We start from the raw sequence: 56979 nt of genomic DNA, 5'->3' as shown, positions 1-56979 counted from the left end.
GCGATCGTCCACAGCCAGCCGACGGCCGTCCCTCCGGTCCGGCTCCCGGCGAAGGAGCCCGCCGCGCGCCACACCGCCAGGTACGTCTCCTGCATGACCTCGGCGACGATCTGCTGATCCGTGCAGCGGCGGTTCAACCGCACGGCCAGCCACGGCGACGTGCGCCGGTACAACTCCTCGAAGGCGGCCCGGTCGCCCCGGGCCACCCGTCGTAGGAGGTGTTCCTCGTCCAGTTCCTGCGGCGCTGCCGCCCCAACCCGTTTCACACCTACTAGACGCCCCGTCGGGCCTGCGGGTTTTCTCCCAGACGTGATCCGGGTCACGTCCGGGCCGACGGTGCGGACGGGCGTCCGCCGACGGCGCGCGGGACCGCCGGCCGCCGCGGCCCGGGAACGCCCCGGCGGTGCCCGCGGGGATCACGGGTGGGGCGCGTGGGCTGCGCGGGGCGCGCCGAGGGCGTGGAGGAGATGGCGGAGGGCCGGCGCGGGGGGACCGGCCGGGCGGGCGAGGGAGGTGGTGACGGTCGGCCCGGCCAGCCGGCGGACGGCCACCCGGGGGAGGTCGGGGAGGCCGTTGACCTCGTAGAAGACGGTCCAGGAGGGGGTGGTGGCGGAGCCGATCTCGGCGAGGGTCTCGCGGAGGGTGGTGAAGGGTTCGCCGGGCGGCGGGTCGATGCCGGCTCCGCGGCAGGCGTCGGTGACGAGGGCGTGGAAGGCGGGGTTGCGGTCGCGGGCGGCGAGCCGCAGGGGCAGGTGGGCGAGCCGGTCGAGGCGGAGCTCGTCCTCGGCCGCCAGGGGGTGGTCCGCCGGGAGCGCGACGTGGAGGGGGTCGTGCCAGACGGGGACCAGGTCGAGGTCCGGGTGCGCGGTGACCGCGCGGAACAGGGCGGCGTCCAGCCCGCCCGTCCGCAGGGCCTCCAGCCGCTCGGCGGGCGGGCCCTGCCGCAGTCGCACCCGGAGGCCGGGTGCGCGGTCGGCGAGCCGCGCCAGGGCGTCGTCCAGGCGGGTCCCCGGGGTCTGGACGGCGCCGAGGCGGAGGACGCCGTCGGTTCCCGCGCGGATGCCGGCCGCCGTGCGCCGGACCTGCTCGGCGGCGGCGAGTGCGGCGCGGGCCTGCGGGAGGAGGCGCTCACCGGCGGCGGACAGGCGGGTCCCCCGGGTGGACCGGTCGAGGAGCACCACGCCGAGTTCGCGCTCCAGGCGGCGGACCTGCTGGCTCACGGCGGACTGCACGATGGTCAGCCGTTCGGCGGCCCGGCCGAACCCGCCCTCCTCGGCCACGGCGACGAAGTACTGCAGTTGCCTGAGCTCCATGCGCGGACCCCCACTCATCTCGATCGGTGATCACCGCCCGCTCCGACCGCTTCTGGTCCGGTGGTCGCTCCCCGGGTCGAATGGTGCCGTACACGTGATCCCGAGGGGAGAGGGGAGAGCCATGACCGCGGATCAACCACGCGCCCTGGTCGTCCGGTCGCAGGAGGCGGAGCGCCTCGCGCTGCCGGCGGGCGGCGCGTTCGGCCTGCTGGTCGACGCGGACGCGACCGGCGGTTCGTACGGCGCCAACCGGCTGACGCTCGGCGCCGGGGCCGACGGCGCCCGGCCGCACCACCACGCGGTGTCCTGGGAGCTGTTCTACGTCCTCGACGGCGTGGCGGAGTTCCTGCTCGGCGACTCCCTGGTGACCGTGGCCGCGGGCGGGGTGGTGTCGGTACCGCCGCTGCTGCCGCACGCCTTCGGGGCGGCGGCCGGCAGCCCGACCGACCTCCTGGTCGTCGCGTCGCCGGGGGTCGAGCGCTTCGGGTACTTCCGGGAACTCGCGGAAGCGGCCTGGGGGCGGCAGCCGTTCGACCGGCTGACGCCCTTGCAGGACCGGTACGACGTCCACTTCGGGTCGAGCGAGGTCTGGGACACCGCTCGCCGCCGACAGCCGCCCGCCCGACGGTCCGTCGGCGTTCTTCCGTGAAATCCAGCACCCGTGCCGGATTTTCCCCGGACCTTCGGCCGCGGCGGGGCCGGAGGTCCGTCCCCCCGGCCACGACCGGCCGGAACGCCCGACATGTTCCTGTACGGACCATGTTTTTGACGATCCATCAGGAATCCGGGCCGGGCAACCCTCGCGAAACGGAGGGCGGCTCGGATCGTGTACGCACTGGAGGGTTCCATCGCCGAAACGACGAACACTCCCCGCATCCGGGCGACTACCACTCGAAGCCACTCGGGCCCCAGCAACCCGCCCAGGTGGACCGCGTCACGTTCACATGTCAACCACACATCCTTGAAGCGACATCCTCAACAAGCATTGTGGCCACGCATGTTCGAAGGTAGAGTCCCGCTCCGCCGAGCACCGACAAGTGCTCGCACGGCATTCTTTGGGGCGGGCATGACAAATAACCGCAACATCAACGGGGCCACTTCCGACCTGATTGACGCGTTCACGGAAACCGTCGGGCGATTTCCCGAACGGCCGGCGATCGTCCACCACGGACGCGTCCTTAGTTATCGCCAACTCGACGAGTTGGCAAGCAGTTTGGCCGTCCGGCTGGGGGCCGGGCCCGGTGTGGTCGCCGTCCCGGCGGTCCATGCGCCGGAGACGGTCGTCGGACTGCTCGGTGTGCTCGCGGCCGGCGGCGTGTACTGCCCGGTCGATCCGGCCTTTCCGCCGCAGCGCCAACAGGCGATGCTGTCGGCGGTGGGGTGTCGCACCGGGCTCGCGGCGCCGGTCACCGGCCCCGACGCCCGATCCGGGCCGTCGGGGTCGTCCGGGTCGTCCGGGCCGTCGGGGTCGCTGGGGTCGTCGGGGTCGTCGGGGTCGTCCGGGCCGGAGATCGTCGACCTGCCGCGATTAGCCGCACCCGACGCAGCCGCGCCGGGTCAGGCCGATCAGGCGGCTCAGGCGGCTCAGGCGGATCCGCGCGGTCCGTCGGAGCCCGCGGAGCCGGCGGGTCCCCCGCGTCCGCCGGCTCCGTCGCAGCCCGAACGGCCGCGACCGGCCGACCCCGAGCAGCCGGCCTACCTCCTCTTCACGTCGGGTTCGACCGGGCAGCCGAAACCCGTCGTGACGCCCCGCCGGGCGATCTCCGCCACCGTGCACGCGCTGCGCGGACTGTTCGGCCTCACGGCCGACGACCGGGTGCTGCAGTTCGCGTCGCTGAACTGGGACACCTGTTTCGAGGAGATCCTCCCGGCGCTCACCACCGGCGCCACCCTCGTCCTCGACGACGAGGCGCACTCGGGATCGTTCCCCCGGTTCCTGCGGATGGTCGGGCGCGAGCGGATCACCGTCCTCGACCTGCCGACCGCGTTCTGGCACGAACTGGTCCTCCACCTCACCGAGGAGCAGGCCGGCCTGCCCGACTCGGTCCGGCTGCTGGTCATCGGCGGCGAGGCGGCCAACCCGGCCAGGCTCGCCGACTGGAGCCGCCTCGACACCGGGCGGATCCGCCTGCTCAACACCTACGGCTGCACCGAGACCACGCTGATCACCCACGCCGTCGACCTGCACGGACCAGGAGCACCCTCGTCCGGACCGGACTGGACGGCCGGCGAGCCCGCGCCGATCGGGCGGGCACTGCCGCACGTCGTCGAACAGATCAGCGCGGAGGGCGAGTTGGTCATCGGCGGCCCGGCCGTCGCGGCGGGCTACCACGGGCTGCCGGAGGCCACCGCGGCCCGGTTCACCGTCGTCGACGGCGAGCGCTGGTTCCGCACCGGCGACCGGGTGAGCCGCGCGCCGGACGGCGTGCTCACCCACCGGGGCCGGCTGGACGGCGAGATCAAGGTGCGCGGCATCCGGGTCGACCCGGCCGAGGTCGAGGCGCACATCGCCGGCCACCCGGGGGTGAGCGCGGTGGCGGTGGCCGGGGCGACGGTGGCCGGCCGGTCCGCCCTGGTCGCGTACCTGGTGCCGCGCGCCGGAGCGGCGGCGGGGACGCTGGACGCCGACGTCCGGGCCTACCTGAGCAGTCGGGTGCCAGGCCACCTCGTGCCCAGCCGGATCACCGTCGTGCCGGAGCTGGTGCTCACCGCCAGCGGCAAGGTCGACCGGGCGGGCTCCCACCGCCGCCACTCGGCCGCCCCGGCGCATCCACCGCATCCGGTGTACCCGGCGCAGCCGCTCCGGGCGGCACGCGCGACGCCTTCCCCGCACTAGACGCGCCGACGCGCCGACGCGCCTGCGGGCAGGCCCGCAGGACCGCAGGCCCGCAGAACCGCGGGCACCAGGCGCACCCCCGCACACGGACACACCCCGCACGCGGGGCGGGCCCCGGGCAGATCCCCGGGCAGGACCCGTCCCGAGGCCCCTCGCCGGGCCCCTCACCGACACCCCACCAGGTGCGCCGACAGGCGGCACCTGCCGGTCCATGAAAAGGAGAGCCTCGATGAGCGTTGACACCACCTCCGCCGACGCCGAGGACGTGGTGGCGATCTTCCGCCGCGTCCTGGAGACCACCGACGTCGCCGCGGACTCGGACTTCTTCCTCCTCGGCGGTGACTCGCTCATCGCCACCCGCGTACTGAGCGCGGTCGCCCGGACGTACGGCGTCGAGCTGTCCTTCGAGGACTTCGTGCTCGCGCCCACCCCCGAGGGCCTCGCCGAGCTGATCGCGGCAGCCGGATGAGCGGCCGGGACACGGCCGCCGGGCAGGACGAAGCCCCCCAGGACTCCGGGAGACAGCACGACGCCCCGCAGGGCTCCGGCCCGGCGGGCGTCCGCTCCGCCGTCGTCGTCGGCGCCGGCCTCGCCGGCCTGACCGCCGCGAACGGGCTCGCGTCCCGCGGGGTCGAGGTCACCGTGCTCGAAGCACGCGAGCGGGTCGGCGGCCGGATCCACGGCCACGAGGTGGCCCCGGGTTCCTGGGTCGACGCCGGCGCCGCCTACCTGGGCGACCGGCACACCGAACTCCTCGCCCTGCTCAAGGAGTCGGGCCTCGACACCACGCCGACCACGATGCTCGGCGCCAGCCGCTTCGCGCTCGGCGGACCCGAGCACGCCACCCGCGACGGGCGGTTCCCACCCCTCAACGCCGTGGCACTCGGCGACCTCTTCGACCGGCTGGCCGAACTCACCGCAGCGGTGCGGCCCGACGCGCCGTGGCTCACCCCCGACGCCGAGCGCCTGGACACCCTCACCGCGTCCGAGTGGGCCGACCGGCACCTGACCCACCCGGACGCCCGGCTCTTCTTCCCGCTCTTCCTCGGCGAGATGATGGCCGCCGACCCGGCCGAACTCTCCGTCCTGCACATGGCCTTCTACCTCCGGTCGGGCGGCGGTCTGCGCTATCTCAACGCCTTCGAGGGCGGCGCCCAGCAGGACCGCGTCGCGGGCGGCGCCCACCTGCTGTGCGAGCGGCTCGCCGAACGGCTGTCCGAGCGACCGGGCGCGCGACTGCGGCTCGGCGAACCCGCCGTGGCGGTCCACCAGGACGCCGACGGGGTCACCGTCCGCACCGGGCGGGGCGTCCACCGGGCGGACGCGGCGGTGGTCGCGCTCCCCCCGCTGCTGGCCGACGGCCTCGACCACCGGCCCGCCCCGCCCGGGCCCCGGGCCGGCGCGCGTACCGGGCGCGGCTGCGCGGTGAAGGTCAACCTGGTCTATCCGTCGCCCGGTTGGCGCGACCACGGACTCTCCGGGTGGTCGGTCAACGCGGAGGGCCCGCTGCTCTCGACCGTCGACGACTCGCCGACGGCCGACGGGGTCGGGGTCCTGACCGGTTTCGTGACCGGCGCCGAGGCGCACCGGTTCGCCGCGCGCAGCCCGGAGCAGCAGCGGGCCACCGCGGTCGCGCAGGCCGCCCGGCTCTTCCCGATGCTCCCGGAGCCGATCGGGTTCCATGTCACCGACTGGGTCAACGAGCCCTACAGCAGGGGCTGTTACGCCGCGCTGTTCGGTCCCGGCGACTGGCTCGGGCAGGGCCCGGCACTGACCGCACCGCACGGCCGGGTGCACTGGGCCGGCACCGAGACCAGTACGGAGTTCTTCGGGCTGATGGAGGGGGCGATCCGCTCCGGCCACCGCGTGGTCGCGGAGATCCTCGGCGACCACCGCTGAGCCGCGGCCCGCCGCACCCGGACCACCCCGCACCGCCACGCACCCACCCCACCACCCCGGACCACCCCGCACCGCCGCGCTTCCCCGTACCACCGCGATCCCCGCTCCGCCCCGCACCACCGCCGCGCCCCGCACCACCGCCGCGCCACCCCACCGGCGGAGGGGACCACCTGCCGCGGAGAGCACGACCGGACGAACGCACCACCGTCGCACAGGACCCGCGCCACCGCACGAACCCGTCCGTCGAGCACCAGTTCTCCCACCCCCCGTCGGCCCGCCCCGTGTGTTCCACAAGAACCGCGGCGGGCCACCCCCTCAGGAGACGCCATGAGCGACCAGAGTTCCATCCAGCCCGCCGGCCCGAGCCCCGTCGCGCCCCTCGCCGCCCGGGAGCGGCTGATGACCGAGCCGGAGCTCGGGGCCGGCAACTTCCTCGAACACGCCATCGCGGTGAACCCCAACCGCGCGGTCCCGTTCGCGTTCAGCCACCACACCGACCACCGCGGCGCCGTGGTGCTGCGCGGCCACAGTCTGCTGGACCTCGCCGCCCTGCGCGACCGGTACGCCGCCTGGTACCACGCCAACGGCGTGCGCCCGGGCGAGCCGGTCGCCGTGGTGGTCGGCGAGGGTCTGGAGCCGCTGCTGCACTTCCTCGCGCTCACCGCGCTGGGCGCCGTCCCGGCCCTGGTCAACGACGCCATGCGGCACGACGTGATGGTCCGCTACCTCCACCACGTCGGCGTGGTCGGCGTGGTCGCCGACGACACCACCCGGCTGGCCGCCGCCTACCGCGAGGACCCGCGGAGCCGGCCCCGCTTCCTCGCGCTCGCCGCCGAGATCCAGGCCTTCGACGCCGCCGCGTCCGGCGGACTCCCCGAGGCGTACCCGTACCGGCACGCGGCGGACGACGTGGTCGGGCTGATCCACTCCTCCGGCACCACCGGCACACCCAAGTCGACCATGCTGGCGCACCGCCAGTTCTGGGACGGCAAGCAGCCGCGGATGGTCCGGTTCCCCGCCGAGCCGTACGACCGGCTGATGTCGCTGATGCCGCACACCCACGCCGGCGGGCTGAGCTACTTCCTCACCGCCACCCTGCTCGGTCTGCCGACGGTCGTCATGTCCGACTGGCGGCGCGCGGTGGTGGAGCCGGTGATGGAGGCGTTCCTGCCGACCATGGTGGCCTCCTTCCCGCGCACGTTCGTCGAACTCGCCACCGGGGAGCTGCCGGTGGCGGGCGCAGCCCGGGTCCACTCCTGGTTCAACACCGGCGACAGCGCGCACTACGGGCACATCCGCCGGCTGGTCGGGCTGGGCGAACGGCCCGCCGGGCTGATCCGGCCCTGGCTGCTGCCGAGCGAGAAGGCCGAGCAACCCGCCCTGCCCGGTTCGCAGTTCGTCGACGGCCTGGGATCGTCCGAGATGGGCATGGCGCTGTTCGGCCAGGTGACGACGCCGGAGAGCACGCGCAACGACCGGTGCGTCGGCAAGCCGCTCGAAGTGGTGCTCAAGGCGGCCGTGCTGGACCAGGACGGCACCGAGGTCCCGGACGGCACGGTCGGGCTGCTCGGCGTGGTCACGCCGTCCCGGACGCCCGGCTACTGGAACAACGCCAGGCTGACCGGCAGCTTCGAGCTGAACGGCTACTGGCTCACCGGGGACGTCGCCCGGCGGGACGCGGACGGCTCCTTCTACCACCTCGACCGCACGGTGGACGTCGTCGACACCGTGGCGGGGCCGGTCTACAGCCTGCCGATCGAGGAGGTACTGCTGGCCGACTGCGCCGAGCTGGTGCGGGACTGTTCGGTGATCGGCGTTCCCGGCGGCGCCGGGAAGGGGCAACTCCCCGTCGCAGTGGTTCAGTTGCAGCACGAAGCCGATCAGGTGGGCGCCGAGGAGGTCCAGGAGGCCGCCAACAAGGCGCTGGCCGGGGCCGGACTGTCCGCCCTCGCCGCCGTCCGGATCGCGCGCACCGCCGAGGAGTTCCCGCTCGGGCCGACCGGCAAGGTGCTCAAGCGCGAGCTGCGGACCCGCCTCGCCACGCTCTTCACCGGCCGGTAGTGCCGGATGGACCGCCCCGTACCCCCCGCACACCCCGTGACGGGGCAGCCGTACCAGTACGTCCGGACCCCGCTGGTCGAACCGGACTGGCGGAGACTGCCGGGCTGGCGCGACGTCACCGAGGCCCAGTGGCGGGACGCCCAGTGGCAGCGGGCGCACTGCGTGAAGAACGTCCGGCAGCTGCGGGCCGTCGTCGGCGACCTGCTGACCGACCGGTTCTACGAGGAACTCCTCGCCGACCAGGCCGAGTTCGCGACGATGCCGATCCTGCTCCCGCCGCAGATGCTCAACACCGTGGCTCCGCGCGCCCCGACCGTGCCGGAGGCGTTCACCGAGGCGTTCCTCGCCGACCCGGTCCGCCGGTACATGCTGCCGGTCCGCTCCGACCGGCACCCCCGGTGGCCCAGCCATCCCCGGGCCGAGCGCGACTCGCTGCACGAGGCCGAGATGTGGGTGGTCGAGGGCCTGACCCACCGCTACCCCACCAAGGTGCTGGCCGAGCTGGTCTCCACCTGCCCGCAGTACTGCGGGCACTGCACCCGGATGGACCTGGTCGGCACCTCCACGGCCCAGGTCGCCAAGAAGCGGCTGGTGCTCCGGCCCGCCCACCGGCAGGAGCAGATGCTCGACTACCTCAAGCGCACCCCGGCCGTGCGCGACGTGGTGGTCTCCGGCGGCGACCTCGCCAACGTGCCCTGGCCGCAGCTGGAGTCGTTCCTGCTGCGGCTGCTGGAACTGGAGTCGGTCCGCGACATCCGGCTCGCCAGCAAGGCGGTGGTGGGACTGCCCCAGCACTGGCTCCAGCCGCAGATCCGGGAGGGCGTGGCCCGGGTGGCCGCCGTCGCCGCGCGCCGCGCGGTGAACCTGGCCGTCCACACCCACGCCAACCACGTCCGGTCGGTGACCCCGCTGGTGGCCGAGGCGGCCCGGGGGCTGCTGGACGCGGGCGTCCGCGACGTCCGCAACCAGGGCGTGCTGATGCGCGGCGTCAACGCCACCCCCGGCGACCTGCTGGACCTCTGCTTCGCCCTCCAGGGCGAGGCGAACATCCTGCCGTACTACTTCTACCTCTGCGACATGATCCCGAACGCCGAGCACTGGCGGACCTCGGTGCACGAGGCGCAGCGGCTCCAGGAGGCGATCATGGGCTACCTCCCCGGCTACGCCACCCCCCGCCTGGTCTGCGACGTGCCGGACCTCGGCAAGCGCTGGGTGCACCAGGCGGTGGGGTACGACCGCGAGCGCGGCATCTCGTACTGGACCAAGAACTACCGCACCGAGCTGGAGGTCCGCGAGGGCGGCGGCCCGGACGGCGACGACCCGCTCGACCGGCGCCACCCGTACTACGACCCGGTGGACACCCTCCCGGAGCCCGGCCGCCGCTGGTGGGCCGGGCACGCCGGGCACCCGACGACCCCGGAAGGAGCACGGTGAACCCCACCGGCCCCGCACACCCCACTGACCCCGCACACCCCACAGACACCGAGAACCCGGCGGGCCCCGCGCACGCCCCCGGTTCCGCGGACGGCTCCGGCCCGCTGCGCCGGATGTGCTGGATCTTCCCCGACCGCGAGTCGAGCCGGATGTCCGCGACCTGGCACCACTTCTTCTGGGACCTCTACGCGGAGATCGCCGAGGAGCTCGGCCTCACCTGGTGCCGGCACTCGCCCGACGCGGTGACCGTGGACGCCTCCGACCCCGCCCGTCCGCTGGTCTACGTGGACGAGGAGCCGGTGACCCCGCAGGACACCCTGTTCATCACAGCGCTCTACTCGCTGCCCTACCAGTCGATGGACGTCTTCAACCAGTACGCGCTGTACGCGGTGCTCGAACAGGCCGGCTTCTACCTGCCGTTCCCGCCGCACGTCTCGCTGATCGGCAACGACAAGGTCGCCACCGTCCTGCACTTCGCCGACTCCCCCGTGCCGGCGATCCCGTCGGTCCGGATCGGCACCGGCCGGGACATCAGCAAGCACCTGTACGAGGTGGCGCTGGGCGGCCTCACCTACCCGGCCATCGTGAAGCCGGCCGGCTGGTGCGGCGGCGGGGGGATCAACCTGGCCCGCGGTCCGGAGGACATCCGGGGCCTGGCCAGCCTCGCCCAGGGCGGCGACACCACCCTCGTCGCCCAGCCGTACCTCGGCGACGGCACCGTCGACTACCGGGTCTACGTGGTCGGCGGCGAGCCGTACGCGGTGATGAAGCGGATCCCGGAGCCCGGCTCGCCGGTGGCCAACGCCAGCCGGGGCGGGGCGATGGAGTTCCCACCGGTGCCGGACGAACTGGCAGCCGCCACAGCGTACTTCGCCGAGAAGCTGCAGATCCCGTTCTTCTGCGTCGACTTCCTGTACGACGGCGAGCGGTACTGGTTCTCCGAGCTGGAGCCGGACGGGGTGATCGCCCCGGACTGGTCCGACCCGGGCCGCACCCTGCAACGGGACGTCACGCGCGCCCGGTTCACCGCCTACCGCGACGCCCACGCCAAGTGGCTCGCCAACGCCACGGCCCCGACCGGCAGGGCCACCACGGCCGCCACGGCCACCACGGCCCCGATCACGACGCCTACGCCGACGCCGACGCCGACCACGACCACGACCCCCCGAACGGACCCCCGATGACCGACGCGTTCTCCCTGCCGCCCGAGGCGGCCGAGCCGCACCTGACCGTCGCCGGCCGGACCCTCGACCGGCTGCGGACCGTCCCCGCGCTGGCACCGCGCTACGCGGACCACCCGGGCAGCGTCCGCACCCTGGACGAGCTGGCCGCGCTGCCCCCGCTGGTCAAGGACGACCTGAACACCGCCCTGGCCCACCTGGACCCGCGCTCCGAGTCCGGCGCCACCTGGCTGTTCCAGAGCGGCGGCTCGACCGGCGCCCCCAAGGTCGGCTACGCGCCCACCGGCTTCTACATGGCCGGCGTCCACGCGCACTGGCAGCCGCTCGACCGCGAGGACGTGTTCGTCAACGCCTGGGGCGCCGGGCGGATGTGGGGCGCGCACTTCCTCGCCGCCGGACTCGCCGACCTGTCCGGCTGCCGGATCATCGCGCTCGGCTCGGTCACCCGGGAGGAGTACCCGGACTGGCTGGCCTTCCTCGCGGACCGCCGGGTGACCGCGATCGGCGGCACGCCGAGCGTGCTGCGGCTCTGGTTCGCCCACGCCCGCGCGGCCGGGATCAAGCTGCCCACCCTGCGCAAGGTGCTCTGGCTCGGCGAGGCCTGGCAGCCGCAGCTGGAGGAGGACATGGCGGCCGTCGCACCGGACGCCCGCCGCTGGGGCATGTTCGGCTCCACCGAGACCTGGGTGGTCGGCACCAACACCCCGGACTGCCCGGCCGACACCTTCCACCCGCTGCCCGCGCAGCTGGTGCACGCCGGCCCGGACGGGCTGCTCGACTTCACCACGCTCGACCCGGAGATGCTCAACCCCGTACTGCGCTACCGCACCGGCGACGCGGGCGAGTTGACCGCGTGCCCGTGCGGCCGGCCGGGCCGGGCGATGCGGGTCCTGGGGCGGCGGGACAGCGTGGTCCAGGTACGCGGCCTCGGCCTGCACGTGGACGAGCTGGTCGCCCGGGTGGAGCGGGAACCGGGTGTCTCCCGGGCCCAGGTCGTGATCACCGAGAACGGCGGGCGCGCCACCGGCGTGGACGTCCTGCTGCTGACCGACCCGGGTGCGGCGGTGGACGCCGAGGGGCTGCGCGCCGAGCTCCTCTCCGCGACGTTCACGCTCAGCACCGCCTTCCAGCACGACCCGGAGAACTTCCGGGTCCGGCCGGTCGACGAGCTGGTCAGCAACGACCGCACCGGCAAGACGGCCACCTTCGCCGTCCGGGAGGGCTCGTGAGCCCGCAGCGGCCGGGCGGCCTGGGCCGCGGCTTCAACCTCTTCTGGGCGGGCCAGACGGTCAGCGTGGTCGGTGACCGGATCACCGTCTTCGTCGTCCCCACCCTGATGATCTTCGTGCTGCACGCCTCCGCGCTCCAGGTCGGCGTGGTGGCGATGGCGCAGTACCTGGGCATCCCGCTGCTCGGGCCGGTGGCCGGTGTGCTGGTCGACCGGTGGGACAAACGCCGGACGATGCTCGTCTGCGACCTGGTCCGGCTGGTGGCGGTCCTGGTGATCCCGCTGGCGTACTGGCTGGACTTCCTGTCCACGGCGCTGCTGTTCGGCTGCGTGGCGGCGATCAGCGGCGCGACCATCTTCTTCAACGTCGGCTACCTGATCGCCGTCCCCGCCGTGGTGGAGAAGGACCAGATGGTCCGCGCCTACTCCCGGCTGGAGGGCAGCAGTTCGGTCTCCGAGGTGGCCGGTCCCTCGATCGCGGCCGGTCTGTACAGCGCGCTCGGCGTGGCCGCCCTGCTGGTGGACGCGGCCAGCTACCTGGTCTCCGCGGCCTGCTTCCGCTCCATGAAGCCCTGGGGCGGCCGGACGGTCGTCGAGGGCACGGTCTGGGAGCGGCTGACGGCCGGCTTCCGGCTGAACTGGGCGGATCCGGTGCTGCGCCGGGTGGTGCTGGCCGCCGTCACGCTCAACGCGGGCGGGCCGATCTTCGTCACCGTGCTGCCGGTCCTCGCCTACCGGGGGCTGGGCATCTCGGTCGGTGTCTTCGGTGCGGCCATGTCGGTCGGCGCCGTCGGCGCGCTGGCCGGCGCCGTGGTCGCGCCGCGGATCAGCGAGCGGCTCGGCCTGGGCCGGACCCTGGCGTGGTCGCTGCTGCTGCACTGCCTGGTCGGGCTCGGCGTGCTGGCCGCGCCGGCCCTGCCGCCGGGGCCGGTGATCGCCGTGACGATGGGCTGCTACGGCTTCTTCATGTCCTGCATCAACGTGTGCAGCGCCCCGACCCGGCAGGCCCGGATGTCCGCCGAGCACCAGGGCGTGATGCACGCGGCGTTCCGGACCGTCACCTGGGGGGTGATCCCGCTGGCCGCGCTGGTCGGCGGCCTGGCCGTCTCCGCGCTCACCGACCCGCTGGGGATCCGGGACGCGGCACGCTGGGTGATGGCCGGCGGCACCCTGCTGGCCGCCTGCTCCTTCCTTCCCGCGCTCGGCATCCAGCCGTTGCTCGACGCGGCCGCCCGGGAGAAGAAGCGGACCGGGGACGCGGGGGGCGCGGCCGGCACCGGCGGCACCGGGGACGCGGGCGGCACCGGGGACGCCGCACCCGAGCTGACGGAGACGGCGTCATGACCGGGCCCGTCGTGCTGATCACCGGCACCTCCTCCGGCATCGGTCTGGCCACCGCCGTCGCCGCGGCCCGCGCGGGGTACACCGCGGTCGCGACCCTCCGCGACCCGGACCGTGCCGGGGAGCTCTCGGAGGCGGCCGGCCGGGCCGGCGTCGCCCTGGACGTCCGCCGGCTCGACGTCACCGACGCCGCCTCCGTCGCCGCCTGCCTCGACGGCGTGGCCGGGACGTACGGGCGGCTGGACGCGGTGGTCAACAACGCCGGGGTCTCCAACTCCGACCCGACGCTGGAGATGTCGACGACGGCGGCGCTGCGGGCCAACCTGGAGGTGAACTTCTTCGGCGTCGTCGAGGTGAGCCGGGCCGCGATGCCGCTGCTGCGCGCGTCAGGCGGCCGGTTGGTCACCGTCGGCAGCGTGCACGGGGTGGTCGGTCAGCCGTTCAACGAGGCCTACTGCGCGGCCAAGTTCGCCGTCGAGGGGTTCATGGAGAGCCTGGCCCCGGTCGCCGGGGCGCACGGCGTGAGGGTCTCCGTCGTCGTCCCCGGCTTCGTGCCGGACACCCGGTTCGGGATCTTCCCGGACATCGACCGCACCACCATCCAGGCCGCCTCCGGCCCGTACGCGCCCACCTTCGCCGACTACCTCGCCTGGGTGGGCGGCCAGGGCTGGGAGGCGGCCGGGCAACCGGCCCGGGAGGTCGCCGAGGTGGTCGTGCGGACCCTGCGCGCCGAGCGCCCCGCCTTCCGCGTCCCCACCAACGACTGGGCCGCCGCGTACCTGGCGCAGAAGCTCGCCGACCGGGACGGCGCCGCCGTCCAGACCCTCGCCCGCACGTGGATCGGCCGACCCGGCGCCGACTGAGGCCCCGTCCGCCCCGGCCCCGGCAATGATCCCGCCGCCCCCGCCCCCGCCCCCGCAGTCAGGAGAAGTACCGTGCCCGCCAAACCGCTGTCCGACCTGGTCGACTTCGCCCGGAGGAACTCCCCCTTCTACGCGGAGCTGTACCGCGGTCTGCCGGACCGCATCGAGCACCTCACGCAGCTCCCCGTCATCGAGCAGACCGCCTTCTGGGCCGCCAACTCGTGGCCGGAGAACCGTCTGCTGACCGGTCCGCTGCTCGACGCGGGCGTCTACAAGACCGGCGGCACCACCGGCGTCCCCAAGTTCTCGCCCTGGTCGCGCACCGAGCACGCCGACTCCGTCACCGCCTTCGGCGCGGGCCTGGTCCAGGCCGGCCTCAAGCCCGGCCACCGGGTCGCCAACCTGTTCTGGGCCGGCGAGCTCTACGGCGGCTTCCTCTACATCGAGAACGCCCTGCACCACGCCCCGGTGGACAACGTCCGGCTGCCCGTCGGCGCCGCACCGGACGCGTACGTGGCCGGACTGATCGAGGACTTCGGCGTCGACGTGCTGGCGGGCGAGCCGATGAAGCTCAGCTCGGTCGCCGAGTACCTGGTGAAGCACGGACAGGTCGCCGAGCGCGTCGAACTACTGCTCTTCGGCGGCGACCTGCTCTTCGCCGACCTGCGGCCGATCCTGTCCCGGGCCTTCCCCAAGGCGGCCGTCGCCTCGATCGGCTACGCCTCGGTGGACGCCGGGCTGGTCGGCGCGCCGGTGCCGGGCGACGACGTCCGGGTGCACGAGGCGTTCCCGAACCGCACGGTCGTCGAGCTGGTCGACGACGTGACCGGCGAGCCGATCACCGCCCCGGGGGTGCCCGGCCGGGTGGTGGTCACCAACCTGTTCCGCACCCTGATGCCGATCCTGCGCTACCCCACCGGTGACCGTGCCGAGTGGGTCGACCCGGAGCGCGGACGGTTCCGGCTGGTCGGCCGGTCGGTCGAGGGCGCCCGGATCGGCACCGTCGCGATGCCGACCGAGGAGATCCGCGCGGTGCTGGTCGCCGCCGACCCGGACCAGGTGATCTCCGGCATCCAGCTGGTGCAGCGCCGGTGGGACGGCAAGGACGGCCTGATCCTCCGGCTCGGCTACACCGAGGAGCTCCCCCCGGCCGAGCTGAGCGAGCGGCTCATCGGCGCCGTGTACGCGGCCCGCCCGCTCTACCCGCACGACGTGGCGGACGGCGCGATCCACCACCTCACCGTCGAGTGGGTGCCGCGCGCCGAGCTGGTCACCAACCCGCGCACCGGCAAGCTCCAGCAGGTGGTGGACGAGCGCCCGCCCGCCTGACGCCCGGCCGGACCGGCCGGGCGGTCCCCCCGCCCGGTCGGCCCGTGCGCCGTCAGCCCGTCAGCGGCTTCCCGGCCAGCATCACGCTCTGGCCTCGGAACTCCGCGACGGTCTTCCCGGCCGCGGTCCGCACCGTCACGTCGTAGACGCCGGTGCGCCCGGACCGGGCCCGTTCGAGCGCCTCGGCGACCAGCTCGTCGCCGACCGCGGCCGGCGCCAGGAAGGTCACCTGCGCGGCCTGCGCCACCGTCACCGGTCCGTAGCTGTTGCAGGCGTAGGAGAACGCCGCGTCGGCGAGCAGGAAGAGGTAGCCGCCGTGGGCGGTCCCGTGGCCGTTGACCATGGCCGGGGCCACCGTCATCCGCATCAGTGCCCGCCCGGTGGCCACCTCGTCCAGCGTGATGCCCAGCGACCGGCAGGTCAGGTCCCGCTCGTACAGCGCGGCCATCCGGGAGTTCAGTCCGACGGATCCCGCCGCCACCGCAGTCTCCGCACCCATGACATCCTGCCTTCCCCCCGGGCGAGCCCGAAGCGGTCGGTGTGCCGCGCAGCCACGTGGCAGCCCTCGTGACGCGCACCCGGCACACACCCGGCACCCACCCGGCCACCGCATTACACCGAGGCCCGCGACGGGCTGTCAACGGTCCACCGGATGAACGGAATCCGCGTCAGAGCAGACGCTTGATGTCCCCGCGCGCCCGGTAGAACGCACCGTTGCCCGACTCCAGCACCTCGGCCACCAGGTAGCGCGCGCCCGGCACCCGGATGTCCTTCGGGAACTGCACCCGGCGGCTCGGGTCGAAGCCCGCCGAGACCACCCGCACCCGCAGCCGGACACCGTCCTGCACGCACTCCACCTCGACGCCGCCGGCCGCGCCCGCCGATCCGGCGGTCACCGCCTCGATCTCCGCCCCGGCCACCGCGGCCGTCCAGCCGTCGCCGTCCACCTCGGCGGCCTGCGGCAGCCGGCCCTCCTCCGCCTCGCGCACCGCCGTCTCGCTCGCGTCCAGGCAGACCAGCGAGCCGTCCGTGGTCACCAGGTACAGCCGGCCGTCGCGGTACTGCATGCTGTACGCCGAACCGCAGCCGGTGCCCAGCTTCCACAGCCGGGTGCCGTCGGCCGCGAAGCAGTACACCGAGGAGTGGTTGTCCCCCGCGAAGACGTACCGGCCGTCGGGCGAGGCGGCGCAGGAGAACACGGCCGCGTCGCAGCGGTAGCGGGCGACCTCGGAGCCGTCCGCCTTCCGCAGCCGGTGGACCGAGCCGCGCGACGTCCCGGCGAACACCTCGTCCGGCTCCTGCCAGCCGAACAGCACGGCGCCGTCGGTGCGGGCGTGCCAGACCGGCTCGCCGCCGCGCGCCGCGTACCGGGCCACCCCGCGCGAGTGCCCGTGGTAGACGCCGTCCGCGTCGCAGCGCACCATCCAGCCGTCGGTGCCCTCGGCCTTGCGCCGCCACTGGAACTCGTCCTCGTGGTCGACGGTGGTGATCCCGCCGCGCGCGTCGGCCACGCCGAGCACGCCGTCGTGGATGTCCAGCCAGTAGATGTCGACGTCCTCGGCTATCTCGTACGCCACCCGCGGCACCTTGCCGCCGAGGTCGTACACCTTGCCGTCGTCGCAGCCCGCGTAGATCCACCAGTCGTCCGCCACGATGCACTTGACCCCGTCGGGCAGCCCGTAGCGGCCGGTCACCCGGCCGTCGTGGGTCAGCGTGTAGACGTCGCCGCGCTCGTTGCCCACCCAGGCGTGCTCCTCGCCGACGAAGATGCCGAACGCGGCCGCGCCGGAGCGGAACCGCCACAGCACCGGCGCCTGAGTGGCCGTCGAGCGGGAGCTGACGATCGCCCGCCGCGTCACCGCCCGGGCCTGGCGCACCCCGCGCACCGCCGGGGCGTAGCCCTTGCGGACCTTCTCCCCGATCTTCTTGGCGGCGGCCGCCGCGGCCTTCTCCGGCGACGGGTAGGCGGTGGTCTTGGTCTGGCCGCCCTCGCCGATCCGGCCGTAGGTGACGGTCACGTCCACCCCCGCGACCCGGACCTCGTAGAACTTGTGGGCGCTGCCGGTGTCCTCGGACAGCTCCAGGTAGGTCGACTGCTCGGCGGCGGTGGCTGGCATGGCGTGGGCCCCTTCCGGGCGCGGTGTGGCGCGGTCCCGCGCGGTGTCGCGCGGTCGGTGCGGCGGCCTACGGCGGTCCGCCCCTCGACACCCCAGAACCTAGAGGACGCCTCCGACAGCCCGACCGGAGGGGCCGGTCTTCCTGCCCCAACGGACCTTCCGTTCCGTACACGGATCTGACAGCATCGTCCGCTATCCGGTGGTCCGACACCGGAATCGGTGTGGCGTCCGTGCACGGGAGCGGGGCGTACGGGGGCAGGAGACGCGGGATGCAAGGCCAGACCCTCGAACCGGTCCGCGTCGAGCACCTGCCCGCGCCGTGGGTCCGCACCCGGCTGCGGTCCGCACGGTCCACGGCCGTCCTCAACGCCGTCCTGGTCCTCGCCGCCGTGTTCCTCACCGCGGCGCTGCCCCGGGCCGTGGACCTCGGCGCGGACGCGGCCCTGCGCGACTTCCTGCACTCCCGCAACGCGAGCGGGACCAGCCTGTACACCACCTCCGAGATCCGGGACGGCGACGACACCGCCGCCCTGGCCGCCGTCGCCGCCGACCTCGCCTCCCGGACCGGCGGAGAGTTCCGCATCGCCGACAGCGGCCCGGTCTACGGCGTGTTCGGCGCCAAGCCCACGCCCCTCGGCAACCCGGGCCTCGCCCGCCCCGACGGCCTCTCGCCGTCGCTGCGGCTGCTCAACCTGGCGAAGATCGCCGAGCACGCCACCCTGGTCGCCGGCCGGTGGCCGACCGGCGCCCCGCGCGACCGGCCGCTGCCGATCGCGGTCTCGGCGCACGCCGCCGAGAAGCTGAGCATCCACCTGGGCGACGTGCTCACCGAGGAGTTCGGCAACCCCGCGCCGGAGCTGGGGGTCGAGGTCGTCGGTTTCTACTCCGCCCACGACGAGGCCGACCCGTACTGGACCGACCTCGGCTGCGTGACCCGCGGCTGCCTGGAACTCCCCCTCACCAACGAGAAGCTGCGCGCCTGGCAGACCACCGGCGTCGTCGGCGACGAGTCGCTGACCCGGCTCGTCGAGTGGGCCCGGGGCGGGCACGCCTTCTGGCGGCAGCCGGTCGACCCGGACTCGCTGCGCGTGGACCGGCTCCCCCGGGCCGAGACCGAGATCAACTCCTACCTGACCGGCCCGACCGCCGCCGGCCTGATGACCACCACCGGCCGGCCCGACCTGCGCACCGTCTCCCTGCTGCCGCAGCTGTTCACCCTGGCCGCCGAACGCCGGGAGGCCGCCGCCCCGCTGGCGGCGATCGGCCCGGCCGGGCTCGCCGGGGTCGTCGCGGTGGTGCTCCTCCTGGCCGCCGCACTGGCCGCCGACCGGCGCACCGCGGAGATCCGGCTGCTCCGGGCCCGCGGCGGCTCGCAGGGCGGCGTGCTGCGCCGGCTGCTCGGCGAGGGCGCCGTGACGGTGCTCCCCGCCGCCGGCCTGGGCCTGGCGCTCGCCCTCCTGCTGCTGCCGACCCCGCGCTGGGGCGCCTCCGTGCTGGCCGGCACGACCGTGGCGCTGGTCTCCCTGGTCGCCTTCCCGCTGCGCGCCGCGATGCTGCTCTCCGGCCCCCGCCCGACCGACGGCCGGCGCCGGCTGGTCGGCGAACTCGCCGTACTGGCCGTCACGGTGGCGGCCGTGGCCGAGGTCAGACGGCGCGGCGTCACCCCGGCCGGCAGCGGCCTCGATCCGCTGGTGGTCACCACCCCGCTGCTGATCGCGCTCGCCGCCGGTCTGCTGATCGCGCGCATCCAGCCGCTGCTGGTCGGCTCGCTGGCCCGGCTGGTCGGACGGCGGCGCGGCGTCGTCGGCTTCCTCGGCCTGGCCCGCGCCGCGCGCGGCACCGGCGACCGCCCGCGCCCCACCGTCCTCCCGGTGTTCGCCCTGCTGCTCGCCGTCACCACGGCCGGCTTCGGGGCCGACATGATCGACGCGGTCGACTCCGGCCGGGTGCGCAGCTCGCGCGTCGCCGTCGGCGGCGACGTCATGCTGAGCGGACCGACCGGCGTCACCCTGCCGGACTCCTTCACCGCCGCCGCCGGCGCCCTGCCCGGGGTCACGGCCGCCACCGCCGTCTTCCTGGAGACCGACGCCGTCGTGCTCCGGCCCGGCGACCGCCCGCTCACGATCACCGCCGTGGTGGTCGACCCGGTCGCCTACGCCGCCATCTCGCGCTCGCTCGGCCGGGGCGTCTTCGACCCGGAGAGGCTCGGCGGCGCCGCGGCGGCGGCCCCCGCGGGCGGGGTCCCCGAGCCGTCCGGCCCACCGGACACCCCCGTCCCCGCGCTGTACTCCGCCGGCCTGGTCGCCGCGCTCGGCGGCGACGCCGACGCCCGCCGGCTCCGCTTCGGCAGCAACGGCGAGATCTCCGCCGCCCGGACCGCCACCGTCGACGCCACCCCCGCGCTGCGCGACTCGACCCGCCCGTTCGTGGTGCTCCCGGCCGGACCCGCCGTCGCCCTGCTGCCCGAACTCGCCCGCCGCACCTACTGGTACGCCGTCGGCGACATCGACGCGGACGCCGTGCGGCGGCTGGCGCACCAGCTGCCGGTGACCGAGATCGTCGCCGACACGGCGAGGCTCACCGGCATCCGGCCCGCCGGACCGAACGCCGACTCCCTCCCCGAGGGGTACCTGATGTACACCAGTGAGGAGTTCGTCGCCGAGCTCACCACCGACCCCCTCCAGCACGCCGCCTCGCGGATCTTCCGGGCCGCCACGGCCGGCGCCGGGGCGTTCGCCCTGCTCGCCGTGCTGCTCACCCTGCTCCGGGCCGCCCCCGACCGCGCCGCGTCGCTGGCCCGGCTGCGCACCATGGGCCTGCGTCCCCGGCAGGGGCTGGCCCTCATCCTCACCGAGACGCTGCCCCAGACGCTGCTCGCCGCGGCCGGCGGCGCACTGGCGGCGCTGACCGCCGTCGCCGTGCTCGGGCCGGTCTTCGACCTCTCCGCCCTGCTCGGCACCCGCGTGCCGCCGGGCCTGCCGGTGAGCGGCTGGGCCGTGGTGCCGCCGACGCTCGGCCTCGCCGCGCTGGTCGCGGCCGGGGTCCTCGCCGAGGCCCTGGTCGCCGGGCGCCGCCAGATCGCCACCGAGCTGCGGGTCGGCGACGGCAACTGACGGGCGGGGCGGTCGGGCGAGCGGGGGCGAGCGGTCGGGGCGAGCGGGCGGTCGGGCGGTGGCCGCGGCGGGCTACGGCACCGGGCCGTCCGGCGCGGCGGCGACCGCGGCCAGGTAGGCCGCCGTCAGTTCGGGCGAGGCCAGCCACGCGGCGTGGTCGACGGGATCGGCGTAGGTGTCGGCGAGCCTGCGGGCCACCGGCTCGTACGCGGCGGCGGCCCCGAACACCGCCTGGAGGTGGTCGGGCATGGTCAGCATCGCCGTGGTGAAGTCGACCGTGTGGCGGGCGTGCCGGTGCCAGAAGTCCTCGAAGGTGGCGTGCATCCACTCCGGTGTGAACGCAGCCCCGCCCCGCCCGGTGATCGCCGCCAGGTAGGCGTCGGCCGCCCGGGCCGCACTGTTCGCGCCCTGGCCGGTGATCGGGTCGTTCACCACCAGCACGTCGCCGATGCCGAGCACGGCCACCCCGTCGGCGCCGCCGCCCGTGGCGCCGTCCAGGTGCGCGACCGGACGCCGCACCGCCGGGGTGAGCGCCCCGTACAGGGCCGCCCCGGCGTCGGTGGGCTCGGCGGCCGACCAGAGGTCCGCCTCCCACGGCAGGTACGTGCGCAGCAACTCCCTGATCCGGAGCAGCTGTTCGGCCGGTTCCGGGCGGTCGGCGAAGCAGTCGAACGGGCTGCCGGGGACGGCCTCCCAGAGCAGGATGTCGCACGGGCCCGACAGGGTCAGCGCCGGCTGGAGGTACAGCTCCCCGACGCCGGGGACGGCGTGCATCCGCACCCTCGGCCCGGCCGACGGATCGGGTCTGCCGACCCCGTGCGCGTACAGCGCGGCCAGCGTGCGCTGCGGCGCGTCGAACGGCGAGCGGGCGGTGTCCGGCGCGAAGATCCCGGACAGTCCGCCCCGGCCGACGGCGACGACCGTCAGCTCGTGCGCCTCTGCCACCCGCCGCAGACCGGGCCGGTCCAGGCTCCGGTACTCGACCCGGCCGCCGCGCTCGGCGACCAGCTCCAGCCAGCGCGCCATCTTCAGCCGCTGGTCGACCGACTGCGCGGGCTCGGTCAGCGTCATGGTGAACTCCAGGGCGCGAACGCCCGGTTCGGGCACCAGTACGGCGTCCACGCTCCGGACGGCCGGGGCCGCTCCGGCCCACAGGTCCAGTCCGGCCGCCCGTTCGATCCGCAGCGCCGGACCGAACATCGCCTGCGTCGAGAGCACCGGACCGCCGCGCAGCTGCCCGGGCGTCCGGGCCGACACCACCGTGACCTCGTACCCGCCCGCCGCGAGCAGGCCCAGCGCGAGCTGGAGGCCCGCCTGACCCGCTCCGGCGATCGCGATCCGGCGCATGGCGTCCTCCGGTCCTCGATGTCCGCCGCGTGACGTCCACACTACGTCAACTCGTGCTCCCGAGAACCGGGATGACCGCTCCGTGTCGATCCTGCGCACACCGCCGCACACCGCGCCGCGCCCGCGCCGGTGATCAGTACGCTGGCGGGACCGGGCGCGCCGAGCGGGCGCGCACGGACACCGGACCGGGCAACCGGTCCCCGTCGACGACGAGGGAGGCCCGGCGGATGACTCGGGTGGTGGTGGTGAGCGGCGGAGGCACCGGGATCGGGTACGCCGTCGCGGGGGCCTTCGCGGGCGACGGCGAGCAGGTGGTCCTGGTCGGACGGCGCACCGAGGTGCTCGACCGGGCCGTCGACCGGCTGCGCGCCGCACATCCCGGCGCACCGGTGCCAGTCGGGCTGACGGCCGACCTGTCCGACCCGGACGGGGCCGGGCGGGTGGCGCGGAGCATCGGCGAGCGGTGGGAGCGGGTCGACGTGCTGGTCAACGCCGCGGGGGGCAACGCGGCTCTGGGCTCACCGGCCGACCGGCCGGACGCTCTCGCCGGGGCGGCCCGGGAGTGGCAGGAGAACTTCCGCGCCAACACCCTCACCGCCGTCCTGCTCACCGAGGCGCTCAGGGAACGGCTCGCGGCACCCGGCGGCCGGGTCCTCCTGATCGGTTCGATCGCCGCGTACCGGGGATCCGGCTCGGGCTCCTACGGCGCCGCCAAGGCCGCCCTCCACCCGTACGCCTACGACCTGTCCGCCCAGTTGGGCCCCCGGGGCATCACGGTGAACGTGATCGCCCCCGGCTACGTCGCCGACACGGAGTTCTTCCGCGGCGAGCTCTCCGCCGAGCGCGAGGCGACCCTGGTCGCCCAGGCCGACACCCGCCGGGCCGGGCGCCCGGCCGACGTCGCGGAGACCGCCCGCTGGCTGGCCGCGCCGTCCGCCGGCCATGTGACCGCCCAGATCATCCAGGTCAACGGCGGTGCCGAGCACGGCCGTTGACCTCGATCCAGCTCTCCGGCCCCGGCAGGGCCAGGCGGGCAGGACGGTGCGGCCGGACCGGTCTGCGGTCGGTCCCCGGGCCCGGCCCCACACCGGACCCGGGGACCACCCCGGCCCGGTCCCACACGGGGCCGGGGTCCCGCCCGGAGGCCGGGCTCAGCCCGAACTCGCCCGCACGACGAGTTCGGTGGGCAGTTCGAGCCCGGCCCCGGTCACCTGTTCGCCCCGTACCTGGGCCAGGAGCAGCCCCACCAGCGCGGCCGCGATGCCGCGCAGCGGCAGCCGGACCGAGGTGAGCGGGGGATACAGGTGCCGGCCGAGCGGAGTGTCGTGGAAGCCGGTGACCGCGAGGTCGCGGCCGACCAGCAGGCCCTCGGCCCGGGCGGCCTCGTAGACGTCGAGGGCCGCCAGGTCGTTGTCGGCGGCGAGGGCGGTGGGCCGGTCTCGGCCCCGCAGCAGGGTGCGGAGCGACCCGGCCTCCGGCACCGGCACGACCTCCAGGCCGAGCCGGCGCGCCTCCCGGTGGAAGCCCGCACGGCGCGCCGCCAGCCACGGCAGCTCCACCGGCGCCCCCGCCACGGACCCCGGACCCGCGTCCGGGCCCGCCTGCGGACGCGGGGACGACCCGGCCCCGTCGGCCGGCCCGTCGGCCGGCCCCCCGGGTGTCCGCACCACCGAGCCGACGAAGCCGACCCGCCGGTGGCCGCGCTCCGCGAGGTGGCGGGCGATCTCCGCCGTGGCCGCCGCGTTGTCGATGTCCACCCAGTGCTGGGGCAGCCCCGGCGCGGTGCGGCCGAAGGAGGCGAACGGGACGCCGACCCGGGCCGCGTGGGCGACCCGGGCGTCCTCGGGGAGCACGTCCGCGAGGACCAGCCCGTCCACCTGGCGGGCCGCCACCAGGTCGTCGATCGCGGCCCGGGTCCGCGCCTCCCCCGGTGCCGCGCGGACCAGCAGGACCCGGTGGCCCTCCGCGCCGGCCGCGTCCACCAGGGCTTCCAGGAAACCCGCCATCAGCGGGTTCGGGTCGAACGGGTCGTCCACCGGCGCGAGGTAGCCGATGGTGCGCCGTTCGCCGGTCCGCAGCGAGCGGGCCGACTGGTCCGGCCGGTAGCCGAACCGGTCGATGGCCGCGGTGACCCGGGCGAGCGTGTCCGGGTGGACGCGGTGCGGGGCGTTGAGCGCGTTGGAGACGGTCTGCCGGGACACGCCGGCCGCGCGGGCGACGTCCGCGATGGTGGTGGCGCGGCGCGCGGGGCGTGTTCCCTCGGTCATCGGTGCTCCGGTCGCTGGATCAGTGGTCGCCGTGCGGGTCCTGCGCCGGGCGGCGCAGCGTCAGCAGTCCGCCCCGGGGGACGACGACCGTGACCCCGCCCTCCACGAGGTCGACGGTCCCCTGGTGGACGGTCCGCCCGCGGGCGTCCTGGACGGTGGCCTCGGCCGTGCCCCGGCCGCCGACGAGGCGCACGTCGGGGTCGGCGTCGGCATTGGCGACCAGCAGGCTACGCCACGGACCGGCACCGGCGCCCGCGTCGACCGGCAGCGGCGCGTAGCGGGCGACGACGGTGGTGCCCGTCCCGGATCCGGTCGCGGTGACCATCGGGTAGCCGAGGTCGGGCCGGGCCGGCCGCAGGTCGCCGAGCTGCAGGGTGCCGACGTGCTCGCGGACGACACCGAGCCAGAAGGCGAGGGCCTCCCGCTGGGCGGGCGTCTGGACGGCGAGGTCGACGGAGATCTGCGGGACGGCGAAGAGGACGTTGATGAGGTGGACGGCGAGCTGCTCGGGGGGCTCGGCGGGGTGCCACATCAGCATGTCGGCGTGGACGGCGAGCGGTCCGGCGATCAGCCGGGTGTCGATGGTGCGCTGGCGGTTCTCCTGCGGGCTGAGCGGGCAGTCGGTGGCCCGGATCATGGTGGCGTAGGGCCAGAGCCCGGGGCTGACGTACGGCTGGCGGTGCTCGATCATGCCCTCGGAGCAGGCCGCGTCGACCCGTCGGCGGATCTCGGCGAGCAGCAGGTGGAGGCCCTCGTCGACGGTCGTGCAGTCCGCCTCGGGTCCGGCGGCCGGCGGGTCCTGGACGCCGAACCAGTCGACGAAGTCGACCTTCAGCCCGTCCATCCCCCACTCCTCGACGGCGCGGGCGAGGCTGTCGGCGAGGTGCCGGCGGACCTTCGGGTAGCGGGGGTCCGCGACGACGGCACCCATGTGGTCGGCGCTGGTGAGCGCGTAGCCGGAGAGGGCGTCCCAGGCGGCGCTGTCCTTGCCGATGAACGGGAGCGCGTACCAGAGCAGGTAGCGGACGCCGAGGTCGTGGACGCGGCCGACGTGGGCGGCGGTGTCGGGCAGGGAGTGGGGTTCCCAGTCCCCGCAGTGGGCGTAGCCGCGGGTGCGGTCGGCGGTCATCCAGCCGTCGTCGACGATGATCGTGTCGAGGCCGAGTTCCTTGCCGAGGGCGGCCTGCCGTTCGACCGCCTCCGGGGTGATGTTCTGGTGCAGCGAGTACCAGGTGGAGTAGGCGGGGCGGCGGGCGACGTCGGGGACGTTCGCGGTCCGGCCGGACCACCACCAGCCGGCGATGGCGGCCAGGCAGCGGGCGTAGTGCCGGCCGGAGGTGTCGATCCGGACGGTCAGCCGGCCGGTGGCCTGGACCCAGTACCGGAACTCCCCGGTCTCCTCCACGACTCCGGCGCCGGCCAGGACGTCCTCCCGGTCGGCGGCGAAGGCGCAGACCGCGGTGTCACCGGTGCCGATCAGGGCGGCGACGGGGGCGCCACGGGAGAGGGTGACCCGGCGCGGGGCGCTCCAGGCGGCGGGCAGCCAGCCGGTGCCGCGGGCCTCGGGGGTCCAGAAGGCGGTGGCGTCGACGCAGGGCGTGCGCCATTCGATCCGGACCTCGCCGAGGTCCTCGGCGGTGACCTCGATGACGCCCTCGTCCACCGTGCGGACGCTCGCCTCGCCGGTGACCAGCAGGTCGATGCCGTCGGCGGCCACCCGGCGGGGACGGGCGGTGGTGGCGGGGGCGTGCGGCTCCCAGATCTCCTCGTGGTCGGTCTGCTCGGTCGTCTCGGTCTGCTCGCTCGTGGGCGGTTCCATGGTCAGCCTTTCGTGGCGCCGGCCAGCAGGCCGGAGATGAACTGCCGCTGAAGGGCCAGGAAGAGGACCATCATGGGCAGGGTGGACAGTGCGGTCCCGGCGAGGATCAGGCCGTAGTCGGTGTTGCTCTTCATGCCGTGGAGCGTCGCCAGGGCGACCGGCAGGGTGTGCATGTCGGAGCTGCGCAGGGCGATCAGCGGCCAGACGAAGCTGTTCCACGAACCGAGGAAGAGGAAGATGCCCAGCGCGGCCAGGACGGGGCGCATGACCGGGACGACCACCCCGAACAGCACCCGGAGTTCGCCCGCGCCGTCCACCCGGGCGGCGTCGAGGAGTTCGTCCGGCATGCCGGCCAGGGCCTGCCGCATCAGGAAGATCGCGAAGGGCACGCAGAGGCCGGGCAGGATGAGGGCCTGGTAGCTGTCCATCAGGCCGAACGACATCATCATCTTGAAGAGCGGAACCAGCAGCACCTGGTCCGGCACCACCAGGGTGGAGAGCAGGACGACGAACAGCACCGTCCGGCCGGGGAACCGGAACTTGGCGAAGGCGTAGCCGGCGAGCAGCGCGACCACGAGCGCGCCGAGGGTCTGCACACCGGCGACGAGCAGGGAGTTGAGGAGGACCCGGCCGAGGCCGATCTTCGCGTTCAGGTGCGAGAGGTTCTCGCCGAGGTGGGAGCCGGGCAGCAGCTTGGGCGGCCAGGAGAAGATGTCGGCGTCGCTGTGGGTGGCGGAGATCACCAGCCAGTAGAAGGGGGCGACGGACACTCCGGTGACGGCGGCCAGGAGGAGGGTCGTGGGCCAGCCGCGCATCCGGTCGCGGAGCCCCTTCCCCGATGCCGCCGGGGCCGGGGGCGCCACGCGGGTCGCTCGCGTCGTCAGGGTCATTCACGTTCTCCCATCAGGCGCATCTGGACCGCGCCGAGCACCGAGACGAGCAGGGTGAGCGCGTAGGCGATGGCGGAGGCGTAGCCGAAGTCGAAGTAGCGGAAGCCGTTGTCGTACAGGTACATGGAGACGGTGAGGGTGGCGTTGTCGGGGCCGCCGCGGGTGAGGACGTACGGCTCGTCGAACAGCTGGAGGGTGCCGATGGTGGAGAGCACCACGGTGAACAGCAGGACGGGCCGCAGCGCCGGCACGGTGATCGAGAGGAACCGGCGCAGCGGGCCGGCGCCGTCCACCATGGCGGCCTCGTACAGCTCCTTCGGGATGCCCTGCAGGCCGGCCAGGTAGATGACGGCGTTGTAGCCGGTGTAGTGCCAGGTGAGGACCATGACGACGGCCATCCGGGCCCAGAAGCCGTCGCCGAGCCAGTCGACGCCGGACAGGCCGACGGCTTCGAGCAGGCTGTTGACGGCGCCGCGGTCGCTGTCGAGGAGGAAGGCGAACACCACACCGGTGGCGACCAGGCCCGTCACGGCCGGCATGAAGATGCCCAACCGCCAGACGGTGCGGAAGCGGACGAGCGCCGCGTGGAGGGCGACCGAGAGCCCGAGCGCGAGCGCGAGCATCAACGGGACCTGCACGACGAGGATCCGGGCGGTGTTGCCCAGTGCCGTCCAGAACAGCGGATCGTCCAGCAGCTTGCGGTAGTTGGCCAGCCCGGCGTTGCGGGTGTTCGCGCCGGAGCCGGTGGTCAGCGACAGCAGCAGCGAGGACACGATCGGGTAGGCCTTGAACACCCCGAACGTGACCAGCGCGGGGGCGAGGAGCAGGTAGGGCAGGGCCCGGCGGCGGAGCATCGCGCGGCGCCGGGAGGGCGGCGACGCCGCGGCCCGGGGCGGGGCGGCGGGGCGGAGGGCGGTCGTCACTTGATCTTGCGTCCGGTCTGCTGGGCCAGCTGCTTGGCGGCGTCCTGGAGGGCCGCGGCCGGATCGGCGCCCTTGGTGAGCACCTTGGCCTGGGCGTCGTTGACGAGCTTGAGGGCGCGGGCGAAGTCGCCGGAGTAGTTGGTGGCGTCGCCGCCCTCGCCGAGCAGGTCGGTGAAGGTCTTGAGGACGGGCTGGCCGCCGTAGTAGGCGTTGGGCGCGGTGTAGATCGGGTCCTGGTAGGCCGCGGTGAGCGCGGGGAAGACGCCGCCGGCGGAGAACATCGAGTTGACCGAGGCCGGCCGGGTGAGGGCGTACTCGACGAACTTCCAGGCCGCGGTGCGCCGGGGGCTGGTCGCGGAGACGGCCAGGTGGGTGGAGTTGACGATGGCGGTGCGCTTGCCGCCGGGGGTGACCGCCGGCGGCCGGGTGAGGCGCCAGTTGCCGCTCTGCTCGGGGAACTTGGTCTCGATCCAGTGCGCGCCCCAGGACGCCAGCGGGTTGGCGCCGATCTTGCCCTCCTTGATCTGGCTGCGCCAGATGGTGGCGCTGGCGGAGTCGAGGATCAGGCCGGCGTCGTCGAGGCGCTTGAGCAGGGTCAGCGCCCGGACCGCCTCCGGCGAGGAGACGGTGATGTCGCCCTTGAGGTCGAAGTAGAAGGCGCCCTGCTGCTGCATCAGCGACTGCAGGAAGTCGAGGTCGGAGGAGGGGGTGCCGGACTTGTTGATGCCGATCAGGGCGACGCCGGGGTTGGCGGCCTTGAACTTCTCGGCCACGGCGAGCACGTCGTCCCAGGTCTGGAACGTGGTCGGGTCGATGCCGGCCCGGTCGAACATGTCGTTGCGGTAGAAGAAGCCCTGCGCGTTGACCTCCCAGGGGAGCGCACGGGTGCGGCCCTCCTTGTCGGCGACGGCCGGCCAGAGACCCTGGGCGAACTTGTCCTTGTAGCCGTCGGCGCCGAGGGCCGACAGGTCGGCCAGGCCGCCGGGGAACTTCTCCAGGTAGCCGGGCAGGTAGTCGCAACCGATGTGGAGGACGTCGGCGAGGCCCTGGCCGCCGGCCGCGAGGCCGACCGTGATCTTGTCCCAGATCGCCGGGTTGCCGACGTCCTGGACGTCGACCTTGATGCCGGGGTTGTCCTTCTCGAACGCGGGGACCACACCGCGCAGCGCCTCGGCCGCCGTCGTCCAGGACCAGACGGTGATGGTTCCGGTGGCGGCGTCCCCGCCGGAGGAGCCGGAGTCGGAGCCTCCGCAGGCGGACAGGGCGCCACCGGCGGAGAGGGCCAGCAGGCCCGCGCCGGAGGCCCGCAGGAGGTCACGACGGGAGAGGTGTGACATGGCATGCCTTTCAGGAGGGGGGAACGGCATCGAGCGGGAACAGCGGGTGGGGTGGGCGGAGAGCCGGGGTGGGGGCGCCCCACCCGGTCCGGCGGCGCGGGTCGTCCGCGAGTCGGGTGGCGCGACGGCCGTTCGCCGGTCGGGCGGAACGGGCGGTGCAGGCGGCGCGAGGCCCGGCCCGGGGTGGGGGGCGGCGCCGGGGGTGGACGGACGCGGTCGAACGGTGCCACGACGGTCGGACGGTCACGCAGTCAGGCGGTCAGGCGGTCACGCGGTCGGGCGGTCAGGCGGGTGCCGGCGATACCGGCGGTCAGGCGGTCAGGCAGGTGCCGGCGGTGCCGACGTTCACCCGGTCAGGCGGTCAGGCGGTCAGGCGGTCAGGAGGGTGCGGGCGGATCGCAGCGCGTCGCCCAGCAGCCCGGCCGCCGCCGGGCCGGTGCTGGCGTGCGGCGACAGCCGGATCCAGCCGCCGCGCAGGGTGGTCGAGAGGCCGGCCTCCGCGAGCGTGCGGTGGACGGCCGCGGGGTCGGCGCCGGGCAGCCGGACCCGCGCGATCCCGCTCACGCCGGGCATCTCGCCGCCCGTCCGCTCGCCGCCGAGGGTCTCGGCGCCGACGGCGCGGGCGGTGCCGAGCAGCTCGTCGAGCGCCTCGCCGATCAACGCGTTGATCCGGCCGACGCCGACGTCCCGAACCAGGGCGAGGGCCTCGCCCAGGGCCGCGACGGCGGGGCCGTCCGGGTTGGTGACGGTGTGCGCGACGGCTCCCGGCCGCGCGGGGCAGGGGTGACCGGGGGCCTCGATCGGGTCGACGACGCCGGACCATCCGCCGAGCCCCGGGGCCAGCCGCCCGGCCACCCGGTCACGGACCATCAGGACGGCGGCGCCCCAGCCGGCCCGCAGCCATTTCTGACCACCCGCCACCAGCACGTCCGCCGCGTCGGCGGCGAACTCGACGGCACCGAGCGCCTGGATGGCGTCCACGACCAGGACGCGGTGCGGGCCGATCGCCTCCTTGATCGCGGCGATCGGCGCCCGGGTCCCGGTGGCGGCGTCGACCGCGCAGACCGAGACCGCGTGCACCCGCTCGTCCAGGGCGGCCCGGACGATGTCCGCCGTCAGCGGGCCGTCCAGCTGACGGACCGTCAGCCCGCCGTTGCCCTCCGCGCGCAGCCAGGGGTAGAGCGCGCCGGGGAAGTCGGACCGGCTCATCAGCACCGTCCCGCCGGCCGACCCGGCGGCGCCGAGCGCGTGGGCGGCGGCGAACATGCCGTGCGAGGTCGAGCTGACGAACGCGATCTCGTGCGGCGCACAGCCGAGCACCTCGCCCGCCGTCCGCGCCGCCGCCTCCGTCTGCGCGTCGAGGCCCTCCAGGACCTCCCAGCCCTCGCGGTGGAGCCGCCCCGCGGTTCGGGCCAGCACCTCGGCGACCCGGGCCGAGACCGGCCCGAACCTCGCGAAGTCGACGTAGCCGGACGGCTCGGCGAACTGCCGCAGATACTCCGGCACAACCAGCACCGTCATGGCCTCACCCTCGATTTGAACGTTCAAATACACACAAACAAACAGAACCAATCAGTTCTGGTTGAGCGGGTGCCAGCAAACGCCCGCCGCGGAGTCCGCGTCAAGACCTTTGCGCGACGAACCCGCAGTCCGAGACCCTCTCGTTACCCTGCGCCCGAACTCCTCACAACACCTACTTGCGCAATGCAATTTGACATTACTATTTTACTTATCGATGAGTCGACGCCCCAACGCCGGCTTCCTTCACCCCCACCTCGGACCCCGCTGCGCCCCGGTTCCGGCACGGCTCCGCCGACCGCCACCGACCGGCCCGCACGGGTATGTGCACGGCCGCCTCCCCCATCCCCCGGCCCTGCGTGGTGGTTCGCGCACCCCACGGCACCACCCCATCAGCACGCCCTCACACCTTCAGGAGTCCCGGTGACCCCCACCGCTCCACGTCTGCGCACGGTCCTGCTCTCCGCGGCACTCGCCGTCACCCTCGCGGCCCCGCTCATCCAGAGCGCCCGGGCCGCCACCCCCTCGACCACCGCCCTCCCCGCGCCCGCCGCGGCCCCGGCGCCGCAGCCGGCCACCGGCCCCCACGGAGAGGTCGCGCACGCACCCGGCCAGGCTTCGCCGGGCGCCCCCGGCCCGGAGGGCGCTCCGGGCACCGCCGCGATGCAGCCGACGACGACCGCCGGGCAGCCGGTCGCCGACCCTGCGAGCGCCCCCACCCCCCTCGCCGCCGACCAGGGCGCGGCCTGCTCCCCGGCCGCCTTCGCCTCGCTCGGCCCGGCCGCCCTGGCGGACTTCCTCGCCGACCCCTCCCACGGCTACGACGACTGTCTGCGCCCGCTGCTGGGCGGCTGGCGTCCGGAGCTCGCCAAGGTCTTCACCACCGCGCACGTCCGCGCGGTCGCCGACCGGATCAGCACCCTCGCGCCGCGCTTCGACGCCACCAACAACCTGAACCAGCAAGGGCTCTGGTACTACCTGCACGTCGCGGTCCTCTTCGACTACGGCCACGACGAACTCGACTTCAACGACGACACCACCACCACCGCGATCGAGCGGGCGATCGCCGCCTACACCGCCAACCCGCGGGTCTTCGAGCCGACCACCGCGAACGGCCTCGCCATGGGCGAGCTGCTCCAGACCTCCACCGCACCCAGGCTGCGCCCCGGGCGCCTGCCGCTCACCGAGCGGGTCCTGAAGTCCTTCGCCCCCGGCGGCCCCGCCGTCGGCGACCGCGGCTGGAACTGGGCGGTGCAGAGCGCCCTCCAGATCAACTTCCAGGGCATCAACAACGTCGTCGAGGACCAGGGCCGCTACCAGGCCGCCGTGGCCGCCGCCCCCTCCTTCCGGGAGGCCCTCCGCGCGTACGCCGGCTACACCCACCTCAAGGGCACCGAGAGCGAGTGGGCCGTCCGCGACGCGATGTCGGAGTACTCCCGGCTCCACGCCGTCGAGTCGATCAGGCCCGAACTGAAGGCCAACGCCGGTGCGATGATCACCAGCCTCCGGAACACCTTCGGCCGGCTCAGCGCCCCGTGGAACAACATCGCCGTCCTCGTCAACGACACCGGCATCTGCGGCGGGCACGACGCCTGCCGGGCCGACCTCGAACGGGAGGTCTTCCCCCACACCTACAGCTACGACAACGGCACCCTGATCGTCCGCACCCCCCTCGACCGCGCCACCGCCGACCAGCTCTACTACGCGACCAAGCAGGTCAAGGCGCAGTTCTTCCGGGTGATCGGCACCGACCGGCCGCTCGCCGACGACGACCACCCGGTCCTCACGGTGCGCCTGTACGACACCAAGGCCAACTACAAGTCCCTGCAGTACCTGCTCTTCGGGATCAGCGACGTCGAGAACGGCGGCATGTTCCTGGAGGCCCCCTCGACCTTCTACACCTACCAGCGGACCTCCCTGGAGTCGACCTTCAGCCTGGAGGAACTGTTCCGCCACGAGTACACCCACTACCTCAACGCCCGCTGGGCCATCCCGGAGACCGGCTACACCGACCGCTGGCCCTCCGACGCCACCTTCACGATGAACGAGGGCACCGCCGAGTACTTCGCCGGCTCGACTTCCAAGGACGGCGTCAAGGCCCGGCGGACCATGGTCGACCAGATCGCCGCCGAGGACCGGGGCGGCCTGACACGCCTGACGGTCGACCAGATCCTGCACGCCACCTGGTCCGGGTACCAGTTCCGCGCCTACCCGTACGCGGCCACCTTCTTCAACATGCTCGGCGAACGGCACTCCGACCAGCTCGCCGAGATGTACCGCCTGCTGCGCGCCGACGACCTCGCCGGCTACAACGCCTGGCGCGACCGCCTCGGCCGGGACGCCGGCCTCCAGCGCGACTACACCGCCTACCTCGACGCCGCCATCGGGCGCCTCCCCGGCCTGTACGTGCCCGTCACCACCTACACCTCCAACGGCCAACTCAGCTACGCCTGGGCCTCCGAGGTGCGGGACGCCTTCACCCGGTCGACCCAGAACGCGCCGGTCTGCAAGGACAACGCCGACTGGAACAACACCATGCGGTTCACCTGCTCCGGCCGGATCACCGCCAACCTCACCAACCCCGCCGACGCCGGGCAGACCCGCAAGGACATGTCCGGGACCATCGACTACTACCTCCTCGCCCGCGGTGGCGGCGCCGCCAACAACCTGGCCGACATGAACTGCTGGTTCGGCAAGGTCGACGTCTGGCCCGCCGGCCGGGCCGGCACCGCCGACTACACCTGCGAGGGCCCGCTGCGCCGCTGACCGGGCGGCACCCGCCGCGAAGCCGTGAACGGGAACCGGGCCGGTCGGCCCGGTTCCCGCCGCGTCGCCCCGGAGCCGCCCGGGGCGCGCCCGGCCGTCAGAGCCGACGGAACATCACATGCTGGCCGACCAGCCCGTGTTCGGGGTGGTCGAAGGTCCCCGGGACGGTGCCGACCACCTCGAAGCCCAGCGACGTCCAGAGGTGCACCGCGGGCTCGTTGACCTCCACGACCGCGTTGAACTGGATCCCGCGGAACCCCTGCGCGCGGTGCCAGGCGACGACGTACTCGCCGAGCGCCCGGCCGATCCCCCGCCCCTGGTACGCCGGGTCGACCAGGAACGAGCCGGTCCCGATGTGCGCGCCCCGCCCGGGCTTGTTCGGCCCCATCTTCGCCGAACCCGCGACCACCCCGTCCACCACGGCCACCACCGTCCGCCCCGGCGGCGGCTCCATCCACCACGGCCTCGCCTCCTCCAGGCTCTGCCGCTCGGGGAACGCGTACGACCGGCCCTCGGCCATGATCGCGGAGTAGAACGGATAGATGGTCGGCCAGTCCTCGTCGGAGGCGATACGGATCTCCATCCGCGACAGGGTACGCGGCCACCCGACGGTGCACGACCGGTATACCCCGGCCGCCGCGCGACGTGAGGTCGCGCGGCGGCCGGGGCACCGGACGGGGGTCAGTTCCAGGGGTTGGCGGGCTGGTCGTCGATCGCGACCCGGAAGCGGGTGTTGTCGGGGATGGTGCCGTAGGCCCGGAAGGTCCGGCCGCCGGTCCGGGCGGAGTCCGGTCCGTAGCGGCCGTCGTGGTGCTCGGCCTCGCGCCGGCCCGCGCCGAAGGAGGACCGGCAGACGGTGTCGGCCGCGGGACGGCCGTCCCGCCCGGCACGGTCGCCGGGCGGGACGGTCACGGTGCTGCGAGGTCGGACGGGAGCTTCGGTTCCCGGTCGGGGCGGTGCCCCTCGCCCCGGCCGCTGCGGCCCTCCTCGATGCAGCTCCCCCGTTACCAGTAGTGGCGGCGTCCGCCGACCTCGTGGCCGACTGCGCCCATGATCCAGAGGACCACACCGATGAGAACCAGGACGAGGCCGATGGTCCACAGGATGGAAACACCGGTGACGAACCCGATGACGAGGAGGATGACTCCGAGGACGATCACGACGGTCTCCGTTCCACCCCCCACGTTGTCGCTCTCCGCCGGTGCGGAGGCCCACCCTGCGCCTTTCCCGATCCCGGCCCTTCAATCGGCGATCCCGCCACCGGTTGCGGGGCGGCGGCGCCCGCCGGGTCCGGCCGGGCGGGCGGGCACCGCCCCCGGGTGGGCGCTCAGGTCAGCCGGACGCCGACGACGCAGGTGTCGTCGTCCGGGTTGGGGGCCCGGAGCCGGCGCAGCACGTGGTCGAGGCAGCCCTGGAGCCCCGGCGCCCTGTACTCCTCGACCGCCCCGAGCAGCCGCCCGAGTCCTCGGTCGAGGCCCTCGTCGCGCCGCTCGACCAGTCCGTCGGTGAAGAGCAGCACCAGGTCGTCCGGTTCGAGCGTCAGCACGGTGCTGCGGTGGACGGCGGCCGGGTCGGCCCCGAGCAGCGGTCCCGGCGGCGGGTCGAGGTAGCGGGCGACGCCGTCGTGGACCAGCAGGGGCGGCAGGTGCCCGGCCCTGGCCCAGGTCAGGGTGCGGGCGGCGGGGTCGAGCCGGCCGCAGACGGCGGTGGCGACGAAACCGCCGCCGAGGTGGCAGAGCATCCGGTTGAGGAGCTGGAGCAGCCGGTCCGGTCCGGCGTCGGTGAAGGCCAGGCCGCGCAGGGCGTCGCGCAGCTGCGCCATGCCCGCGGCGGCCTGAAGGCCGTGCCCGGAGACGTCGCCGACCACGGTGAGGACCGTCCCGTCGGGAAGGGTGAGGACGTCGTACCAGTCGCCGCCGACCTGGGGGTCGCTCCCGGCCGGCACGTAGCGCGCCGCCACGTCGAGGTTGCGCGCGGGCGGGCCGCCGGGAACGTCCGTGAGCGCGTGCCGGAGCGCCCGGACGGCGCGGTGCTCGACGGCCGTCCGGCGGACCTGCTCGGCGAGCCTGGCCCGGGTGTCGGCGAGCGCCCACTCGGTGTGCCGCCAGGCGGTCACGTCCTGGATGACGCCGCGCACGGCGAGCACGTCGCCGTCCCGGCTCCCGGGGACGGTCTCGGCGATCGCCCGGACCGTCCGGACGGCGCCGTCGGCACGGATCACCCGGAACTCGAACGCGGCGGAGGCGAGCCCGCCCAGCAGGCGTTCCGCGAGGGCCCGGACGGCGGCGCGGTCGGCCGGCGCGACGGCGGCCTCCGCCTCGGCCGGGGCCAGCGTGCCGGGCGCGGGCCGCTCCGGCAGGCCGAGCAGCCGGAAGACCTCGGCCGAGCAGTCGAGCCGCGCCGGGGAGACCTCCCACTGCCAGGTGCCGAGGCCGGCCAGCCGCTGGGCCTGGGCCAGCTGCTGCTCCCGGCGTTCCTGCTCGTCGTGGGTGCGCCAGCTGACCAGGATCCCGTCGAGGAACGGCGTGGCGTGCAGCGTCATCGTGGAGCCGTGGACGGCTCCGCCGACGATCTCGACGTACTGCTCCGCCTCCCTGCGGTACGGCACACCGGAGGCCGCGACGTCGAGCAGGTGCTGGAAGGCACCGGAGGCGACCATGCCCGGGTAGAGCTCGCCGAGCAACCGGCCGGTGATGTCCTGGCCGGTGCGGCCGGCCAGGTCGACGGTGGCGGCGTTGGCGTGCACGACGCGCAGGTCGGTGACCTTCCCCGCGGGCGCGCGGACGGTGTGCAGGATCAGGACCGGATCGAGGAGGGCGTCCAGCACCGCCCGGAACCACGGCTCCCCGGCGGGCACCGGCCCTCCCTCCCCGCCGGGGACGAGCACCCGCAGCAACTGGGCGGCGCACAGCCGGGCCAGCGCGGACAGGTGGTGCTCGGTGGCCCGGTCCGCGCGGAACGTCCCGGGCCAGCCGAGCTTCATCGCGCCGATCAGCCGCTCGCCGGTGCGCAGCGGCAGTGCGCAGACGGTGTCGCCGGGGACGAGGTCCTCGCCCTTCAGGTCGGGGTACCGCGCGCCGAACTCGGAACGCCTCACCCAGACGGTGGTCCCGCCGCGCGCGGCGTCGGTCAGCGGCAGGGACGTCTGCGGAGGGATGCGCTGCCACTGGCTGAGCTGGTGGGAGGGGACCCCGTGGCTGGCCACCAGCCGCAGCGCGCCGTCGGGCTCCAGCACGGTGAGGGCGACCGCACCGACGCCCAGCGGGGCGAGGGCCACCTCGGTGAGCAGGGCGGCGAGCTCGTCGGGCGACTCGGCCGAGGCGAGCGCGGAGGCGGCCATGTGGTACCGGGCGGCGAAGTCGCCCCGGACCGCGGGAGCACCGGCCCCGGGCCGGGCCGGGGCCGGGCCGGGCCTCTCCGGCGGGGCCGACGGCCCGGCCGTCGGCGGAGGCGCGGCCGTCGGCGGCGCGGCGCCGGTGGTGTGCCCGTCAGCGGTGTGCCCGTCGGCGTCCGGGACGCGCTCGTCGTGGTCCGGCGGCGCGACGCTGCCGACGAGGTCGGCGGCGAGGTCGGCGAGCTTGCGGTTGCTGTCCTGGGAGAGCCGGACCAGGTGGCCGAACGCCGCGTCCGGGGAGCACGAGATCCGCTCGATCAGGATGCCCTTGGCCTGCTCGATGACGGCGCGCGTCCGCATGGCACGGCGCTGGCCCTCCACCTCACCGCGCAGCCGGTCGATGGTGGCCCGCAGCCGGGCGCTCTCGCTCTCCGGTTCCGACATCCGCGTCCCGCTGGTCCGATCTGCCGAGGCCCCGGTCCGCGCGCGGGCGGCCGGGGCGCGGTGCGAGGCACCGCGTGGAGATTCCAGCGTAGGACGGGCGCGTACTCCTGTCCTTCCTGCGGCCGGGGGCCCGCACCCGGTGACCCGGGACGGGCACCCCGACGACCCGCAGGGGCGGTCAGTGCTTGGTGGCGTCCTTGAGCTTCTCGGCGGACTGCTTGACGTCACTCTTCGCCTGGGTGGCCCGGCCCTCGGCCTTCAGGCCCGGGTCGTCGGTCGCGTTGCCGACCGCTTCCTTCGCCTTGCCCTTCGCCTTCTCGGCGACGTTCTTCATCTTCTTGCCGGCGCTCATGGTGTCGCTCCTCCGTGGTCGGGCCGGCCCTGGTCACGCCGGCGTCCCTGGGCGTCTGCTCCCGTCCGCGGACCTGAAACCGTCCGACCGGCACCGTCTCGGTCCGTCCCGGCCGGCACCGTCCCGGTCCGACTGGACACGCCCGCCGTGGGCAGACGCTCGCCCGGGGGCCGTCGAGGGGCCGTCGAGCCCGGAGGAGTGACCACCATGTCCGACCGCGTACGCACCCCGCGCCGGCGCCGGCTGCTGATGTGCCCGCCCACGTACTTCTCGGTGGACTACGCGATCAACCCGTGGATGGTCCCCGGGCGGCCGGTCGACCGGCCGCGGGCGGTCCGCCAGTGGGAGGCGCTGGTGGGCGTGTACCGCTCGCTGGGGCACCGGGTGGAGTTCGCCGACCCCGTACCCGGACTGCCCGACATGGTCTTCAGCGCCAACGCGGCGACGGTGGTGGACGGCCGGGTGCTGGTCTCCCGCTTCCGCCACCCCGAGCGGGCACCGGAGGCGTCCGCGTTCCTGAGCTGGTTCACCGGCCGCGCGTTCACCGAGGTCACCACGGCCTCGCACATCAACGAGGGACAGGGCGACATCCTCGCCGCAGGCCGCGTCCTGCTCGCCGGGACCGGCTTCCGCACCGAGCCCGCGGCGCACGACGAGGTCCGCCGCCGCCTGGGCCGGCCCGTGATCACCCTGCGGCTGACGGACCCGCGCTTCTACCACCTCGACACCGCGCTGTGCGTGCTCAGCGACACCGAGGCGGCCTACTACCCCGGCGCGTTCGACCGGGCGGGCCGGGCGGCCCTGGAGTCGCTCTTCCCGGACGCCCTGCTCGCCACCCGGGAGGAGGCCGGGCGCTTCGAGCTGAACGCCTTCAGCGACGGCCGTCACGTCGTGCTCCCCTCCACCGCGGACCGGCTGGCCACCCGCCTCTCCGGACGGGGCTTCGACCCGGTCGGGGTCGACATGTCGGAGTTCCGCGGGGCCGGGGGCGGAGCCAAGTGCTGCACCCTGGAACTCGAAGCGGACCGGCCGGGCGGCGCCCGCGACGACGGCGCCCGGACAGGCCGCACCCGCCCGAACGGAACCCGCACCGACCGCACGCGCACCGACGCGACCCCGCCCGGCACCACCCGCACCGACGCGGCCTGACCGCCGCCCGCGTCCGAAGGAGGTCACCGTGATCGAGACACCCCGACCGCCCGGCCCGCCCGCCGCGCGCGGCCCGCTCTCCGAAGCCGTTCTGACCGCCCTCTCCTCCGGCCGGCCCGGCGGGACGGACCGGCTCCGGCCGCCCCCGGACCGCACGGACGACCCGTGGGGCGAGGACCTGCACCTGGCCCTCTACCTCTGCTACGAGCTGCACTACCGCGGCTTCGAGGGCGTCGACCCCGACTGGGAGTGGGACCCCGAACTGCTGCGGCTGCGCCGCGAGCTGGAACGCCACTTCCTCACCGCCGTACGGGAGGAGACCGGCGAGCCGCCCCCGCTGGACGACCTGCTCGACCTGCTGCTCACCGAACCGCGCACCGGCACCGGCCCCTCCCACTTCCTGCTCGCCCGCGGCGAGCGCCGGCAGGCCCGCGAGTACCTGGTGCACCGCTCGCTCTACCACCTCAAGGAGGCCGACCCGCAGCTGTGGGCGGCGCCCCGGCTGGGCGGGGCGGCGCAGGTGGCCTTCCTGGCCGTCGAGTACGACGAGTACGGCGCCGGACACCCGGACCGGGCCCACTCCCGGCTCTTCGCCGAGATGATGGCGGACTTCGGTCTGGACCCCATCTACGGCCGCTACGTCGACGCGGCGGCCGCCCCGGCGCTGGCGGTGGTCAACCTGATGTCGCTGTTCGGCCTCCACCGGGCGCTCAGGGGTGCGCTGGTCGGACAGTTCGCCGCCGTGGAGATCACCTCCTCACCCGGGTCCGCCCGCCTCGCGCAGGCCTTCGGACGGCTCGGCGCGGGACCGGCCGGCACCCGGTTCTACGAGGAGCACGTGGAGGCCGACGCCGTGCACGAGCAGCTGGTCCGGCACGGCGTGATCGCCCCGCTGCTCGCGGCGGAGCCGGGGCTGGCCGGCGACGTCGCCTTCGGGATCGCCGCGGGTTCGCTCGCCGAGGACCGGCTCTCCGCCCACCTGACGGAGGCGTGGGCCGAGGGGCGCAGTTCCCTCCGCGGCGGGCCGCTGCCGGAGGGGCCGGAGGGGCCGGAGGGGTGAGCGGGTGAGCCGCTCACCCCTCCGGGGGTCACCGCTCCGGGGGTCACCGCTCCGGGGGGTGCGCCGGGGGCCCCTCGACGGGAGCGGGTGAGCCGCCGGGGCGGTGGCGGCGGTGGCTGGTGTCGCAGAACGGGTAGCGGCGGCTGCGCCCACACGCACAGAGGGCCACCAACGGGCGGTCGGAGCGGACCGTGGCGCCGTCCGGCAGCACGATCTCCACCGGGCCCTCGATCAGCACCGGTCCGCGCTCGACGGGCCGCACCCGCCGCACCCGGTCCGACCGGGCCTGCGGGGCCGGAGGAACCGTCCCGCCGGTCCCCGCCGGCTCCGGCGGTCCGGGCCGCTCAGGCCGGCCACGCACCGCGGATCACCACCAGCTCCTCCTCCCGGTCGCCCGGGTCGATCAGGCCGCGGCTCTCGAACCACGCCGCCCGCCCGGTCATCACCGGCCCGAAGACCTGGCGCCGCCGGGCCACCACCTCGGCCGACAGCCCGGACCGCCCGAGGGCGCGCAGGGTCTCCGGGACGTCGGCGAGCGAGGACTGCACCAGGAGCAGCACCCCGTCGCGCGTCAGCAGGCCGGGGGCCTCCCGGCAGATCCGGTCGAGCAGCAGGCGCCCGTCCGGACCGGCGTCCCAGGCCCGCGCGATGCCCCGCCGGGGGCTCCCGGCCCGCTCGGCGGGCACGTACGGGGGATTGCTGAGCACCAGGTCGAACCGCCGCCCCCGGACGGGTCCGGTGAGGTCCCCGTGGCACAGCCGGATCCGGTGCCGGTGGAGCCAGGCGTTCACGCCCGCGGTCGCCAGGGCCAGCCAGGACACGTCCACCGCCGTCACCCGGGCGCCCCGGTCGGCCGCCGCGAGCGCGAGGGCCCCGGTGCCGGTCCCCAGGTCGAGGCAGCGTGCTCCGCGCAGCGGTCCCTCGCGGGTGAGGCTCTCCGCCAACAGGGCGGTATCGCCCTGGGCCGGGTACACACCGGGTGGTCTGAGCAGCAGCATGCCGCGCGCCTGCCCAGGATCGGCCTGCCCAACCGGACGGCCGCCCGACCTAGGCCCGCCGGGGCCCGCCTAGGCTCGCCGGGGCCCGCCTAGGCTCGCCGGGGTCCGGCAGGGTCCGGCGGGGCGCTCGTCCGCCGGGCCGGGACCGAACCCGACGGCGCGGGGCCGTGTCGACCGGCGCACCCCGGGTAGACGTGGAGCCCCGGCCACCGGCAACCCGCCGATGGACGTCCTGAAGGGAACCAGAGACCATGACCGTCCCCGTCCCGCCCGGCCCGGACACCCACCCCCCGGCGCCGGGGCCCCCGCTGCCCGGACCGGGTGATCCGACCCCGGGCGGCCCCCGGCCGTTCCCGGCGCCGCCGGACCCGGTGCCCCCGGTGCCGTCGCCTCCGATCCCCGGACCGGGACCCGACCCGGTGCCGCCGCCCGCACCGGCCCCAGGGACGCCCCTGACGCGCTGACCGCGCGGCGGGCCGGACACCGCACGGAACCGAAGGAGGCCGGCCGTGGCGCTCGTACTCTTCCTGATCATCGTCGCGATCGTGCTCGGACTCGTCGGCGTGGTCGCCGACGGGCTGCTCTACCTGCTGTTCGCCGGCATCGCGGTGCTGGCCGTGGCCCTGATCGTCGCCGCGGTCCGGTTCCGGCGCGGGGGCCGGCAGGCGCCGCGCTGAGCCGGGGAACAGAACCGGGGCGCCGAACCGGGGCGCCGAGCCGGGCACGGCCGGGTCCGGGCCCGCCGGGAGGAATCCCGGGCTCGCGACGCGGGCATCACCACCGCGAGAGGAGACGGCACCATGAGCGGGTTCGACGCGTTCACCGCGCTGCTCGACTACCCGGTCCACGTCGTCACCGCGGCGGCCGGCGAGGACCGGGCGGGCTGCCTGGTCGGCTTCGCCGGACAGTGCTCGATCGAGCCGCCCCGGTTCACCGTGTGGATCTCCAAGGCGAACCACACCTACGCCGTCGCGTCGCGCACCACCGTCCTGGCGGTCCACGCGCTGCCGCGGCGGCGTCACGACCTCGCCGAACTCTTCGGCGGCCGTACCGGCGACGAGGTCGACAAGTTCGCCTCCGTCGCCTGGACCCCCGGCCCGGGCGGCGTCCCCGTCCTCACGGACGCCGCCGCCTGGTTCGCGGGGCGCATCCGCGACCGGGCCGACTGGGGCGACCACGTCGGGTTCCTCCTCGACCCCCTCACCGCCGGTGCCGGAGCCGGCGGCGACCCGCGGGCGCTCTCCTTCCGCGACGTGCAGGACATCGACGCGGGGCACCCCGCATGAACAAGGCCCGGCCGGAACATCCGGCAGCGCCGGAGAGGCCCCCCGTGACCACGGACCGCGACACCGCCGCCCCGCGCTCCGGCCGCGACGAGACGCCCGCAGAGCGGGCGGACCGCCTCTGGACCGACATGCTCCAGGAGGTGCGCGTCACACAGACCGGCGCCCAGATCCTCTTCGGCTTCCTCATCGGCGTCGCCTTCACCCCCCGCTTCGCCGCCCTGCCCGACTTCGACCGCAACCTCTACGTGGCCACCGTCCTCCTCGGCGCCGTCTCCACCGGCGCACTCGTCGCCCCCGTGGCCTTCCACCGCTTCCTCGCCGGCCACGGCCTGAAGCCCGAACTGATCCACATCGCCGGCCGCCTCATCGCCGTCGGCCTGGTCACCCTGGCCCTGACCATGGCCGCGGCCCTGCTCCTGCTGCTGCGCACCGCGCTGGGCGACACCACCGTCGCCTGGGCCCTCAGCGCCGCCGTCCTGCTGTGGTTCACCACCACCTGGCTCGTCCTGCCCCAGCTGGTGCTGCGCCGGGCCGCCGCCCGCCGTGGGGGCCCCGGCGACGGCCCCGACGACGGCGACGGCCGCAGGGCCTGAGCCCGCCCCCGGGGAGCCGGTCCTCCGGGGCCGCGCCGGTGGTCGATCCGGCACCGGCAGGCAGGTGGTCCGCGACCCTGTCGGACTCGGCCTCGTCCAGGCCCGTCGCGAACCGCGCCAGGATCGCGACCGCCGCCCCCGGAGGCCGATGACCGCCCGGCGGATCGGCCGGTCCGGGGATCGGCCGATCCGGGGTGCTCAAGACCTCCGCGGGCCCGCGGGCACGAAGGCCAACGCCGTGTTGTGGCCGCCGAATCCTGCCGAGATGCTGAGCGCCAGGCGCAGTCGCTGCCGCCGCGGCCGGCCGTGGACGACGTCGATCCGGGCGGTGTCCCGGTCCGGCACCGCGAAGCCCGCGGTGCCGGGCACCGTCTGGTGCTGGAGGGTGAGCACGGTCAGGGCGGCCTCGACGGCACCGGCCGCGCCCATGGTGTGGCCCAGGACCCCCTTGGCGGACGTGACGGACGGGGGGCGGCGGGCGAAGAGGCGCTCGATCAGGCCCGCCTCCGCGCTGTCGTTGAGCCGGGTACCGGTGCCGTGGGCGTTGACGTGGTCGACGTCGTCCGGGCCCGCGCCCGCCTCGGCCAGCGCGTTCCGGACGGCCGCTTCGAGGCCGCGGGCCCGCGGGTGCGGTGCCACGGGGTGGTGGGCGTCGGCCGCCGTCCCGACTCCCACCAGCAGGGCCCGGACGGGCGCCCGCCGGTCCACCGCGTCGGCCCGGCGTTCCAGGACCGTGAAGCCGGCTCCCTCCCCGAGGACGAAACCGTCACGGCCCGCGTCGAACGGACGCGAGGCACGGGAGGGGTCGGGGTTGCGGGAGAGCGCCCGCATCCGGGCGAACGCGGCGACGCAGACCGGGGTGACCATCGCGTCGGTCCCGCCGGCCAGGGCGATGTCGCAGGCCCCGGCGTGCAGCAGCAGCGCGGCGGTGTGGACGGCCGCGGCGCCGGAGGCACAGGCGGTCGCGGTGTGCAGCACCGGGCCGGTCACGCCCAGGTCGATGGCGAGCTGACCTGCCGCCATGTTCGGCAGGAACGCGGGCAGCGCCAGCGCGGAGACGCCGGACGGCCCCTTCGCACCGAACCGTTCCGTCGCCCGCTCGTAGCTGCCCACGCCCCCGGCGGCCGACCCGAGGACCACGGCGACCCGGGCGCCGTCCCAGTCGGCGGGGCTCAGCCCCGCGTCGGCGACCGCCTCCCGCGCGGCGACGAGCGCGAAGTGGGTCGCGCGGTCCAGCCGCCAGGAGTCGCGGCCTCCGAGCAGCGCCCTGGCGTCGAACCCCGGGACCCGGCAGGAGATGCCGACCGGCAGTCCGGTGAGCGCCGGGTCCGGGGCGGCCGTGGCGCGGGCGTCGAGGACGCCCTGCCAGGTCGGGCCGACCCCGGACCCGGCCGGGGTCACCAGGCCGATCCCGGTGACGGCGAGCGGCGGGCGGGCCGCACTCACTCCGGTGCCCCGGGCTGCGCGGTCGACTCGGCGAGCAGCTCGTGGACGCGGTCGACGAGCCGGCCCACCGTCACGTCGGCCGCGGAGTCGCCGTCGTCGTCGAGGCCGACGCCCCAGTGCTCCTGGAGGTTGACGACCAGTTCGACGCGGGCGAGCGAGTCGAGGTCCAGCTCGCCGAGGGCGGCGTCGTCGCCGATCGCGTCCCGGGGGACCTCGAACTGTCCGACGAGCAGGGCGACCAGGTGTTCGCGTACGGGGTTCACGGGGCGCTGACCTCCTTGTCGGCGGGCTCGTTCCCGGGCTCGCCGTCGGGCTGGGTGTCGGGTGGTGGACCGGCGGGTGGTGGGCCGGCGGGCGACGAGGTGTCGGGCGACGGGGTGCCCGGCCGGGAGCCGGGCCCTGCGTCGGGCCGGCCGTCGAGCGGGCGCGGGCGGGCCTCCGGGGCGGAACTCCGCACGGGGACGTCGGGCCAGAGCAGGGTGGCGGAGGCCCAGGTGAGGCCGCCGCCGAAGGCGGTGAGCAGGGTCGGCGCGCCCGGCGCGCAGACGCCCCGGGCGGCGGCGTCCGCCAGCGCGAGCGGCACGGAGGCACCGGCCGTGTTGCCCACGTCGCGGATGTTCCCGAAGCGGTGCTGCGCCGCGATGCCCAGCCGGTCGGCGACGGCGTCCAGGATCCGTTGGTTGGCCTGGTGCCCGATGAAGGCCCTGACGTCCCCGGGCCGCCATCCGGTCGCGCCCAGGACGGCGGCGGAGGAGGCGGCCATCCGGCGCACCGCGTGCGCGTAGACCTGCCGGCCGCGCATCCGGAAGTAGCGCTCCTCGCGCCCGAGGCCGTCGCCGGGGGCGGGGAGCCGCGCCCCGCCCCCGGCGACGGCGATCAGGTCGCACCCGCCGCCGTCGCTCCCCCAGTCGGTCTCCAGCAGCGCCCCGGGCTCGGCGACGTCGCCGGGGCGGAGCAGCACCGCTGCCGCCGCGTCGCCGAAGAGCGGTGCCGTGTCGCGGTCGAGCGGATCGGTGATCGCCGAGTACTTCTCGGCCGCGACGACCAGGGGCGCCCGGCAGGTCCCGCTGCGGAGCAGGGCGGCGGCCGTCGTCAGGGCGTAGAGGAAACCGGAGCAGACGGCCGCGAGGTCGAACGCGGGCACGGTCCCCAGGCCGAGGCGGTGCGCGACCTCCGGCGCGGTGGCCGGACAGGGACGGTCCGGTGTGGTGGTGGCCAGCAGGACCAGGTCCGGCCGCGGTCCGGCGGGCCCGGCCGAGGCGATCGCGGCGCGGGCCGCGGCGGTGGCCAGGTCGCCGGTGCTCACACCGGGCCCGGCCACCCGCCGGCGGTGGATGCCGGTGCGGCCGACGATCCACTCGTCGGTGGTGTCGAGGCCGCCGCGCTCGATGACCTGTCGGTTGGTCACCACCAGCGGCGGGAGGCTGGTGCCGATCCCCCCGATCACCGCCGCCGGCCGACGCACCGTCCGATGCGCCGCCCGGCCCGCGCTCCGGTCCGTGGTCGCGCCGCCCGGGGGCACACCGCCCGGGGGCCCGCCCGCGGCGCCGCGCGGGGGCGTCATCGCGCGAGGAACGGGGACGGCGGCTTCGGGATGCCCGCGAGACCGCCGTCGGGGACGGACAGCCCCCCGTCCAGGACGACGGCCTGCCCGGTGAGGAAGGCGGAGGCGGGCGAGGCCAGGAAGAGCGCCGCCGAGGCGACCTCCTCCGGCTCGGCCCAGCGTCCCAGGGGCACGTGGGCGAGCAGCCAGTCGCTGAGTGCGGCGTCGGTGTGGACGGCGGCCGTCATGTCGGTCCGGACCCAGCCCGGACACAGCGCGTTGACCCGGATGCCCGAACGGGCCCACCCCACCGCGAGGCTGCGGGCCAGCGACACCTGGGCCGCCTTGGTGGCGGCGTACACCTCCATCAGCGGCGTACCCACCAGACCGGCCACCGAGGACATCAGCACGACGCCGGCGCCGTCGGACCGGGCCAGGTACGGGTGGGCGTGCCGGCAGACCGCCGCGGTGGCGTTGAGGTTGACCGCGACCACCTCGTCCCACACCGGCTGCGGGAGGAGTTGCAACGGCGCGAGGAGCGCGCTGCCGTCGGGCTCGGCGGGCAGGATCCCGGCGTTGTGGACGACGACGTCGAGGCCGCCCAGGGCCTCGGCGGCGTGGTCGACGAGCACCGCCTGCCCGGTGTCGGCGAGGTCGCCCGGGGCGAGCACGGGGCTGTCGCCGTACTCGGCGACCAGCTCGGCGGTGTGCTTGAGCGCGGCGGCGGTGCGGGCGGACAGCGCGAGCCGCGCGCCGGCCTGGGCGAACGCGACGGCGACGGCCTGTCCGATGCCGCGCGAGGCGCCGGTCACCAGTGCGCGTCGGCCGTCGAGCCGGAACCGGTCGAGGACGGTCATGACGGGGCTCCTCAGATGCTGACGCGCCGCCGGGACGCGCGGGAGGTTCGGGGTTGGGGGCCGGGGGGCCGGAGGGTCGGGATCCGGAGGGATCGGGGGCGCCGGACGCCTCAGGAGGCGGGGGCGCGCAGGGCGGGCGCACCGGTCCAGGTGAGCAGGGCGCTGCCCCAGGTGAGCCCGGCGCCGAGGACGCAGACGAGGAGGCGGGCGCGGTCGGGCAGCAGGCCGCGGGCCGCGGCGTCGGCCAGCGCGAACGGGGCGGAGGCCGCGCCGATGTTGCCGGTGAGGTGCCCGGTGATGTGGAGGCGCTCGGGCGGGATGCCGGTACCGGCCGCGACGGTGCGCAGGAGCAGCGGGTTGGGCTGGTGGGTGATGAAGGCGTCGATGTCCTTGAGGTCGAGGCCGTGTTCGGCGAGCGTCTCCTCGACCATGCGCGGGAAGACCTCGATGATGAAGTCGCGCACGGCCCGGCCGTCCATGTGGATGTGGTGCAGCCCGTCCGCCAGGCTCCGGGGGCCGGCCGGTATCCGGCTCCCGCCGCCCGGGATGAGCACGTGGTGCGCGCCGCGGCCGTCGGAGCGGAGGCGGAAGCCGTGGAAGCCCCCGCCCCCGGGCACCGGGCCCAGCACCGCGGCGGCGGCGCCGTCCGCGAAGAGCACGGCGGTGCCCCGGTGGGAGGGGTCGACGAACTTCGAGTAGGCCTCGACGCCGACGACCGCCGCGTACCGGATGCCCGGGGTCGTGGAGAGCCAGTCGTGGGCGACCTTGGCTCCGAAGAGCCAGCCGGAACAGGCCGCGCTGACGTCCAGCGCCACCGCGTTCACGGCACCGGTCAGGGCCTGGACGCGGCAGGCGGTCGCCGGTCCGAGCTCGTCCGGCGTGGAGGTGGCCGCGACGACGACGTCGAGCAGGTCCGGCGGGATGCCGGCGGCCTCGCACGCGGCCAGCACGGCGGCGGCCGCGAGGTCGGACGCGGCCTCACCGCTCGCGGCCACGTGCCGTTCGACCACTCCGGTGCGTTCGAGGATCCACTCGGCGGACACCCCCGCGAGCCGGCCGATCTCGTCGTTGCCGCGCACCTCCGCGGGCAGGTACGTGCCCATCCCCAGCACGCCGATCGCGGAGGAGGTCCTCCCCGCCACCACGGGCTCCTTGTCCGGTCTCACGGTGTGCTCCTTCTCTGGTCGGCCCGGGGGGCCGGAACGGGGTGTGGAACGGGTGGCCGCACGGGACCCGGAACGGGGCCGTGGGGATCACCGGGGGCAGCACGGGGCATCACGGGGCATCACGGGGCATCACGGGCCGGTGTCGCGGGTGCAGCCGTCGACGTCACGGGGGCCGTGGGCGTCGAGCAGTGCGGCGGGGTGGTCGGTCCGGTCGAGTGCGGAGAGGGCGAGGCCCCGGCCGGGGTCGAGGGCGTCCACGATGTCCGGGAGGACGGGTCGCAGCCGGTCGCAGAGGGCATCCGTCGCGGCCGGGAACGCGCGCACGGTCGCGGGCGCGAGCACGCCGGCCGCCAGCAGCGGCCCGGCCAGCCGCCGGGCCCGGCGGAGTCCCGCGAGCGCCGCGAGGTCGTCGGCCAGGGGCACGGTCCACCCCGGGCCGTCCGCGCCGGCCGCCACGACACCACCCGCCGCCGCGTCGGCCGCCAGCCGGCAGGCCAGGACGTCCCCCAGGTCCAGGGCATCCGCCAGCAGCGGGTTCCAGAGGTCCAGCGCCCGGCGCCCGGCCGCGACGCCGGCCGCGTGCGCTGCCGCGAGGTCGTCGGCGAGCCGGTCCTGCAGGGTCGCGGCGACGTGCGGCCACCACGCCACGTGCAGGGGCTCGCTCAGATCGTTCGGATCGCCCAGGTCGTTCAGGTCGTTCAGATCGCTCGGCTCGCGGGCCGCGTCCGCCGGACGGACCGGGCGCTCCTCGACGAGGGCCCGCCCGGCGTCGAGGAGGATGAGGGTGTTGTCCCCGCCCGCGTTGTCGAAGGCGCGGGCGAAGCCGAGGTACCCCGCGAACCGGTTGCCTTCGAAGAAGCCGGACACACCGCACCGGTGCTGCAATCCGTCGATCAGTTCGGCCACCGACCGCGTGCTGTACGCCTTGTAGAGGGCGAGCGCCCGGTCGACGCCCGCCCACGGGGAGAAGGTCATCGCCGTCTCCGGCCGCTCGGCCGGCCCTGCGGCGCGCCCGGCCGCCCACGCGGCCAGGGCCGCCCGTGCGGTGCAGCGCAGCGCGTACGCCTCCGCCAACCCGCCGATCACGGCGTGCTGCTGGGTGCGGTACTCCAGGACGGGTACCCCCGGAGCCAGCCGGCCGTGGGTCCGACGGCCGGCGCTGAACCGCCAGGCCATGGCCGCGCTGCGGCCCGCCAGGCCCGCCATGGCCGAAGGCAGGGTGGCCCACAGACCCTGCCCGCAGCTCAGGGTCCGTCGGAGGCGGGCGTCGGGACCGGCCGACGGGTCGTGCAGCACTCCGGCGTCGTCGATCGTGGCACCGTCCGCGAGCCAGCGGTCGACGGGCACGCGCACGCCGTCGAAGCGGACCAGGCCGTAGGGCAGCGGGAGGGCGTCCATGGCGACCGGGGCCGAGATCGAGACGCCCGGCGCGGGCCGGCCCTCGGCACCGGTGATGTCGACGAGGAACGAGAACACCCCGCCGTCCCGGCCCTGTGTCAGCAACCGCGCGCACACCACCGCCTGCTGGGGCAGCCCCGCCGCGGCCACCGAGGAGAACTTCGCGGCGCGCTCGTCCGGGGTGCGGAGGACGAACGCGCGGCGCGCCACGTCGAAACGTGCCTCGGTACGGATGCCGAGGTGGCTGCCGGCCTCGCCGATCTCGGTGACCATGAAGGAGCCCTTGGTCCGGGCGTGTGCCAGCGCCCCGGACGGGTCGGCCTCCTCCCCGCCCAGGAGGACCAGCGATCCGACGCACAGCGTGTAGTGGGAGAGGAACGTCTGGTAGAGCGGCGGATCGGCGAGGACCGTCGCCTCCCCGAGGGCGGCCAGGAGTTCGGCATCGGCGACCACCTCGGCGGCGGGCGGCAGCAGGGCGGCCAGCCTGGTCAACCGTCGGTGGGCGCGGGTGTCCGTCCGCAGGTCGGCGGGACCGCCCCGCGCCGGCCCTCCCGGCTCCTCACCTCCCGCCTCCGCACCTCCCTGCTCCGCGAATCCCGGCTCCGTGTCTCGCTTCTCCGGCTCGTCCCGGATCGGATCCTCCGCCAGCACCTTCCCGAGCTCGTCCCCCCGTCCCGGTGGAAGGAGTGACGTCAGGCGCGCCACGACGTCCGCGGCCCCGCGCCGGTGCCCGTCCCGCTGTCCGGTGTTCACGACGCCTTCTCCCTTCTGCCCGCCCGGCCCGCGCCGGGCGAGGTCCGGCGGGGACGGACGCCCCGGGTCGTCCGCGTGCCCTCCCGTCCCGGCGGTGGGCCACCCGCCGTCGAAGACCGGTGCCAGGGCCACGACGTGCGGCATGGCGAGCCGCACGCTGGTGGTGAGCGTCCGGCCGGTGCCGGCTTCGAGCACCTGTGAGGCTCCGACCAGCGCCGGGCCGATCACCTCGGGCAGCGCGAAGGCGCGGACCAGGCAGGCGGACAGCGCCCGCGGCAGGTCCGTGTCCCGCCGGTGGAACCGCCCGGCGACCGCCGAGTAGACCGGCCGCTGCGGCGGGCCCAGGTGCAACTGCCGTGCGTAGTGGGCGAACGCGCCGGCCTCCCGGGCGAGCGCCGGGTGGTGGCTCATGAACGGCAGCCGCAGCCGGTGGACGACCACGCCCCGGCGCCTGGCCGACGACTCGACCGCGGCGAGACCGTCCGGGCTGCCGGAAAGCACCGTCTCCCCGGCATGGTTGACGCAGGCCACCACGACCGATCCCGCCCCGGGTCCGGCCTCGGCCATCAGTCTGCGGGCCCGGTGCTCCGCCGCGCCCAGCAGCGTCATGCCGCCGCCCGCCCCGGTCAGCAACTGCCCGAGCCGGCAGGCCAGACGGGCCCCGTCGGGGATCGAGCAGGACCCCGCCGCGGCGAGCGCGGGTATCTCGCCGAAGCTGACCGCGAGGATCCGGTCGGCCCGGAACCCGTCCGCTTCGAACGCCCGGTGCACCGCCATCGACACGCCGAACAGGGCGAGTTGGACGGTTCCGGGCGGTTCGCCCGCCAGTACGCCCGCGCTGATCACCCGCCCACCCGCGAGCCGCGGACCGATCGGCGCCACGCCGAACTCGGCGGCGACCGTGTCGGCTTCGTCGAAGACCTCGACGACCGCCCGCGCCAGCGACGGGACACGGGGAAGGATCCGCAGCAGCGGGGTCAGGCTGAAGTCCCCCTGACCGGGGAACATGTGGACCACCCCGCCGGGCGCCGCGGAACTCTTCGGGCCGGTGATCACGGGCACCCTCCACACATCGGGGCGCTCCGGGAAGGACCCGCCGGTACCCCCGATGGTGTCGCCGATCACCGGTCGCACCGAGCCCCCGGCGGCCTCCGGCCCGTCAAGACTTGGGGGCCGTCAATTTTCTTTGTTGTCAAGAACCTTGAGGCCGGGCTGGCTAGCATGGCCGGTGAGCGCAGGGGCCTTCCCCGTCGGGGATCCCCGCGTCCGGCCCACGGGACCTCCCAGGGGGAGACATGACCGGCCGCCGCATTCCCAACACCCGTCTTCGCGAACTGCTCGGGGAATCCCGCTGGAGCGGTGAGGAGTTGGCCCGAGCCGTCAACCGGGCCGCCGCCGAGGCCGGGACGAGCCTGGCCTACCGGCGCGCGTCCGTCCACCAGTGGCTCACCGGCGCGGCGCCCCGCAGACCTGCGGCGCACTTCGTCTGCGCCGCCCTGACCCGGCGCCTCGGGCGTACCGTCACCCTCGCCGACGCGGGATTCACCGGAGCCGGGGCGGAGGATCCGACGGAGGTGTCCGACCAGGAGGCGCTCCGCAGCCTCGCCGCGGCGGTGGCCGTTCCGGACCGGCACGGCGAGCTCCTCCCCTACCGCCCGCTCACGGCCGAGGAGTACGTCACCGCCCTCGTCCGGCCGACGAGGGACGGCGCCCCGCACCACCTGTCCGACCACTCACCGAAAGCCGAACCGGACACCGACCCGGACGTGCTCCGGCAGTTGCTGACCGTCTTCGCCACCGTCGACCGCACCCAGGGCGGCGGCCAGGCCCGCACCGCGCTCGCCGGGCTGCTCGGCACCACGGTGGCCCCGATGCTCGGCCGGCCCTGCGGTCCCGTGCGGCACACGCGCCTGCTGGGCGACGCCGCCCGGCTCAGCTACCTGTGCGCGTTCATGCACGTCGACGACGAACTCAACGGCCTGGCCGGCTGGTACTACCGGATCGGCCTCGCCCTCGCCCGCCGCGCCGGCGACACCGCCGCCCAGGCCATGGTGCTCAGGGCCATGAGCACCCAGGCGTACGAACTCGGCCGCCACCGCCAGAGCCTGCGGCTCGCCCGGGCCGCCGCCGCCTGCCCGATCGGCGCGGCGCCACCACGGCTCCGCGCCTCGGTGCTGGGGCAACTCGCCCTCGCCGAGGCCGCGTCGGGCGACGGCGCGGCGTCGCTCCGCCATCTCCGCGACGCCCACGACCTCCTCCCGCAGATCGTGGGCCCGCCACCGCCGATCGGCGACTACCACCGCGCGTCCTGGGACCACCAGCGCGCCCTGGTGCGCGCCGAACTCGGCGACCCCGCCGGGGCGATCAGGTCCCTGGAGACGTCCGCCGCCCGCCGGCCCCGGGCGGAACCCCGCTCCCGCGCCGTCGTCCTCGGCCGGCTCGCCGAGTGGCAGCTGGCCGCCGGGCACGTCGAGGGCGCGTGCGCCTCCTGGCACGCGTTCCTCGACGTCTACCCGCTGTTGTCCTCCCGCCGGATCCACGCGGCCAGGGCGCGGCTCCCCCGCCTCCTCCTCCCCCACCGACGCCGCCCGGCCGTCGACCACCTCATCCAGCGCGCCACCGCCCTACGCCCGTCCTGACCGCCCCCGGACACCCCGCCCGACGACACCCCGCCCGACGACGCCCAGCACCCCGCGGACCCCGCAGGGTCGGCGCACGCGCCCGAGCGCCTTGAGGGGGTGACGGAGCTCCCGCCGGACCGCCCGGACGGCATTCGCCCACCGGGCTCCGCCCGGCAGACGGTCGGCGCCGTCGGAGCTCGTCGACCGCCACGAGCGCGGCGTCCCAAGGGCAGGCCTCCGCCCGCCCCTGGCCCGCCGTGCCAGCTCCTCGTCCGAGAGGGCCGACAACTGCCCCCCGGGGCCCGGTCACCCCGCCACCGACGCGTAGCGATCAACGGCCATCTGCCCGCCTGGCTTCGTGCGCCAGGCGGGCACGTGCGTTCACCACTCCTACGCCGCCGGGACACCCCGGAGGAGCATGGGCAGGTGGGCGCCCCGGCCGAGGGCGTCGAGGGCCTGTTCCAGCCGGCGGTGCTGGTCGGCTTCCATCAGGTCGCCGAGTTCGGCGCGGTGGGCCCAGCGGAGCTCGACGATCTCCGCCGGCGGCCGGTGGCGTCTCACGATCTCCTCCTGGGTCGGCACGAGTCTGCCGCCCCAGTAGACGAAGTTCACGCCCTCGGGCAGGAGTTGCATGCTCACGTAGTCCACGGCGAGGACGCGGGCGAGCGGGAGGGCGAGGCCGGTCTCGGTCTCGGTGTGGCGTCGGGCGGCGAGGTGCGGGAGTTCGTTGCGCTCGGCGCTGCCGCCGGGGAGCATCAGGCCGTTCTTGTAGGTGGTGCCGATCAGGAGCACGGCACCGTCCCGGTTGAGGATGAGGGCCTGGTGGCCGAGGCGCCGGCCCGGCGGGTCGGTCAGGATCCTGGGCAGGGAGGTCATCACGGGTTCTCCAGCGGAGTAGGTTGCGGGGAGGGATCCGAGCTCAGGCTGACTGCCCGCGGCTCTGGACGTGGCGGAAGCGGCGGCGATCTCGACCGGTGTCTTCCGGCGGCGCCGTGTCCTCGGGGCGGGGAACCCAGACGCCCGGGGCCGGCAGTGCACCGATCACTCCGGTCGCGAAGACGAGCCCGACGACCAGGAGCCACGGGCCGAGGGGTCCGTGCCTGATCGGCCAGCCGACCGCCAGGGCGGCGAGTGCGCTGAGCGCCACGACGACGGCGTACACCAGCGGCGCCATCACCCCGAGTCGGGGTTTCACGTGACCTCTCCGATCGGGGCCACCGAACGCGGCGGGCTCGGGTGCTGCACGTTGACGAAGCGGGGGGCGTCCAGCCGCTGGACGCTCTCCGGTCTGGTGGTCCACTCGCAGCCACCGTGCTCGGAGCGGAGGTAGTAGAGCCCGGCCAGGCAGTCCATGCAGACGCCCTCCACCGGCTCGCCTCCCAGCCCTCGCTTGGCCAAGTCACGGACGATCTCGCCGATTTGGGGACGATACGCGGGGTTCGACTTCATTCGCGGCATAGCGGCCACTCCCTTCTGTAGTCGGTTCACTACCTGGGGTGGCCAAGACTGACGTACAGTCGGCGATACCTTCAACATGTCGGCTCCGAAGGAAGAGATGCCATCAACCATGAATCGCAAGGAGCTTGACCCGACGCAATCCCCTGCTGCCGCGTTCGGCGCAGAACTCCGCAGGCTGCGCGAGGAGCGCGGGTTGACGCAGCAGCACGTGGCGCACCTCACCGGCTACTCGGCCGTGCACGTGTCCGCCGTGGAAACTGGCCGCAAGCCTTCAACCGAAGCTTTTGCGAGAAGACTTGATCAAGCATTCGGGACGCGAGGTCACTTCGAACGGGAGTGGCGCAAGGCAGGCAGATCTGTGCTGCTCGAAGGCTTCACCGAGTTCCTGCGAAGCGAGGCGGACTCGGTCGCGCTGAGGCTGTTCGAGATCAACGTCGTGCCCAGTCTCTTCCAGACGCCGACGTACGCCGAGGCCTATCAGAACGCCCGCGTGCGCCGAGGTCGCGCGACGCAGCAACAAGCCGAGGACCGAATCGAACTACTGCTGCAGCGCCAGAAGCGCATCACCGAGACCGGGCCGCGCGTCCACGCCGTCATAGACGAGGGCTGCCTGCACCGCGTCGTCGGAGGCCCCACAGTCATGGCCGAGCAACTCCGCCACCTGGAGACACTGGCCGCTCACCCTCAAATCATCGTGCAGGTATCGCCGTTCACGCTCGGCGAGGACCGGCCCTTCGCTCACCCGATCACCTTGCTGACCATGCCCAACGGCTCAGTGCTGGGGTACGGCGAAACTCAGCGGCGCGGGTACTTGGAGCGCGACGCAGCAGCACTGGCGGTTTGGGCCGGTGAGTACGATGAACTACAGGTTGAGGCGTTGTCGAGGGCATCCTCAATCGAGTTCATTCGGCGCGTTCGAAGAGGATTTGAGAATGGTTGACCTGACAGCGGCCACGTGGCGCAAGTCGAGCCACAGCGCCCAGGAAGGGCAGTGCATCGAGGTCTCGGTCGACTTCCGGAGCTTCATACCTGTCCGCGACTCCAAGGACCCGCAGGGCCCGGCCCTCGTCTTCCCGGCCGCCGAGTTCGCGGCCTTCCTCACCGCCCTCCGGGCAGGCGAGTTCGGCGAGATCTGACGGCCGGCATGCAGGAGGCCCCCGCTCGATCGAGCGGGGGCCTCCTACGGCTCCCCCCGTAGCCGACGGAGGAGGAGACCCTGGCGCCGGGTTCGAGAGCGCCGCAGCCCCGGGCCCGCATCACCGGCACCACCGGCACCGGGCGCGCCCCGGCGCCGGTGGCTCTGTCACAGGACGGTCCCCGCTCGGTGAACGGATCCCGATCGCCGTTCCCAACTACCTTTCACAGCGCCATTCTTGGACCGGCGACCGGACGTCACGACCCGTCCGGGCGAAGGCGGAACGCCGGAGCGGGCCCGTAGGGCGGGACCCTCCGGGCGCGAGCGTAGGGGGACGGATGAGATCGGTCACGGTCATCGGCGCCGCCGCGGTGTCGGACGAATCCCCGCCCGAGTGGATGTGGAGGGTGATCCGGGGCGGGCAGCACGTCGCCGACACGCTCGGCATCCCCATCCATCTGACCACCGGGGACCCGTACACCTCCTTCGGGGTGATCGTCATTCCGGTCCTCCTGGTTCTCGTCCTCGTGGGTGTCCAGGCCGGGCCCATCGCGCGCGCCCTCACCTCCCGGGACTTCTGGGACGACACCGGCCGCCTGCTCGGCGTGGCCCAGTTGCTGCTGCTCCTGCTGGCCTACGCGTTCGGATCGGGAGGGCAGGCCCGCTCGTTCGGCGCCGCCGTCGGGAACCTCCTCTCCGGGCAACTGGCGGACCTGCTGCCGATGGCCGTCGCGACCCAGTTTCTGTTGCTCTCCGCGCTCTGGCTGGTGGTGGGCGCGTCCGCCGGAGTCCGCCGTTCGGACCTCACGGCCCCGTTCGACGCCGTCCGGGGCATGGCGCTGATCGCGGTCTTCGTCGTGGCGTTCACCGCCGCCTGGATGGCGCCGCCCCTGGGCGAGGGACCCACCGCCCGGCTGCCCGCGGCGGCAGCGGTCGGCGCCGTCCTCCTCCTGTTCGGCTACCTCAGCGCCGTCAGCCGCGGACACGAGCAGCGGCCGCACATCGTGCGTCGGCGCCGCGAGATTCTGGAGCACAGCTTCCGCAGGCGCGGCGAGGCACCGGGACACGGCCCGGAGAACCGGCCCGAAGACGCGATGATCGCTGCGCTGCTCGCCCGGACGCAGCAGCGGCCCGCACCGTCGGCGGGCAGCATCTGGCGGCCCGCTCCGGCCCTGGTCCTGCGGATGTGCCTGCTCTGGTCGGTGCTGCTCGGTGTGCCCGCCGCAGCCGTCACCTGGGTCTTCAGCACCGGGCACTTCCCCCCGCCCGACTTCCGGGGCGTCATGCGCGTCGAGCTGGCCGTCCTGTCCGTCATGGTGCTGATGATGGTGTTCTCGTTCCGGCGCGGGCTCGACGGCCGGATCCGGGTGCCCCGGGCGGTTCCCCGGCTGATCGACCTCAGCCTGATCCTCTCGGTCGGCTGGCTGGGTCTGTCCCGTGCCTGGAGTTCCCCGGTGACGCTCGGCCCGCTGCCGGCCTGGGCGGTGGCGCTGGGGCCGCCGCTGGTGATCGCCTCGCTGGTGCTCGTGCTCGGCGTCCTCCCGCACTGGCGGGAGACCCCGCGGCTGGCCGTCGCCCTGACCGTGGCCGTGGCCGCGGGACCGCTCGTCCTACCCCTGCGCTCGGCCCTCGAACACCTGCTGGGCGGCATCGTGAACGTCCTCGGCTAGCCCCAATGCCGTGTAGATAGAGCTTGCGGATTCCTGTCACGGGTCTGGTGTGGTCAGGATGTCGATGCTGATGGTGGCTTTGTAGCTGGTCCGGTCGATGGTGCCTTTGGCGTTGTACTTGGAGATCGCGCGTT

Annotated in this window: 50 protein-coding genes (1 of these 50 only partly in view); 23 read left to right on the top strand and 27 right to left on the bottom strand. The window is 74.9% G+C overall.

Going from position 1 to position 56979, the window contains the following annotated elements:
- Together PUR56_RS35220 and PUR56_RS35215 are read right to left on the bottom strand one after the other, a co-directional pair.
- Positions 1-266: the 5' end (the start) of an RNA polymerase sigma factor gene (locus PUR56_RS35220; RefSeq protein WP_380361220.1), read on the bottom strand. Its footprint begins 298 nt before the window's first position; the window shows 266 of its 564 coding nt (coding positions 1-266); its start codon is at positions 264-266; its stop codon lies off the left edge, out of view.
- A gap of 150 nt (positions 267-416) precedes the next feature.
- The gene (locus PUR56_RS35215; RefSeq protein WP_329951955.1) at positions 417-1313 is read right to left on the bottom strand and encodes a LysR family transcriptional regulator; all 897 of its coding nucleotides are present in this window, start codon (positions 1311-1313) and stop codon (positions 417-419) included.
- Between the two features lie 121 nt (positions 1314-1434).
- Here PUR56_RS35215 and PUR56_RS35210 point away from each other — a divergent pair, with 121 nt between their 5' ends.
- From PUR56_RS35210 to PUR56_RS35160, 11 genes are all read left to right on the top strand, one after another.
- Positions 1435-1962, top strand: coding sequence for a cupin domain-containing protein (locus tag PUR56_RS35210; RefSeq protein ID WP_329951954.1), 528 nt, complete (start codon positions 1435-1437; stop codon positions 1960-1962).
- Between the two features lie 348 nt (positions 1963-2310).
- A complete protein-coding gene (locus tag PUR56_RS35205; protein ID WP_329951953.1) occupies positions 2311-4149 on the top strand; it encodes an AMP-binding protein in 1839 nt (612 codons plus the stop codon).
- Positions 4150-4378: 229 nt separating this feature from the next.
- Positions 4379-4618 (top strand): phosphopantetheine-binding protein, encoded by a 240-nt coding sequence (locus PUR56_RS35200; protein ID WP_329878174.1) that lies wholly within the window; start codon positions 4379-4381, stop codon positions 4616-4618.
- Positions 4615-6048 carry a flavin monoamine oxidase family protein gene (locus tag PUR56_RS35195; RefSeq protein ID WP_329951952.1) on the top strand — a complete coding sequence of 478 codons (1434 nt, stop codon included), beginning with the start codon at positions 4615-4617 and terminating at the stop codon, positions 6046-6048. Before PUR56_RS35200 ends, PUR56_RS35195 begins: the two co-directional genes overlap by 4 nt.
- Before the next feature lie 327 nt (positions 6049-6375).
- Complete coding sequence (locus PUR56_RS35190) at positions 6376-8109, top strand: class I adenylate-forming enzyme family protein (RefSeq protein WP_329951951.1); 1734 nt, start codon at positions 6376-6378, stop codon at positions 8107-8109.
- Positions 8110-8145: 36 nt separating this feature from the next.
- Positions 8146-9543: a KamA family radical SAM protein gene (locus PUR56_RS35185; protein WP_329951950.1), complete on the top strand. Its 1398-nt coding sequence runs from the start codon at positions 8146-8148 to the stop codon at positions 9541-9543.
- Entirely contained in the window at positions 9540-10727 is a 1188-nt protein-coding gene (locus PUR56_RS35180; RefSeq protein ID WP_329951949.1) for an ATP-grasp domain-containing protein, read from the top strand. The genes PUR56_RS35185 and PUR56_RS35180 overlap by 4 nt, the downstream gene beginning before the upstream one ends.
- A complete protein-coding gene (locus PUR56_RS35175; protein ID WP_329951966.1) occupies positions 10724-11953 on the top strand; it encodes a phenylacetate--CoA ligase family protein in 1230 nt (409 codons plus the stop codon). The genes PUR56_RS35180 and PUR56_RS35175 overlap by 4 nt, the downstream gene beginning before the upstream one ends.
- Complete coding sequence (locus PUR56_RS35170) at positions 11950-13296, top strand: MFS transporter (RefSeq protein ID WP_329951948.1); 1347 nt, start codon at positions 11950-11952, stop codon at positions 13294-13296. The genes PUR56_RS35175 and PUR56_RS35170 overlap by 4 nt, the downstream gene beginning before the upstream one ends.
- Complete coding sequence (locus tag PUR56_RS35165) at positions 13293-14156, top strand: SDR family NAD(P)-dependent oxidoreductase (protein ID WP_329951947.1); 864 nt, start codon at positions 13293-13295, stop codon at positions 14154-14156. Before PUR56_RS35170 ends, PUR56_RS35165 begins: the two co-directional genes overlap by 4 nt.
- Before the next feature lie 72 nt (positions 14157-14228).
- The gene (locus PUR56_RS35160) at positions 14229-15485 is read left to right on the top strand and encodes a phenylacetate--CoA ligase family protein (protein ID WP_329951946.1); all 1257 of its coding nucleotides are present in this window, start codon (positions 14229-14231) and stop codon (positions 15483-15485) included.
- 52 nt (positions 15486-15537) lie between these two features.
- On the opposite strand, the gene paaI is transcribed toward PUR56_RS35160, so the two are convergent.
- Positions 15538-15984, bottom strand: coding sequence for a hydroxyphenylacetyl-CoA thioesterase PaaI (gene paaI / locus PUR56_RS35155; RefSeq protein ID WP_380361811.1), 447 nt, complete (start codon positions 15982-15984; stop codon positions 15538-15540).
- Between the two features lie 169 nt (positions 15985-16153).
- Positions 16154-17602: a WGR domain-containing protein gene (locus PUR56_RS35150; RefSeq protein WP_329951945.1), complete on the bottom strand. Its 1449-nt coding sequence runs from the start codon at positions 17600-17602 to the stop codon at positions 16154-16156.
- Between the two features lie 269 nt (positions 17603-17871).
- Between PUR56_RS35150 and PUR56_RS35145 the strand changes: the two genes are divergently transcribed.
- Entirely contained in the window at positions 17872-20715 is a 2844-nt protein-coding gene (locus PUR56_RS35145) for a hypothetical protein (protein ID WP_329951944.1), read from the top strand.
- 72 nt (positions 20716-20787) lie between these two features.
- Here PUR56_RS35145 and PUR56_RS35140 read toward each other — a convergent pair whose 3' ends face one another.
- Positions 20788-22062, bottom strand: a complete 1275-nt coding sequence (locus PUR56_RS35140) for a styrene monooxygenase/indole monooxygenase family protein (RefSeq protein ID WP_329951943.1) — start codon at positions 22060-22062, stop codon at positions 20788-20790.
- A 227-nt stretch (positions 22063-22289) separates the two neighbouring features.
- On the opposite strand from PUR56_RS35140, the gene PUR56_RS35135 reads away from it, so the two are divergent.
- Positions 22290-23057 (top strand): SDR family NAD(P)-dependent oxidoreductase, encoded by a 768-nt coding sequence (locus PUR56_RS35135; protein WP_329951942.1) that lies wholly within the window; start codon positions 22290-22292, stop codon positions 23055-23057.
- 156 nt (positions 23058-23213) lie between these two features.
- Here the strand turns inward: PUR56_RS35135 and PUR56_RS35130 are convergent, their stop codons facing one another.
- From PUR56_RS35130 to PUR56_RS35105, 6 genes are all read right to left on the bottom strand, one after another.
- Positions 23214-24329, bottom strand: coding sequence for a LacI family DNA-binding transcriptional regulator (locus PUR56_RS35130; RefSeq protein ID WP_329951941.1), 1116 nt, complete (start codon positions 24327-24329; stop codon positions 23214-23216).
- Between the two features lie 19 nt (positions 24330-24348).
- Positions 24349-26148, bottom strand: coding sequence for a glycoside hydrolase family 36 protein (locus PUR56_RS35125; protein ID WP_329951940.1), 1800 nt, complete (start codon positions 26146-26148; stop codon positions 24349-24351).
- Between the two features lie 2 nt (positions 26149-26150).
- Positions 26151-27038, bottom strand: coding sequence for a carbohydrate ABC transporter permease (locus tag PUR56_RS35120; protein ID WP_329951939.1), 888 nt, complete (start codon positions 27036-27038; stop codon positions 26151-26153).
- The gene (locus tag PUR56_RS35115) at positions 27035-27892 is read right to left on the bottom strand and encodes a carbohydrate ABC transporter permease (protein WP_380361815.1); all 858 of its coding nucleotides are present in this window, start codon (positions 27890-27892) and stop codon (positions 27035-27037) included. The genes PUR56_RS35120 and PUR56_RS35115 overlap by 4 nt, the downstream gene beginning before the upstream one ends.
- 65 nt (positions 27893-27957) lie before the next feature.
- A complete protein-coding gene (locus PUR56_RS35110; RefSeq protein WP_329878141.1) occupies positions 27958-29298 on the bottom strand; it encodes an ABC transporter substrate-binding protein in 1341 nt (446 codons plus the stop codon).
- Between the two features lie 369 nt (positions 29299-29667).
- Complete coding sequence (locus tag PUR56_RS35105) at positions 29668-30819, bottom strand: aminotransferase class V-fold PLP-dependent enzyme (RefSeq protein WP_329951937.1); 1152 nt, start codon at positions 30817-30819, stop codon at positions 29668-29670.
- 420 nt (positions 30820-31239) lie between these two features.
- Between PUR56_RS35105 and PUR56_RS35100 the strand changes: the two genes are divergently transcribed.
- Entirely contained in the window at positions 31240-33582 is a 2343-nt protein-coding gene (locus tag PUR56_RS35100) for a collagenase (RefSeq protein ID WP_329951936.1), read from the top strand.
- Positions 33583-33679: 97 nt separating this feature from the next.
- Here PUR56_RS35100 and PUR56_RS35095 read toward each other — a convergent pair whose 3' ends face one another.
- From PUR56_RS35095 to PUR56_RS35075, 5 genes are all read right to left on the bottom strand, one after another.
- Entirely contained in the window at positions 33680-34165 is a 486-nt protein-coding gene (locus PUR56_RS35095) for a GNAT family N-acetyltransferase (RefSeq protein WP_329878135.1), read from the bottom strand.
- Positions 34166-34263: 98 nt separating this feature from the next.
- The gene (locus PUR56_RS35090) at positions 34264-34494 is read right to left on the bottom strand and encodes a hypothetical protein (RefSeq protein ID WP_329951935.1); all 231 of its coding nucleotides are present in this window, start codon (positions 34492-34494) and stop codon (positions 34264-34266) included.
- A 92-nt stretch (positions 34495-34586) separates the two neighbouring features.
- The gene (locus tag PUR56_RS35085) at positions 34587-34742 is read right to left on the bottom strand and encodes a DUF6131 family protein (protein WP_329878134.1); all 156 of its coding nucleotides are present in this window, start codon (positions 34740-34742) and stop codon (positions 34587-34589) included.
- Between the two features lie 167 nt (positions 34743-34909).
- A complete protein-coding gene (locus PUR56_RS35080) occupies positions 34910-37360 on the bottom strand; it encodes a SpoIIE family protein phosphatase (protein WP_329951934.1) in 2451 nt (816 codons plus the stop codon).
- A 178-nt stretch (positions 37361-37538) separates the two neighbouring features.
- Complete coding sequence (locus PUR56_RS35075) at positions 37539-37712, bottom strand: CsbD family protein (RefSeq protein ID WP_329878132.1); 174 nt, start codon at positions 37710-37712, stop codon at positions 37539-37541.
- Between the two features lie 207 nt (positions 37713-37919).
- Here PUR56_RS35075 and ddaH point away from each other — a divergent pair, with 207 nt between their 5' ends.
- Both ddaH and PUR56_RS35065 read left to right on the top strand, forming a co-directional pair.
- Positions 37920-38861, top strand: a complete 942-nt coding sequence (ddaH, locus tag PUR56_RS35070; RefSeq protein ID WP_329951933.1) for a dimethylargininase — start codon at positions 37920-37922, stop codon at positions 38859-38861.
- Positions 38862-38889: 28 nt separating this feature from the next.
- On the top strand, positions 38890-39921 hold the full coding sequence (locus tag PUR56_RS35065) for an iron-containing redox enzyme family protein (protein WP_329951932.1): 1032 nt from the start codon (positions 38890-38892) through the stop codon (positions 39919-39921).
- A gap of 43 nt (positions 39922-39964) precedes the next feature.
- Here PUR56_RS35065 and PUR56_RS35060 read toward each other — a convergent pair whose 3' ends face one another.
- On the bottom strand, positions 39965-40183 hold the full coding sequence (locus PUR56_RS35060; RefSeq protein ID WP_380363416.1) for a CDGSH iron-sulfur domain-containing protein: 219 nt from the start codon (positions 40181-40183) through the stop codon (positions 39965-39967).
- A gap of 82 nt (positions 40184-40265) precedes the next feature.
- Complete coding sequence (locus PUR56_RS35055; RefSeq protein WP_329951931.1) at positions 40266-40919, bottom strand: HemK2/MTQ2 family protein methyltransferase; 654 nt, start codon at positions 40917-40919, stop codon at positions 40266-40268.
- A 509-nt stretch (positions 40920-41428) separates the two neighbouring features.
- Here PUR56_RS35055 and PUR56_RS35050 point away from each other — a divergent pair.
- From PUR56_RS35050 to PUR56_RS35040, 3 genes are all read left to right on the top strand, one after another.
- A complete protein-coding gene (locus tag PUR56_RS35050; RefSeq protein ID WP_329951930.1) occupies positions 41429-41596 on the top strand; it encodes a hypothetical protein in 168 nt (55 codons plus the stop codon).
- A 123-nt stretch (positions 41597-41719) separates the two neighbouring features.
- Positions 41720-42205, top strand: a complete 486-nt coding sequence (locus tag PUR56_RS35045) for a flavin reductase family protein (RefSeq protein ID WP_329951929.1) — start codon at positions 41720-41722, stop codon at positions 42203-42205.
- Positions 42206-42249: 44 nt separating this feature from the next.
- Positions 42250-42798: a DUF6328 family protein gene (locus PUR56_RS35040; protein WP_329951928.1), complete on the top strand. Its 549-nt coding sequence runs from the start codon at positions 42250-42252 to the stop codon at positions 42796-42798.
- A gap of 198 nt (positions 42799-42996) precedes the next feature.
- Here PUR56_RS35040 and PUR56_RS35035 read toward each other — a convergent pair whose 3' ends face one another.
- From PUR56_RS35035 to PUR56_RS35010, 6 genes are all read right to left on the bottom strand, one after another.
- Positions 42997-44244, bottom strand: a complete 1248-nt coding sequence (locus PUR56_RS35035) for a beta-ketoacyl-[acyl-carrier-protein] synthase family protein (RefSeq protein ID WP_329951927.1) — start codon at positions 44242-44244, stop codon at positions 42997-42999.
- Positions 44241-44507: an acyl carrier protein gene (locus tag PUR56_RS35030; RefSeq protein WP_329878117.1), complete on the bottom strand. Its 267-nt coding sequence runs from the start codon at positions 44505-44507 to the stop codon at positions 44241-44243. Before PUR56_RS35030 ends, PUR56_RS35035 begins: the two co-directional genes overlap by 4 nt.
- Positions 44504-45652 carry a beta-ketoacyl-ACP synthase 3 gene (locus tag PUR56_RS35025; RefSeq protein ID WP_443034611.1) on the bottom strand — a complete coding sequence of 383 codons (1149 nt, stop codon included), beginning with the start codon at positions 45650-45652 and terminating at the stop codon, positions 44504-44506. The genes PUR56_RS35030 and PUR56_RS35025 overlap by 4 nt, the downstream gene beginning before the upstream one ends.
- A gap of 152 nt (positions 45653-45804) precedes the next feature.
- On the bottom strand, positions 45805-46644 hold the full coding sequence (locus tag PUR56_RS35020) for an SDR family NAD(P)-dependent oxidoreductase (protein WP_329951925.1): 840 nt from the start codon (positions 46642-46644) through the stop codon (positions 45805-45807).
- 110 nt (positions 46645-46754) lie between these two features.
- Complete coding sequence (locus PUR56_RS35015) at positions 46755-47747, bottom strand: 3-oxoacyl-ACP synthase III family protein (protein WP_380356642.1); 993 nt, start codon at positions 47745-47747, stop codon at positions 46755-46757.
- 192 nt (positions 47748-47939) lie between these two features.
- Positions 47940-51017, bottom strand: a complete 3078-nt coding sequence (locus tag PUR56_RS35010) for an acyl-CoA dehydrogenase family protein (RefSeq protein WP_329951923.1) — start codon at positions 51015-51017, stop codon at positions 47940-47942.
- Between the two features lie 239 nt (positions 51018-51256).
- Between PUR56_RS35010 and PUR56_RS35005 the strand changes: the two genes are divergently transcribed.
- A complete protein-coding gene (locus PUR56_RS35005; protein WP_329951922.1) occupies positions 51257-52600 on the top strand; it encodes a tetratricopeptide repeat protein in 1344 nt (447 codons plus the stop codon).
- A gap of 372 nt (positions 52601-52972) precedes the next feature.
- Here the strand turns inward: PUR56_RS35005 and PUR56_RS35000 are convergent, their stop codons facing one another.
- From PUR56_RS35000 to PUR56_RS34990, 3 genes are read right to left on the bottom strand one after another with little or no spacing between them, the layout of a single operon-like run.
- Positions 52973-53458, bottom strand: a complete 486-nt coding sequence (locus PUR56_RS35000; RefSeq protein WP_329951921.1) for an NUDIX hydrolase — start codon at positions 53456-53458, stop codon at positions 52973-52975.
- 43 nt (positions 53459-53501) lie between these two features.
- A complete protein-coding gene (locus tag PUR56_RS34995; RefSeq protein WP_329951920.1) occupies positions 53502-53777 on the bottom strand; it encodes a hypothetical protein in 276 nt (91 codons plus the stop codon).
- A complete protein-coding gene (locus PUR56_RS34990; RefSeq protein WP_329951919.1) occupies positions 53774-53980 on the bottom strand; it encodes a hypothetical protein in 207 nt (68 codons plus the stop codon). The genes PUR56_RS34995 and PUR56_RS34990 overlap by 4 nt, the downstream gene beginning before the upstream one ends.
- A 169-nt stretch (positions 53981-54149) precedes the next feature.
- On the opposite strand from PUR56_RS34990, the gene PUR56_RS34985 reads away from it, so the two are divergent.
- The 3 genes from PUR56_RS34985 to PUR56_RS34975 all read left to right on the top strand — a co-directional run bounded on the left by PUR56_RS34985 (position 54150) and on the right by PUR56_RS34975 (position 56845).
- A complete protein-coding gene (locus PUR56_RS34985; RefSeq protein WP_329951918.1) occupies positions 54150-54980 on the top strand; it encodes a helix-turn-helix domain-containing protein in 831 nt (276 codons plus the stop codon).
- Positions 54967-55176 (top strand): DUF397 domain-containing protein, encoded by a 210-nt coding sequence (locus PUR56_RS34980; RefSeq protein ID WP_329951917.1) that lies wholly within the window; start codon positions 54967-54969, stop codon positions 55174-55176. The genes PUR56_RS34985 and PUR56_RS34980 overlap by 14 nt, the downstream gene beginning before the upstream one ends.
- Before the next feature lie 337 nt (positions 55177-55513).
- Complete coding sequence (locus PUR56_RS34975) at positions 55514-56845, top strand: hypothetical protein (RefSeq protein WP_329951916.1); 1332 nt, start codon at positions 55514-55516, stop codon at positions 56843-56845.
- Positions 56846-56979: the final 134 nt, after the last annotated feature.

It is taken from the genome of Streptomyces sp. BE303 (assembly GCF_036290945.1).
Classification (GTDB): Bacteria; Actinomycetota; Actinomycetes; order Streptomycetales; family Streptomycetaceae; genus Kitasatospora.
This window is presented reverse-complemented; position numbering and strand designations above follow the sequence as displayed.

What these genes read in the sequence shown, in the direction of transcription:
- PUR56_RS34985 (WP_329951918.1), top strand. Translation starts at nt 54,150, where the DNA reads ATGAATCGCAAGGAGCTTGACCCGACGCAATCCCCTGCTGCCGCGTTC.
- PUR56_RS35190 (WP_329951951.1), top strand. Translation starts at nt 6,376, where the DNA reads ATGAGCGACCAGAGTTCCATCCAGCCCGCCGGCCCGAGCCCCGTCGCG.
- PUR56_RS35015 (WP_380356642.1), bottom strand. Translation starts at nt 47,747, where the DNA reads ATGGGCACGTACCTGCCCGCGGAGGTGCGCGGCAACGACGAGATCGGC.
- PUR56_RS35125 (WP_329951940.1), bottom strand. Translation starts at nt 26,148, where the DNA reads ATGGAACCGCCCACGAGCGAGCAGACCGAGACGACCGAGCAGACCGAC.
- PUR56_RS35120 (WP_329951939.1), bottom strand. Translation starts at nt 27,038, where the DNA reads ATGACCCTGACGACGCGAGCGACCCGCGTGGCGCCCCCGGCCCCGGCG.
- PUR56_RS35130 (WP_329951941.1), bottom strand. Translation starts at nt 24,329, where the DNA reads ATGACCGAGGGAACACGCCCCGCGCGCCGCGCCACCACCATCGCGGAC.
- PUR56_RS35135 (WP_329951942.1), top strand. Translation starts at nt 22,290, where the DNA reads ATGACTCGGGTGGTGGTGGTGAGCGGCGGAGGCACCGGGATCGGGTAC.
- PUR56_RS35195 (WP_329951952.1), top strand. Translation starts at nt 4,615, where the DNA reads ATGAGCGGCCGGGACACGGCCGCCGGGCAGGACGAAGCCCCCCAGGAC.
- PUR56_RS35150 (WP_329951945.1), bottom strand. Translation starts at nt 17,602, where the DNA reads ATGCCAGCCACCGCCGCCGAGCAGTCGACCTACCTGGAGCTGTCCGAG.
- PUR56_RS35215 (WP_329951955.1), bottom strand. Translation starts at nt 1,313, where the DNA reads ATGGAGCTCAGGCAACTGCAGTACTTCGTCGCCGTGGCCGAGGAGGGC.
- PUR56_RS35175 (WP_329951966.1), top strand. Translation starts at nt 10,724, where the DNA reads ATGACCGACGCGTTCTCCCTGCCGCCCGAGGCGGCCGAGCCGCACCTG.
- paaI (WP_380361811.1), bottom strand. Translation starts at nt 15,984, where the DNA reads ATGGGTGCGGAGACTGCGGTGGCGGCGGGATCCGTCGGACTGAACTCC.
- PUR56_RS35095 (WP_329878135.1), bottom strand. Translation starts at nt 34,165, where the DNA reads ATGGAGATCCGTATCGCCTCCGACGAGGACTGGCCGACCATCTATCCG.
- PUR56_RS35045 (WP_329951929.1), top strand. Translation starts at nt 41,720, where the DNA reads ATGAGCGGGTTCGACGCGTTCACCGCGCTGCTCGACTACCCGGTCCAC.
- PUR56_RS35110 (WP_329878141.1), bottom strand. Translation starts at nt 29,298, where the DNA reads ATGTCACACCTCTCCCGTCGTGACCTCCTGCGGGCCTCCGGCGCGGGC.
- PUR56_RS35055 (WP_329951931.1), bottom strand. Translation starts at nt 40,919, where the DNA reads ATGCTGCTGCTCAGACCACCCGGTGTGTACCCGGCCCAGGGCGATACC.
- PUR56_RS35165 (WP_329951947.1), top strand. Translation starts at nt 13,293, where the DNA reads ATGACCGGGCCCGTCGTGCTGATCACCGGCACCTCCTCCGGCATCGGT.
- PUR56_RS35145 (WP_329951944.1), top strand. Translation starts at nt 17,872, where the DNA reads ATGCAAGGCCAGACCCTCGAACCGGTCCGCGTCGAGCACCTGCCCGCG.
- PUR56_RS35075 (WP_329878132.1), bottom strand. Translation starts at nt 37,712, where the DNA reads ATGAGCGCCGGCAAGAAGATGAAGAACGTCGCCGAGAAGGCGAAGGGC.
- PUR56_RS35080 (WP_329951934.1), bottom strand. Translation starts at nt 37,360, where the DNA reads ATGTCGGAACCGGAGAGCGAGAGCGCCCGGCTGCGGGCCACCATCGAC.
- ddaH (WP_329951933.1), top strand. Translation starts at nt 37,920, where the DNA reads ATGTCCGACCGCGTACGCACCCCGCGCCGGCGCCGGCTGCTGATGTGC.
- PUR56_RS35140 (WP_329951943.1), bottom strand. Translation starts at nt 22,062, where the DNA reads ATGCGCCGGATCGCGATCGCCGGAGCGGGTCAGGCGGGCCTCCAGCTC.
- PUR56_RS35105 (WP_329951937.1), bottom strand. Translation starts at nt 30,819, where the DNA reads ATGACGGTGCTGGTTGTGCCGGAGTATCTGCGGCAGTTCGCCGAGCCG.
- PUR56_RS35210 (WP_329951954.1), top strand. Translation starts at nt 1,435, where the DNA reads ATGACCGCGGATCAACCACGCGCCCTGGTCGTCCGGTCGCAGGAGGCG.
- PUR56_RS35020 (WP_329951925.1), bottom strand. Translation starts at nt 46,644, where the DNA reads ATGACCGTCCTCGACCGGTTCCGGCTCGACGGCCGACGCGCACTGGTG.
- PUR56_RS35115 (WP_380361815.1), bottom strand. Translation starts at nt 27,892, where the DNA reads ATGCTCCGCCGCCGGGCCCTGCCCTACCTGCTCCTCGCCCCCGCGCTG.
- PUR56_RS35205 (WP_329951953.1), top strand. Translation starts at nt 2,311, where the DNA reads ATGTTCGAAGGTAGAGTCCCGCTCCGCCGAGCACCGACAAGTGCTCGC.
- PUR56_RS34975 (WP_329951916.1), top strand. Translation starts at nt 55,514, where the DNA reads ATGAGATCGGTCACGGTCATCGGCGCCGCCGCGGTGTCGGACGAATCC.
- PUR56_RS35000 (WP_329951921.1), bottom strand. Translation starts at nt 53,458, where the DNA reads ATGACCTCCCTGCCCAGGATCCTGACCGACCCGCCGGGCCGGCGCCTC.
- PUR56_RS35200 (WP_329878174.1), top strand. Translation starts at nt 4,379, where the DNA reads ATGAGCGTTGACACCACCTCCGCCGACGCCGAGGACGTGGTGGCGATC.
- PUR56_RS35005 (WP_329951922.1), top strand. Translation starts at nt 51,257, where the DNA reads ATGACCGGCCGCCGCATTCCCAACACCCGTCTTCGCGAACTGCTCGGG.